Origin of the sequence: Deinococcus psychrotolerans (assembly GCF_003860465.1) — a bacterium.
Taxonomy (GTDB): domain Bacteria; phylum Deinococcota; class Deinococci; order Deinococcales; family Deinococcaceae; genus Deinococcus; species Deinococcus psychrotolerans.
Map to the genome: position 1 here is coordinate 57,672 of NZ_CP034187.1, position 57,671 is coordinate 115,342.

At 57.4% G+C, this 57,671-nt stretch carries 46 protein-coding genes and 4 pseudogenes (2 of these 50 cut by a window edge); 10 read left to right on the top strand and 40 right to left on the bottom strand.

The window, feature by feature from the left end; genetic code table 11:
- The 7 genes from EHF33_RS19945 to EHF33_RS19975 all read right to left on the bottom strand — a co-directional run.
- Positions 1 to 233: the 5' portion of a MerR family transcriptional regulator gene (locus EHF33_RS19945; protein WP_124875550.1), read on the bottom strand. It extends 37 nt beyond the left edge of the window; the window shows 233 of its 270 coding nt (coding positions 1-233); its start codon is at positions 231 to 233; the stop codon falls past the left edge of the window.
- 95 nt (positions 234 to 328) lie between these two features.
- Positions 329 to 766 (bottom strand): hypothetical protein, encoded by a 438-nt coding sequence (locus tag EHF33_RS19950; protein ID WP_124875552.1) that lies wholly within the window; start codon positions 764 to 766, stop codon positions 329 to 331.
- Positions 767 to 1,228: 462 nt separating this feature from the next.
- Positions 1,229 to 1,963 carry a hypothetical protein gene (locus EHF33_RS19955; RefSeq protein ID WP_124875554.1) on the bottom strand — a complete coding sequence of 245 codons (735 nt, stop codon included), beginning with the start codon at positions 1,961 to 1,963 and terminating at the stop codon, positions 1,229 to 1,231.
- 292 nt (positions 1,964 to 2,255) lie between these two features.
- Positions 2,256 to 4,409: a HelD family protein gene (locus EHF33_RS19960; RefSeq protein ID WP_124875556.1), complete on the bottom strand. Its 2,154-nt coding sequence runs from the start codon at positions 4,407 to 4,409 to the stop codon at positions 2,256 to 2,258.
- 64 nt (positions 4,410 to 4,473) lie between these two features.
- Complete coding sequence (locus EHF33_RS19965; RefSeq protein WP_124875558.1) at positions 4,474 to 4,770, bottom strand: hypothetical protein; 297 nt, start codon at positions 4,768 to 4,770, stop codon at positions 4,474 to 4,476.
- 99 nt (positions 4,771 to 4,869) lie between these two features.
- The gene (locus EHF33_RS19970) at positions 4,870 to 7,722 is read right to left on the bottom strand and encodes an AAA family ATPase (RefSeq protein ID WP_124875560.1); all 2,853 of its coding nucleotides are present in this window, start codon (positions 7,720 to 7,722) and stop codon (positions 4,870 to 4,872) included.
- 17 nt (positions 7,723 to 7,739) lie between these two features.
- Positions 7,740 to 8,906 carry an exonuclease SbcCD subunit D gene (locus EHF33_RS19975; RefSeq protein ID WP_124875562.1) on the bottom strand — a complete coding sequence of 389 codons (1,167 nt, stop codon included), beginning with the start codon at positions 8,904 to 8,906 and terminating at the stop codon, positions 7,740 to 7,742.
- A gap of 1,000 nt (positions 8,907 to 9,906) precedes the next feature.
- Between EHF33_RS19975 and topA the strand changes: the two genes are divergently transcribed.
- Positions 9,907 to 11,949, top strand: a complete 2,043-nt coding sequence (gene topA / locus EHF33_RS19980; RefSeq protein ID WP_124875564.1) for a type I DNA topoisomerase — start codon at positions 9,907 to 9,909, stop codon at positions 11,947 to 11,949.
- Between the two features lie 731 nt (positions 11,950 to 12,680).
- On the opposite strand, the gene EHF33_RS19985 is transcribed toward topA, so the two are convergent.
- From EHF33_RS19985 to EHF33_RS20035, 12 genes are all read right to left on the bottom strand, one after another.
- Entirely contained in the window at positions 12,681 to 13,520 is an 840-nt protein-coding gene (locus tag EHF33_RS19985; protein WP_124875566.1) for a hypothetical protein, read from the bottom strand.
- Positions 13,521 to 13,591: 71 nt separating this feature from the next.
- The gene (locus tag EHF33_RS19990) at positions 13,592 to 13,861 is read right to left on the bottom strand and encodes a hypothetical protein (protein ID WP_124875568.1); all 270 of its coding nucleotides are present in this window, start codon (positions 13,859 to 13,861) and stop codon (positions 13,592 to 13,594) included.
- Positions 13,837 to 13,971, bottom strand: coding sequence for a DUF6915 family protein (locus EHF33_RS22100; protein WP_420889987.1), 135 nt, complete (start codon positions 13,969 to 13,971; stop codon positions 13,837 to 13,839). The genes EHF33_RS19990 and EHF33_RS22100 overlap by 25 nt, the downstream gene beginning before the upstream one ends.
- Positions 13,972 to 14,020: 49 nt before the next feature.
- Positions 14,021 to 15,583, bottom strand: a complete 1,563-nt coding sequence (locus EHF33_RS19995) for a hypothetical protein (RefSeq protein WP_124875570.1) — start codon at positions 15,581 to 15,583, stop codon at positions 14,021 to 14,023.
- Between the two features lie 37 nt (positions 15,584 to 15,620).
- The gene (locus EHF33_RS20000; RefSeq protein ID WP_124875572.1) at positions 15,621 to 15,812 is read right to left on the bottom strand and encodes a hypothetical protein; all 192 of its coding nucleotides are present in this window, start codon (positions 15,810 to 15,812) and stop codon (positions 15,621 to 15,623) included.
- A gap of 3 nt (positions 15,813 to 15,815) precedes the next feature.
- Positions 15,816 to 16,100 (bottom strand): protein kinase family protein, encoded by a 285-nt coding sequence (locus tag EHF33_RS20005; protein ID WP_124875574.1) that lies wholly within the window; start codon positions 16,098 to 16,100, stop codon positions 15,816 to 15,818.
- Between the two features lie 159 nt (positions 16,101 to 16,259).
- Entirely contained in the window at positions 16,260 to 20,147 is a 3,888-nt protein-coding gene (locus tag EHF33_RS20010) for a variant leucine-rich repeat-containing protein (protein ID WP_124875576.1), read from the bottom strand.
- Positions 20,148 to 20,386: 239 nt separating this feature from the next.
- A complete protein-coding gene (locus EHF33_RS20015) occupies positions 20,387 to 21,415 on the bottom strand; it encodes a hypothetical protein (RefSeq protein WP_124875578.1) in 1,029 nt (342 codons plus the stop codon).
- A gap of 127 nt (positions 21,416 to 21,542) precedes the next feature.
- The gene (locus tag EHF33_RS20020) at positions 21,543 to 24,977 is read right to left on the bottom strand and encodes a variant leucine-rich repeat-containing protein (RefSeq protein ID WP_164473648.1); all 3,435 of its coding nucleotides are present in this window, start codon (positions 24,975 to 24,977) and stop codon (positions 21,543 to 21,545) included.
- A complete protein-coding gene (locus EHF33_RS21840) occupies positions 24,964 to 25,626 on the bottom strand; it encodes a DUF6915 family protein (protein ID WP_124875582.1) in 663 nt (220 codons plus the stop codon). The genes EHF33_RS20020 and EHF33_RS21840 overlap by 14 nt, the downstream gene beginning before the upstream one ends.
- Before the next feature lie 49 nt (positions 25,627 to 25,675).
- Positions 25,676 to 26,080: a hypothetical protein gene (locus tag EHF33_RS20030; RefSeq protein WP_124875584.1), complete on the bottom strand. Its 405-nt coding sequence runs from the start codon at positions 26,078 to 26,080 to the stop codon at positions 25,676 to 25,678.
- Positions 26,019 to 27,236: a hypothetical protein gene (locus EHF33_RS20035; protein WP_124875586.1), complete on the bottom strand. Its 1,218-nt coding sequence runs from the start codon at positions 27,234 to 27,236 to the stop codon at positions 26,019 to 26,021. The genes EHF33_RS20030 and EHF33_RS20035 overlap by 62 nt, the downstream gene beginning before the upstream one ends.
- 157 nt (positions 27,237 to 27,393) lie before the next feature.
- On the opposite strand from EHF33_RS20035, the gene EHF33_RS20040 reads away from it, so the two are divergent.
- Positions 27,394 to 28,167 (top strand): IS982 family transposase, encoded by a 774-nt coding sequence (locus EHF33_RS20040; protein WP_124875588.1) that lies wholly within the window; start codon positions 27,394 to 27,396, stop codon positions 28,165 to 28,167.
- A 242-nt stretch (positions 28,168 to 28,409) separates the two neighbouring features.
- Here EHF33_RS20040 and EHF33_RS20050 read toward each other — a convergent pair.
- The 10 genes and pseudogenes from EHF33_RS20050 to EHF33_RS20090 all read right to left on the bottom strand — a co-directional run.
- Positions 28,410 to 28,949 (bottom strand): annotated as a pseudogene (locus EHF33_RS20050) (transposase); the annotation flags it as partial.
- 205 nt (positions 28,950 to 29,154) lie between these two features.
- A pseudogene (locus EHF33_RS20055) lies at positions 29,155 to 29,619 on the bottom strand (DDE-type integrase/transposase/recombinase); the annotation flags it as partial.
- Between the two features lie 24 nt (positions 29,620 to 29,643).
- The gene (locus EHF33_RS20060; RefSeq protein WP_241191471.1) at positions 29,644 to 31,101 is read right to left on the bottom strand and encodes a transposase; all 1,458 of its coding nucleotides are present in this window, start codon (positions 31,099 to 31,101) and stop codon (positions 29,644 to 29,646) included.
- A 2-nt stretch (positions 31,102 to 31,103) separates the two neighbouring features.
- The gene (locus tag EHF33_RS21685) at positions 31,104 to 31,286 is read right to left on the bottom strand and encodes a hypothetical protein (protein WP_241191486.1); all 183 of its coding nucleotides are present in this window, start codon (positions 31,284 to 31,286) and stop codon (positions 31,104 to 31,106) included.
- Between the two features lie 43 nt (positions 31,287 to 31,329).
- Positions 31,330 to 31,575: pseudogene (locus EHF33_RS21690) on the bottom strand (IS6 family transposase); the annotation flags it as partial.
- 56 nt (positions 31,576 to 31,631) lie between these two features.
- Positions 31,632 to 31,892, bottom strand: coding sequence for a hypothetical protein (locus EHF33_RS20070; protein WP_124875594.1), 261 nt, complete (start codon positions 31,890 to 31,892; stop codon positions 31,632 to 31,634).
- A 61-nt stretch (positions 31,893 to 31,953) separates the two neighbouring features.
- On the bottom strand, positions 31,954 to 32,715 hold the full coding sequence (gene istB / locus EHF33_RS20075) for an IS21-like element helper ATPase IstB (protein ID WP_124875596.1): 762 nt from the start codon (positions 32,713 to 32,715) through the stop codon (positions 31,954 to 31,956).
- Between the two features lie 7 nt (positions 32,716 to 32,722).
- Positions 32,723 to 34,315, bottom strand: a pseudogene (gene istA, locus EHF33_RS20080) (IS21 family transposase).
- A gap of 174 nt (positions 34,316 to 34,489) precedes the next feature.
- On the bottom strand, positions 34,490 to 35,053 hold the full coding sequence (locus tag EHF33_RS20085; protein ID WP_124875598.1) for a nitroreductase family protein: 564 nt from the start codon (positions 35,051 to 35,053) through the stop codon (positions 34,490 to 34,492).
- Positions 35,050 to 35,262, bottom strand: a complete 213-nt coding sequence (locus EHF33_RS20090) for a hypothetical protein (RefSeq protein ID WP_124875600.1) — start codon at positions 35,260 to 35,262, stop codon at positions 35,050 to 35,052. The genes EHF33_RS20085 and EHF33_RS20090 overlap by 4 nt, the downstream gene beginning before the upstream one ends.
- A 133-nt stretch (positions 35,263 to 35,395) precedes the next feature.
- Between EHF33_RS20090 and EHF33_RS20095 the strand changes: the two genes are divergently transcribed.
- Complete coding sequence (locus EHF33_RS20095; protein ID WP_124875602.1) at positions 35,396 to 36,364, top strand: tyrosine-type recombinase/integrase; 969 nt, start codon at positions 35,396 to 35,398, stop codon at positions 36,362 to 36,364.
- 100 nt (positions 36,365 to 36,464) lie between these two features.
- Here the strand turns inward: EHF33_RS20095 and EHF33_RS20100 are convergent, their stop codons facing one another.
- Together EHF33_RS20100 and EHF33_RS20105 are read right to left on the bottom strand one after the other, a co-directional pair.
- Positions 36,465 to 36,812: a hypothetical protein gene (locus EHF33_RS20100; protein WP_124875604.1), complete on the bottom strand. Its 348-nt coding sequence runs from the start codon at positions 36,810 to 36,812 to the stop codon at positions 36,465 to 36,467.
- Positions 36,809 to 37,402, bottom strand: a complete 594-nt coding sequence (locus EHF33_RS20105; protein WP_124875606.1) for a ParA family protein — start codon at positions 37,400 to 37,402, stop codon at positions 36,809 to 36,811. The genes EHF33_RS20100 and EHF33_RS20105 overlap by 4 nt, the downstream gene beginning before the upstream one ends.
- Before the next feature lie 523 nt (positions 37,403 to 37,925).
- On the opposite strand from EHF33_RS20105, the gene EHF33_RS20110 reads away from it, so the two are divergent.
- Complete coding sequence (locus tag EHF33_RS20110; protein WP_124875608.1) at positions 37,926 to 39,239, top strand: replication initiator protein A; 1,314 nt, start codon at positions 37,926 to 37,928, stop codon at positions 39,237 to 39,239.
- 136 nt (positions 39,240 to 39,375) lie between these two features.
- Here the strand turns inward: EHF33_RS20110 and EHF33_RS20115 are convergent, their stop codons facing one another.
- From EHF33_RS20115 to EHF33_RS20135, 5 genes are all read right to left on the bottom strand, one after another.
- Positions 39,376 to 39,810: a hypothetical protein gene (locus EHF33_RS20115; protein ID WP_124875610.1), complete on the bottom strand. Its 435-nt coding sequence runs from the start codon at positions 39,808 to 39,810 to the stop codon at positions 39,376 to 39,378.
- Positions 39,811 to 40,183: 373 nt separating this feature from the next.
- Positions 40,184 to 40,372, bottom strand: a complete 189-nt coding sequence (locus EHF33_RS20120; RefSeq protein WP_124875612.1) for a hypothetical protein — start codon at positions 40,370 to 40,372, stop codon at positions 40,184 to 40,186.
- 2,254 nt (positions 40,373 to 42,626) lie between these two features.
- A complete protein-coding gene (locus EHF33_RS20125) occupies positions 42,627 to 43,937 on the bottom strand; it encodes a hypothetical protein (protein WP_124875614.1) in 1,311 nt (436 codons plus the stop codon).
- 147 nt (positions 43,938 to 44,084) lie between these two features.
- The gene (locus tag EHF33_RS20130; RefSeq protein ID WP_124875616.1) at positions 44,085 to 44,558 is read right to left on the bottom strand and encodes a hypothetical protein; all 474 of its coding nucleotides are present in this window, start codon (positions 44,556 to 44,558) and stop codon (positions 44,085 to 44,087) included.
- Between the two features lie 1,454 nt (positions 44,559 to 46,012).
- Entirely contained in the window at positions 46,013 to 46,762 is a 750-nt protein-coding gene (locus tag EHF33_RS20135; protein WP_124875618.1) for a hypothetical protein, read from the bottom strand.
- A gap of 512 nt (positions 46,763 to 47,274) precedes the next feature.
- On the opposite strand from EHF33_RS20135, the gene EHF33_RS22105 reads away from it, so the two are divergent.
- The gene (locus EHF33_RS22105) at positions 47,275 to 48,639 is read left to right on the top strand and encodes an IS4 family transposase (protein ID WP_124873284.1); all 1,365 of its coding nucleotides are present in this window, start codon (positions 47,275 to 47,277) and stop codon (positions 48,637 to 48,639) included.
- Positions 48,640 to 49,008: 369 nt separating this feature from the next.
- Here the strand turns inward: EHF33_RS22105 and vapC are convergent, their stop codons facing one another.
- Complete coding sequence (gene vapC, locus EHF33_RS20145) at positions 49,009 to 49,443, bottom strand: type II toxin-antitoxin system tRNA(fMet)-specific endonuclease VapC (protein WP_124875620.1); 435 nt, start codon at positions 49,441 to 49,443, stop codon at positions 49,009 to 49,011.
- Positions 49,440 to 49,676 carry an antitoxin gene (locus EHF33_RS20150; protein ID WP_124875622.1) on the bottom strand — a complete coding sequence of 79 codons (237 nt, stop codon included), beginning with the start codon at positions 49,674 to 49,676 and terminating at the stop codon, positions 49,440 to 49,442. Before EHF33_RS20150 ends, vapC begins: the two co-directional genes overlap by 4 nt.
- Positions 49,677 to 49,924: 248 nt before the next feature.
- On the opposite strand from EHF33_RS20150, the gene EHF33_RS20155 reads away from it, so the two are divergent.
- The 4 genes from EHF33_RS20155 to EHF33_RS20170 all read left to right on the top strand — a co-directional run bounded on the left by EHF33_RS20155 (position 49,925) and on the right by EHF33_RS20170 (position 52,609).
- Entirely contained in the window at positions 49,925 to 50,212 is a 288-nt protein-coding gene (locus EHF33_RS20155) for a DUF3006 domain-containing protein (protein ID WP_124875624.1), read from the top strand.
- Positions 50,209 to 50,760, top strand: coding sequence for an MBL fold metallo-hydrolase (locus EHF33_RS20160; protein ID WP_124875626.1), 552 nt, complete (start codon positions 50,209 to 50,211; stop codon positions 50,758 to 50,760). The genes EHF33_RS20155 and EHF33_RS20160 overlap by 4 nt, the downstream gene beginning before the upstream one ends.
- A gap of 70 nt (positions 50,761 to 50,830) precedes the next feature.
- Entirely contained in the window at positions 50,831 to 52,030 is a 1,200-nt protein-coding gene (locus EHF33_RS20165; protein WP_124875628.1) for an NADH-dependent flavin oxidoreductase, read from the top strand.
- Between the two features lie 357 nt (positions 52,031 to 52,387).
- Positions 52,388 to 52,609, top strand: a complete 222-nt coding sequence (locus EHF33_RS20170) for a hypothetical protein (RefSeq protein WP_164473649.1) — start codon at positions 52,388 to 52,390, stop codon at positions 52,607 to 52,609.
- A gap of 114 nt (positions 52,610 to 52,723) precedes the next feature.
- On the opposite strand, the gene EHF33_RS20175 is transcribed toward EHF33_RS20170, so the two are convergent.
- Positions 52,724 to 53,434, bottom strand: a complete 711-nt coding sequence (locus tag EHF33_RS20175) for a hypothetical protein (protein WP_124875632.1) — start codon at positions 53,432 to 53,434, stop codon at positions 52,724 to 52,726.
- Positions 53,435 to 53,626: 192 nt separating this feature from the next.
- Between EHF33_RS20175 and EHF33_RS20180 the strand changes: the two genes are divergently transcribed.
- Positions 53,627 to 54,814, top strand: coding sequence for a transposase (locus tag EHF33_RS20180; protein ID WP_124875634.1), 1,188 nt, complete (start codon positions 53,627 to 53,629; stop codon positions 54,812 to 54,814).
- A 133-nt stretch (positions 54,815 to 54,947) separates the two neighbouring features.
- On the opposite strand, the gene EHF33_RS20185 is transcribed toward EHF33_RS20180, so the two are convergent.
- Positions 54,948 to 57,671 carry the 3' portion of a HelD family protein gene (locus tag EHF33_RS20185; protein ID WP_124875636.1) on the bottom strand. The gene runs 69 nt beyond the window's last position, so the window shows 2,724 of its 2,793 coding nt (coding positions 70-2,793); the start codon falls outside the window, past its right edge — the gene reads right to left on this strand; the stop codon is at positions 54,948 to 54,950.

Here is a 57,671-nt window from a genome sequence, read left to right on the forward strand (position 1 = left end):
CGGGGAACCGGCAGATGAATCCGACCATGCAGGCGTCCATACCGGGCCTCGCGGCCCTCGCGGCGCGGCGCGGGCAGCAACCCCTCGGTGGTGTAATGCCGCACCAGCCGGGCGTTGACCTCGTCCTTGGGACGTGAAGCCCGGTCGAGCGGCAACACCTCAGCCAGCCGCTGATTGGCTTCCTCAACGAAATCCTCAATGCCGCCTTCCCAGTCCTGCGAAATCCCCAACATGCAGGCAGAGGAGAGCGGGTCTTCCCCGCCCTTCGCTGTCTCCCGTGTTTCACCAGCGGTGCACCTCCGAGCGCGGCGGAAGAGAGTGCGTCCTCTCAGTTCGCTGCCACTTCCAACCGGCTTTGGAATGCCCGGCGCAGTGCCACGAGCGCGTCCAGGCTTTTCCAGAACACGCTGCGCCAGGCGTCCTGGTTGGGCAGCAGGTGCGTCACCTCGATATTGACGTGCGCTTCGAGAACGATCAGACGGCCCACCCGGACCTGCTGCTGGGCGTAAGCAACCGCTTCATGCACCAGCAACCGGGACAGGTTGCCTGGAATGAAGAAGAGTGGCAGATGCACCAACTGAAACGCTTTGGCATCCGCTGTGTGGGTGGCCAGCAGGTACAGTTCATCCTCATGCCTGAACAACACGTCGGCTTCCTCGTCTAACCAGGGCTCCAGCCCCTCTTCGATCAGGAAGGCCATCGCGGCGGTGGCGTAGCTGTTCCAGAGCACATGCGTTTCGGGGCTGTAAGGCAGCAAGTCATCCATGGACGTCTCCTGAAGCTGTTGACAGAGAAAGGGGAAAGGGGAATGGGCCGAAACGTCATGATTGGTGTGTGGCACTGATGACTCAGCAGAGGTGAAAGTGCATATCCTTTTGTGCTGCGCTTATCCGCATCAAATTGAGCGGGCACCCTTCAAACCCACGGTGCCCGCTCTTGTCTGGTGTTGCCGGCCTCGCAGCCTGGCGGTGACCCTGCCGAGGCGCTCCAAGCCTCGTCCCCGGAGGGAAAACCTCAAAAGTCCAGGATTCGGACAAGTCCTCACGCCTTTACCCTGCGGCCTGCTGAAACTCAGACCTGATCCTTCATCCCTCAGTCCTCAAGCCTTAGCACTGAGTCCTTCCGTGGTCCGCGCCGCAGCGCGGTAAACGTTTCAGGAGGGTTCAACACCCGGAGTCCGGGGGAGCTGTTTCGCAGCGTCTTCGCGCGGACGGCAACGCCGTTCAGATTACACGCTGGCTGGCACCTCGATGAAGGTCGTGGCATTGCGCTCGTCAATGATCCGGTCCACGCTCGAGGCGAACTCAGCAGCCTGATCGCGCAGCTCAAGCAACTGGGTCGCCAGATCCAGCGGATCGTCGATGACGGGTTCGTGACGGCTCCAGAACAGTGTGGTGAGACTGTCAGCGTCCAGTCCGGCGTTTTCACTCCGACCTGCGTCATTGCCGAGCAGACTCTGAAGCTGCACCTGCAACTGACCCTCGAGTTTGAAGCGCAGACTGGTCTGCTCCCGTACGGCCTGACCGTACTGCTCGCCGAGTAGATTCAGGAGCTGCTGATCGCTGCTCTTGCCCAGAGTTTCGGCCCGCTTGCGCTCCACGGCGGCGGCCAGGGTCATCGTTTCGCCCGCGATTTCCACTGAGGTGGTGGCGTTGGCCTGCACCAGAGCGGCCTTGATCTGGCTGCGGCGCACACTGAGTGCCCGCAGCGAAGTGAACGCTGAGCGGGCCCGCTCAGCGAAGGCGGCCTCGCTCAGCCCACCCGGCTGACTCTGAGTGGGCGGGCGCACCCGGACCGCCTGCACCTCGCCGAGCCGCGTGCCGATCTTGTGTTCCAGCAGTTTGAGTTCCTTGAGGGCGTGCGTCAGGCTCATGCGCTGAACGCTGCCATCGCGGACCGAGTCACGGCGATCTGGCGCGGGGCGGGCAGTGGACGTGCGGGTAGGGCGGTCACGTTTGGTCATGCAGTCTCCGGCTTTTGAACGGAAGCGGAAGCGCACCATAACGCTCAGCGTGAAGCCGCGTCATCCGCCACACGGCTTACCCCACCGGGTGGGTCGAAGCGCAAGGTACCCGGTGGGATCCACTTACGGGTGGGTGATAATGCACATCTGACGGGTGGACTGAGCGGGTTGTTTCTTGTACAAGATGTCCGTGTGCTTGAGCCGTTTGGGCAGCAAGAATTGAGAGAGGTCACGTAGCCCCAGCTCCCGGCTGTACTGCCAGCACTTCGGCCACTCCCTTGTCTCCTCAATTTCAACTCAACAACGGGTGCAGTTCTTCCTCAGCCACGACCGCCAGCGCATGCATCCCACGCGACGTACTCACGTACAGCAATCGGGCCTCATACTCCACCGCTGGGTCGTAATGCGCCGCATCCGCCCCAGCGACGATGCAGCCGTCGAACTCCAGCCCCTTGGCCAGATTCACCGGCATCACCACCACCTGACCCTGATACCGCGCCTGCTCATTGACAATCGCCTGCGCGTCCACATCGTGGCACTGCAAGTCCGCAGCGAGTTGCTCGGCATCGCTCACCCGCCGCGTCACCACCGCGATATTCACGTGCCCCGCCTGCTGCATAGCCTTCACTGCCTGGGCGCACAGTGCTGCCACCGTGTCTCCGGTCAGGCGAAGCACCGCTTCCCCGTCCCGGTCTACGCCCACCACCGCTCCAGTGCGGTTGTAAGTCTGCGCGACCTTCGACGACAATTCCGTGATCTGCCGGGTTGAGCGGTACGTCCTGGACAACGTCATCAGCCTCGCTGACCCCAATGCCGCCTGCATCTCCCCGAAGTCCGCCACGCCCTTATACCCGTGAATGCCTTGATTCTTGTCACCCAGCGCGGTGATGTGGCCTTTGCGGGTCGCGCGGATCAGCAGGGCGTACAGCAGCGGCGAGTAGTCCTGCGCTTCATCCAGCGCCAAATGGTCGTAAAGCTCCAGCTCACGGCCCACCCGCCTGCCCAGGCCGTCCAGCAGCGCCGCCATTGCCAGCATGACCGGCAATTCCGTCACGTCCGCGTAGGACCGCCGGGGCCGGGCCACCGCCGCCAGCGGGTCACTCAGTAGCACCTGAAGAGTCCGCTCCGGCAGTATCCCAGTTGCCGCCCGGCGCAGCGTCGCCTCGTCACTCAGCAACTGGCGGGCACTCAGCACCGGCAGCAGGCCCGTCACGACCTTGCCGGTGAGTTGCGTGATGTCCGCACGGAGTTGCCGCCGTACAGTCGCCAGTTCGTCTTCGTCCAGCCGAACTTGCGCGAGGAGTGCTTCCTCAATCTGATGACGGACTGCGATCCGCAGTCCTTCCAGCGGATCGCGGGCCAGCACCGTCTCGACCAGCGCTTGCAAGGCGGGCGTGTCCAGCGTCAATGTCGCCTTGCTCCCTCCCGGCAAGCTCACGTCAGCAAGGTATTTCAAGCTGGCAATGTTTGCCCTGATGCGCTGATGCAGGTATTGCCGGACGACCCGCAGCATGCTCAGATCACCGAGCGCCCTGGCTTTGCGCCACGCTGCTTTCCTGCGGGCTTTGCTGGCATCAGTCAGGAGCAGCGTCAGGGTACGGTCAACGATCTCCAGCTTCTCCAACCCCAGGAAGGAGGTTGCCCACGCTTCGGGCGTCGTGACGGTGACACCTTCCAGATGCAGGCTCGGTAGAATCCGGGCGGAGTACCGTGCCAGCACCTGATTGGGCATCAAGACCATACAGGCCTCAGGACGGGCGCGGTGTTCGCGGCGTTCCGGGTGGAGCAGCCACGCCAGCCGGTGATAGAGCATGGTCGTTTTCCCACTGCCCGCCGGTCCCTGGATGCACAGATGCACGCCTGCGCTGGCGCGGAGAATCTCGTTTTGTTCCGGCTGCAACGTCTCGACGACATTCCGCATGCCTGCCGTGGCCGCCTCGGACAGCCGCTTGAGCAAGACCGCCTCGCGGCCCCCAGTCTCGCCTGTCTCTGCGTCATACAGGTCGGTGACGCCGTGCAGCGTCTTGTCCTGCACGTCCAGTTGCCGCCGCCTGAGGACCGTTCCACTCAGGCCACGCGGCGTCTGCCAAGGCAACGTCTGCGCGTAGAAGAGGCCGCCGACCTCGGATTCCCAGGAAAGAACCGAATGCGGCCCTTTAAGGTCTTTGAAGGCGTGATTCCCAACGTACAACGGCTGCGTCTTCCCCGCGATCCGCACCATCAGCGCCCCGAAGTACGGCTTGTGGACGTGGGGGCTGAGCGTGGCGGCATGCTCTTCGGCGGTGTCCTGCATGACCAGGCTCGTTTCGAGATCTGCGCCGTTGGTCCGGGAGCGGTCTTCCCAGGCGTCGATTTGCTGGAGCATGGCGCTGACGGTGCCCGACAGGTGGGCCGCTTCCGCTTCGAAATCAGGGTGGTGGATGGGCGGCGCGGCAAGTTGAGTCATGCGCCCATTTTCCTTGATGAGCGAGGGGCAAAGTGAGGGGGCCCGGTTTGGGAGCGCAGCAGACCTAGCATGGCGGGTCGAGCGCCCCAGTGAGGCGCGGATTTCCTGGATAGACCTGAACGCCATAGACCGTCACTGGATAGATCGACTGGAACCAAATCTGACCAGCATGCATAGATTTGGATTCGAGATCGCCGTCAACCAGCGACGGGATGACCAGATGAATCAGCAGGTGTTCCGGAAGCTGAGATTGCATAAACTGGCTCAAACGTTTTTTGCGGACGTCCGGCGAACTGGGAAGCCGCCCATGTGTTTTCGAGCTGTTCAATACGCCGGTGCGGCGGTCATTGAGGTTGATCACAGGACGAAGAACGTCAAACAGGCTATCGCTCCTTGGATGTGATCATGAGTTGCAGGCTGGATAGCTCCGAACCGAAATCGTCCGCAGCTAGTTCGAGTGCTACACCACATGGAAGTAAGCCTCACTTCCTTTCGCCGATGTTGAGTGCCGGATCTCCAAACGTGCATCAATGCGTTCTTTCATTTCCGCAACGTGAGAGATAACGCCGATCAGATGTCCCTCGGACTGCAGATCAATCAAGCATCGCATCACCAGGTCCAGTGTTTCTGGATCTAGAGTTCCGAATCCTTCATCAATAAAGATGGTATCCACATGGCGTCCGCCAGCACGTTGCTGCACGACCTGAGCCAAGCTCAAGGCCAAGCTCAGACTGGCCAGGAAACCTTCGCCTCCCGAAAGTGTCTTGGCGTGCCGAGCTATCCCTGTATGTTGGTCAAAGACCTGAATATCCAATCCGGTCGCGCCCGCTCCACTTTGTGCTGTTTTCATTCGTTGGAGGTGGTAGCGTCCACGACTCATTCCACTGAGTCGCTTTGTGGCCAACTCCAGAACTTCATCAAGGAAAGCGCTGAGCACGAAGCGCTGAAGGCTGAATTTGTCGGTTCCCGTTTCGGTTCCGGAAGCACATTCGGCCAGAATCTTGATCTCATTGTATTCGTTTTGCAGCTTCTTTTCTTCTTCTTGGAGATTGGTAAAATTATCTTTTGCATAATTTAGGTTTCTCAACTTCTGCTCTAATTCAATGCTGAAATGAATAATCTCTTGTAGATGCGTGTCCGTAAATTCTACGTCGGCTTGTAACAACTCTAAATCAGGTTTGAGGATGCCTTGTGCAGTCTGGTAGGATTGATGAAGTTTCGCTTCCAGTATGTTCTGTTGCTGGGAAAAGATCTGGACGCTACGTTCAAGTTCCTGGAGAGCATCAGAATCTAGAAGAGATTCGTTGACACTCTCGAGACTATCAAAGATCGATTCTCCAATTTTAACTGTCACCTCTTCTTGAACACTTTTGAGTCTTTCAAGGATTTTTCTGAGCGAGTGTACACGGAGCTGCATCTCGATCTCTTCCCTTTGGCAACGCTTCTCGAGCTTCTGATATTCGTTATTTGCGCTGAGCAGTTCATCCGCCAATTTGAGGTAAGCTTCATGTGCATTTTTTGTTTGAATTGGCCGGTCATTTTCACTTACGAAGTTTGGAAAAGCACTCTGCCAAACTTCGTAACGAGATTTGGTTTCGGTGTGCTGAATTTGAAGATTTTGCCACTGGACTTCCTCGGCAGCCTGGTAGCGCAGCGATTCACGCTCCAATTGGCGCAGGTTGACCAGCTGCAACCGAACTTGGAGGAGTTCATCTCGTAAACTGGGCAGCGCTATTAAGCGGTCTTCAAGAATGGCGAGCGTCTCTTTGTCTTCAGCTTGTCTCGCTGGGATACTTGATAATACGCTATGGATTTCTTGGAGTTGACCCTCTAAAAACGCCGTCACCTGAGTCGACGCCATCGCGGTGCCTTGGCGTACGTTCAATTCAGGCAGCAGCGACGCAAGTCGTTCATTGGAAGGAAAAAGCTGCTCCAGCTTATCTAAAAATGCCTTCCACTGTCCTTCTGAGAGTCGTAGCTGCTGCTTTGCTTGCAAATACTGGTCTTGTAAAATTTCTTGGCGCTGATTCAAGGCGGTATACCACTGCGCCTGTGGGTACTGCTGCAACCGCTGAACCTCGAGCAGCAGCTCTGGCCAGGCCATCAGCTGCGCCGAAATCTTAACTTCTTGCTGATCCAACCCTTGACGTTGTTGTGTCAATTCGCTGACTTGAGCTGCCGCTTCCTTCGGGAGCGTCTCAAGGAGATGCTCTAAGCGTACCAGTTCAGTAATCAGGTCTTCACCTGCCTGCAACGTTTCGAGCTGATGCTGAGCGGTTTCCGTAGTCCGTCTCAGTTCACCCAGCTGACCTTCATGCCTTTGAAGCTGGGTAGCACTCTCTTGAAGTTGCACCTCAGCTTTTGAAAGGGCCTGACGTTCATCTGCGGCTTCTTTGCTCAGATCCTCGAACGACCGAGAAAGATGCCGGAGTTGCTCCGCGCGCCGTGCCCGGTCAAGGTGCTGATGTTGTGTACTGTGTTCCTCAGCGTCAACAAGAAACGCCTGCCATTGCTGCTCCGCATCTTGATGCTGCTTCAGAAGATAATCGTGGTGCTGGCCTTGCTGAAGCATCTCGCGGGATTGATTCGCCTGACGCCGCGCTTGAAGTTCAATGCCAGCCTGCTGTTCCCTTTGCTCACGCACCTGCAGTTCAAGGAACTCCATGTCTTTTAAAGAAATGACTGACCACTGCTTCAGTGCCGCATCTTTTTGTTCTCTTGCGAATTCCCAGGTTTTTAAAGCTGATTTTTTGAGTTCAACAAGCTTTTGCGTAACCCGTTCGTAAATCTCTGTCTCGAAGAGCGTGGCAAGAATTTTTTCTCGGTCCGTAGAGGACGCGGTCAGCAGTTCCCGGAACTGTCCTTGCGGTAGCAACACCACCTGCCTGAATTGACTGACCGACATTCCAAGGAGATCCTGAATCCGCTCTTCAACAGGCGTAATTTTATAAATTGGGTTTGTCTCTTCGTTTCCTACCAATTCCCATAACGTGACATCGTGTAATTTTTTTGTTGATTTGCCTTGCTTGCCAGCAATATTTTGTTCAGGAGTTCGTTGGATGCGGTATCGCTGATCGCCTAGCGCAAAATCGAAGATCACCTCAGTCCGGAGATTCTCAGCCGCGTGGTGACTGCGCAGGCCCTTACCATCCCGGTCTTTACCTGAAGGGGTACCGTAAAGTGCAAAGCAAATGGCGTCAAGCAAAACCGTTTTTCCAGCGCCCGTTGGTCCATGAATCAGGAACAACCTGCGCTCACCGAGTTCTGTAAAATCTATGACTTGTTTCTGAACGTAAGGTCCAAACGCTTGCATGGTGAGTCTTAGAGGCCTCACAACATTATCTCCTGTTCTTGTAGCCTGAGATCGTTGAGGATTTGTTGGATTTTTTGGTATTGCGGTTGAGTAAGTGAATTACCGAATCTCTGTTCAAAAAAGGCCTCGATCATTTGAATCGGCTGAGGTATATCAGATTTTTCGGCAAAAGATGGTGCTGATAAATTTGATGGCGAGTTGGGCAGTCTCTCCTCGATGACGAGTTCCAGTGTATTGGGAAAAAATTCGCGAACCCGGTTGATCGGTGCCATTAAATTCGCAGAGTCGGTCAAAATAACCTGAAGATAATCTTCTCGGTTCGCCAAGCTGTACGGCTGGGTTTCCAGTTCCTCCAAGCTCACGCGAATGCTGCGAACGTCGCGGCGCGGATGCAGCGCAATCTGTTCACGTTGAACAGCACCTGTTGCTGTCAATTCAATCAGTTCGACACCTTTGACGTGGTGTTCTTCTGCAAATGAGTACTTCAGTAACGATCCGGAGTAACGGATCTGCGGCCGCCCCGCAGCATGCGGCTGATGCAAGTGGCCCAGCGCGACATAAGCAAAATTTTCAAATAAGGACGCGTTGACGCGGTCAGCGCCGCCGACACTCAAGGGGCGCTCCGAATCCGGAGTTTCAGAGCCGCCCTGCACGAACGCGTGTGCGAGGAGCACGTGCCGACCTCCTGTTGCCATCCTTTTGACCGAAGAGGCGAGGCAAGCAGACATCGCTTCCTGGTGCGTTGAGATACTCGGTTGCTTGAAGAGACTCCGAACCACCACCGGCTCAGCATAGGGCAGCGCATGAAAATGAACCGGACCGTGCTGGTCGTGCAAAGTGACCACAGAGATTTCCTCTTGGGGCAAGCCCGCAATGTGATAATCGGCTTGGCTCATGAGCTGCCGCCCAAATGCCAGACGCTGCGGACCATCATGATTTCCGGCAATTGCAACAACGGGAACACGCAAGTCAATCAGTTGAGACAGCACTTGATCGTAGAGTTCGACAGCGGCGGCTGGTGGCACAGCACGGTCATAAATATCGCCGCTTATCAAAACAGCATCCGGCTTACTCTCACGTACCAACTCTACGAATTCACGGAGAACGAACTCCTGATCCTGTATCAGTGATTGGCCCCCGAAAACGCGTCCAAGATGCCAGTCAGCTGTGTGGATAAATCTCATGCTTCTCCTTGTCAGAATCTAAGGTTCTGCCTACTCAAAGACCACTGCGCGAATACACTTCAGTTCCTAAAATGTGCTTTACAGCTGACCTGCCTATTGGGCATCACCAGCCGAAGGTCCAGCGTGTACTGCGCCGACAGGCCTTTGAGCAAGCATGCCGAGTGAAGGGTGAATCAGAAGTGCGGCGTCAAGTGGTAAACAGAAATCAGGACGCCTTCGTGTACCAAAAACCGGAACGTATTCAGGCCGTCCAAGCGGGCACGGCCTGGCTGGCTGGCAGCAAGTCGCTTGCACGCTAGAAGCCGACTGAGCTGGGCACATTTGCGCTTCACTGAGGGTTTCCCGCAAACCACTTCTGAAATTGCTCTCCAGCATGGGCTGTCATCATCACGTCATTCATGCACTCACCGCCTCACAGCAGTGTCACGCCCGAGCGCGTCAATCCCTGACAGCCGTTGAGTAGATGGGAAATGGAAGTCTGCTGACTGAAGATTCGGGATGAAATGGATGCATGGCCTGCTCTGCCTCCTGTGCTCCGTGAGCGGATCAATCCTGTTTTCGTTCACCTTGGAAGGTTCACCAAGCGTTCCATCTGAACAAGGGCAACTGCGCACGATCATCCACCGACGCACCTATTCTGGTTCAAGTAGAATGTTCATACTTGATTTCACCGTAACAAGAATTCGCCTCTCAAGGAGAACGACAGCATGGCTCAATGGATCATCCACTGCCCTGATGACCGTTTCGGAATCTGGCATCGTCGAGAACGGACACCCGCTCTTGGACAGTATGAGCGCCATACTGGAGGGCCGCCGTCCTGTATGAGACCTGTGCGCTTCAGGACGCCGTTCCTCAATAGCGTTGCCACATGCGTCGTTCGGAACAATCAAGCCGGAGTTGATCAGCATGTGGATGCCCAGCACAAGGTTCTGGTGTCGGAATGCGGCTTACAGGACGCACCCGGCCGCGCCCAAAGGCTTGTTATTCGAGACGAATTCCCATGAAACTTCTGATTGTCGAGTCACCTGCCAAAGCCAGAAAGATACAAAACTACCTCGGCGCAGGTTGGCAAGTCCGCGCCTGCCTGGGCCACGTCCGCGATCTCCCTAACAGCAAAGACGTGCTGCCTGATCGGTACAAGAACGCAGCCTTCGCCAAACTCGGCGTGGACGTCGAGAATAACTACGCGCCGATCTATCTGGCCCGCAAAGACAAAGCCCAGACCATTCAGGACTTAAAAGCACTCGCCAAGTCCGCTGAAGCTGTCTACCTCGCGGCTGACCCGGACCGGGAAGGTGAAAGTATCGCCTGGCACCTGAGCGTGCTCCTCGGCCTCGGCAAAGACGCCAAGAGGGTCACGTACCAAGAAATCACTGAACGGGCCATCCGACAGGCGGTCGCCAATCCCAGGACCATCGACTTTCATCTCGTTGCCGCTCAAGAAACCCGGCGCGTCCTGGACCGGCTGGCGGGGTACGGCGTCTCACCGCTGCTCTGGGACGCAGTCGGCGGCCCGCAGTCGGCAGGCCGGGTTCAATCGGCTGCGCTGATGCTGCTCTCGCAGCGCGAACAGTCCCGGCTCAGTTTCGTTGCCTCGGCCTTCTGGCGGGTGGGCGTGACGGTGAAGAGTCAACCTACCTTCAAGGCCCAGGTCACAGCGATCAGAGGCGTGGCACTGGCCACCGCCGCGAGTTTTACACCGCAAGGTCAGCTCAAACCTGATTCGAACGTCACCCAGCTGGATCAAGAGAAGGCCGTGCAGCTTGTCTCGTACCTGAACCGTCAGCAAGCCGTCGTGAGTGCCGTCACACTGAGTCCAGTGGTGCGCCGTCCACCGCCGCCGCTGACGACTTCTGGACTGCAACAAGCCGCCAACGCCAAACTCAAACTCGGTGCGGCCCAGGTCACCAAACTCGCCCAGAGTCTTTACGAGCAAGGGCTGATTACCTACATCCGCACCGACAGTCCGCACCTGTCGGACGAGGCGATCGGGCTGGCCCGAGAAGCGGTCGCCACCCGTTTCGGGCCGTCCGCTTTGCCTCAGGAAGGCCGTCAGTACGCCACCAGAAACCAGAATGCCCAAGAAGCCCACGAAGCCATCCGCCCAGCAGGAAAATTCGTGGCCCCGGAACAGATTGGTCTCAGTGGGGACGAACTCGCCCTGTACCGCTTGGTGTACGAACGTACCCTGGCTTCGCAGATGCGGGACGCCGTGGGAGAGAAGACGGCAGTGACGCTTCAAGCGGGTGTGGTCACGCTGCACGCCTCCGGCGTCGTGCTGACGGAGAAAGGCTTCACCGCGCTGTATGACGATCAGGACAGCAGCGACGAAGAACAAGCCTTACCCAAGGTGCGAGTGGGTGAGCGCTTCTCTCTCAAGGACACTAGAGCGGAGGAGAAGAAGAGCAGTCCTCCGTCGCGGTTCACGGAGGGCAAATTTGTGCAGGTCATGGAGAAAGCCGGGATTGGGCGTCCCAGCACGTACGGCGCAACCCTGGAGACACTGCAAAGACGCAACTACGTCGCGCTGCGAAACCGGCAGTTGCACGTCACGCCGCTCGGCTTACTGGTGGCCAGCTACCTGATGAAGCAAGTCCCGCAGCTCGTTAACGCGGAGTTCACCGCCCAGATGGAAGGGGATCTGGACAAGATTGCAAACGGGACACTCAGCCGCGTGGCGTATCTGGACAGCATCTGGAAAGGTACGCTCGCACCGGCTATTCGAGAGGCTCAGCTGAGCGCCCCGCGTTACCCTTTGCCGCATCTGGACGCGGTCTTGGAAGTGCGCGGCGGTGTGGCGGGACTGGTCGTCAGTGGCAAAGGCGTGGCTTTACCGGACAACGTATTGCCGGAAGATCTGACCATGCAGATGGTGGCGGCGCTGATGAGCGGTACGTTCAAGTTGCCCAAACCCAAAACACCCGACGCGGCCAAGCGCACCGCAGACCAGCCTGCCAGACGCGCTCATGGAGCGGCGAGCAGCAAAAAACGAACCACCGCCGCGTCTGCCACCAAATGCCGCAAAAGCGCGGGCGTGAAGTAATTCAATTCCTTTGCCAGCCTTTTTCTGTGCCAGAAGCAGTTTGAAGCCCAGGTATCCGGTACTGGAGCCTGCATCAGTGTCAGAACAGGGGCGAAGTCCACATCACCCACCGTCCCAAAAGACAGTTCCCCGGCTTCCCGCTCGGTTTCGCCCAGCTCCAGCAAAATGGCCTGCCGATCGTATCTTTGGTGCTGCCCTTCTCGCTGGGCGTGCGCGTCAAAGCAGCACATTGATGCCGGTCACTGGATACAGGCGGGAGCATACCGGCAGGTTTCGTAGTGCAGCCCTCGTAGTGAAATGAGCCGAGTTGTTGACAGGCAGTCAGGAAATTCGCTTGGCCTGACCCGACTCCTTAGAGACCACCCAGGCCAGGAGCCGCAGACGGCCACACTGGTCTTACAGTTCATTCAGCTTCAATCTTTTCCCCGATCGCCAGCTCTGATGCGGCCCTTGAGTGGCTGGACTTTGTGGCCTTGCTCGGTGTGAGCCAGTTCGGTGACCTGGATGGTGAACTTAGTGCAGGATGTCTACCATGGGCGCGGAGGGTGGTGGCCTCGTGCGCGCCGTCTGTGGCTTTCAGGAAAAAATGGTCGGGTATCTTTAACACAAACTAGGCACCCAGCTACCTCGTCGCCCGGTCGACTAGCCGACCAAGCAACCACCTGCCCAGCTACCTAATCACCCAGCTGCCCCGCGCGTGTCGGAGATGACGACCAGCCTGACTGGAGGGTTCACGGCCTGCCCTTCGCCGCTACGTTCCCCAGCAGCCCATCGGGTCTGACTTCGATGAGGTGCCAGATGTCTGCGCTCAGCTCCCCGCCGCCCTTCCCCTTGAGGCAGATGCAGTAGAAGACGCTGACGCCTGGCCGGCCGCTGGTGGTCAGCACCACCAGCGGATCGTTGGACTCGCCGATCAACTGCCACCCCCCGTCCCTGTACGCCCTGATCGGCGCCTGGATCAGCACGCTCCAGGTGGTGGATCTCCCGTTCCCCCTCCTCTTCAGCAGCGCTGGGTTGAGCCAGCTGGCGCAGGTGGCGGTCCAGGGACTGTCCGCCCTGAGCTGATCACTGATCCAGGCCCCCCTGGTGTGGACGCCCTGCGGAGGGACGATCTTCGGCCATCCCTCGGCCGGTTCGGTGATCATGGGCGGCGCGGGCGCTGGCGGAGCTGGCTGGACCTGCCGGTTCACGGGTTTGGGCAGGGCCGCGAGGGCTACCACCGACGCCGCGAAGTCGGGCAGCCCACTGGGCTGGGCCCGCATGCCCGCCACGAAGCGGGGAATCAGCCGCGTGAGCACACGCACCGCGAGGTTCTGATCTCCAAAGATCACCTCGAAGCCTTCATGCAGCAGGGGTAGGATGTCCAGTGCCTGCTGCAGCGCTCCTTCAAGGTCCTCAGGCGTCAGCAGTGTAGGAACGTGACCCTCACGCCTGGACCATACCGCCAGCAGGGTCTGTGCCCACAAGCGCTGAAACACCGCTTCGCTTCCTGGCGGGCTGTCGATGTAACGCTGGTTGATGACCTGCGCCAGTTCTAGGAACCCGTAATCGTCACGGCCCCCGTTAAGCATAGACTGGGCCCAGTGCGGCCTTTTGTGCCAGCTCACTCTTCGAGGAGAAATACTCCTCAATTTTCATCATCTCAACCTTGGACATTTGATTTCTCCTTATTTGGAATGGACTCGTGCTGGTCACGGATATACAGGCATGGGTAAGACAACTGCGTTTCACAGTGCAGCAGTTCCTGGCCATCTGATCCGCGCAGCAGCGCCAGGATCTGCCCACCAACCACCTGGGTTTCAAGATCGACGGCTCCCGGTGAGCGCCGCAGCAGCTCTTCAATTTCTGCTTGATGGAGCCGTCCGTGGATCAGGGCCAGGTCGGCTGTCAGGCGTTCTGCCTCAGCCTGCATGCGATAAGTGCCTTGGACGCGTCGAACCACTCATGGATGGCCACGTAGTCTTCCGCAGCACCACCGAAGCGCCTGGCCGAACTCTGAGCATGATAAATCGCATGACTCACCTTGATTTCCTCATGTGTCCATTATGTCTAATTGTGACTTTCCGTTCTCTTACGCTGTGCCGCACCAAGCGGCCCACTCCTGATCAACCTCGAATTCCGCGCTCAAATCCTCAACCAGTTCCTGCTGAACCCAGTCTGGCAAGGAGCGCCACACCGGACGAACCACCCATGACGGAAGCTGGCCCTCAATCCAGAACATCCGAAAGAGATTCCAGTCGGGTTCAGGAGGTGGCTGCAGCGCTGTCAGGACGGTGCTTAGATGCTGGAACCGAATCCAGAGCACCACCTCGGCCAGCGCTGCTTGTTCCCGGTCCTCGCTCCCTGTCAGAACTTGAAGTTCGTCATTGGTGGATGTAAAGACAGCGCTGGTGTGCGGTTGTGAGGAGTACCGCTCAGGTGGAATCTGGAGCAGGCGGTCTTGTCCCTGCGCCAGCGCTTCTTCGATTTGCCACACCGCGTTTTCTATTACAGAGGTGCTGAGCCAGACTTCCCAGCGAACTGGCCACAGGCCGCGCCAGGCTGTCATCATTACGCAAGTGCCTTCTGGCCGTTGCAGGACTTCAGCGACCACGGTTGCCGTTGGCAGATCGACTGCTGTACGCAGGCAAAGTCCGGCTTCAATAACCCACCCTCGCTCGATGAGGGCGGATCTTAGGGCACTGAGATCGGTCAGTAGCGCTCCACGTTCGGAACAAATCGGCGGTTTGGGCATCTGATCCCCTAACAACCATTTGGGGACGATCCCAGCCGCTTGCTGGTCAGGTGGCGTCACGGGGAGCGGCCGCACTTCAATTGGCTCCACCAACAACCCTTCAGCCATAAGGTCATTGACAACGTGCTGCGGCGTCATATACATCAAGGGTTGACCCTCAAGATCCTGGACGTAGCGTTGACGCTCTGGAAGCCACAGGCCGTAGTGCGGCCAAAGACCTTGACGGCGTAAAGCCGGGACATAAATGTTGGGGAGCAAGGTTTCAGGCGGTGACTCTGCTTCCATATCATAAATACAACCGTCTGGAGGATCGAAAAAAAAGCGGCCATCTGCACTCTCGTACGCGGAGTATGGCGTGTTCTCAACGTCGCAGACTTCGCCGCTCAGCGATCTTAGACGGAGATTTCTGGTGTCGTCGTATGCCTGAAAGGTTTGGTAACCGCTGCGATGAATCTGATATAGCCCGAAACTGTCCAGCAGGCGGACCGTATCGCCATAAAGATGCAACTGAACTTCATGATTTCCCGGGCTGGGAGTGTAGATTTTAGGTTCCAGCGCATCGCCTTGGATCTGCCAGAGGACAAGGCCGTTCAGAGAGTTGCGAATCTCAATGATCCCTGAAGAGTTCGTAATGTCGTCCACGGCCTTCCACCACAGCGCGATTCGGGGCTGGCCCGTCATATCCCAAGCCTGTGAATGCAAATACAATGCTTCTCCTTGAGCGGGTGCATACAGGGAGAGATCATCCAGATCATCCGTCAGTCCAATCAGCTCGACGGCGGCGACCTCCTGTGAACTGGTAGCAAAGTTCCAGAAGAGCAGTTGGTGACTGTTGGGACTGAAAAAGATTTGAGTGTCAAATGGGCGATCATTGAAGCGGGATGAGTCAACTTTACGCATGGCCTTCTCCTAGTCTGCAGCGTAAGCCCTTGGCGCGTCACTTGTTGTCGCGGTGACGGCTTGGTCTTAGACCACCTGAGCTGAGCGGTTGCTCAAGCATCACAGCCAAGGGAACCTCACACAGGGCCACGTCGGGAGCCAGCGGACCCTCATCCCGCAGACGCTGCATCAGGGTCCGGCCCCCGATAAAGTCCATGACGATGTAGGCCGTGTCACCGTCCTGAAACACGTCTTATACCCGCACGACATGCTCGGAAGAGAATTTGGCCAGTGCTCTGGCTTCTCCCACGAAACTGTGCAACATGGCCGTGAAGTATTCGGGAGCCATGCCGTCTGGCAACCGGATTGCGCTGGCCGTGCGGACACAGCCCTGAGGAAAAAGCTCCTTGATGACCACGGTTCGCTGAAGCAACGTGTCGAGCGCCCGGTAGGTGATGCCGAAGCTGCCCTGACCCAGTGCCCGGAGGATTTGGTAGCGGGAACCCTGAAGCGTGCTGGTGGGAGCTAGAGCAGACATACGTTCCTTTAAGGTGTGAGGGCGAAAATACGATCAGGGCTGACTGGCGTAGGGACAAAACCAGCGTAAGCCCCCTATCCCCGCAGGGTCAGTCTCCCTGTTTCCCTCTGACGAGATGATTACGACCGATGCTCGCAAATTGGCGATTTGGGCGAACAATCACTCGTAGGCCGCAAGCTGGGCCAGTAACTCGGGCGTAGCTCGTGGGTGGGCGGCGATGACCCTACAAACCTCCCAATCAGAATCAGTTGCAAGTTGGGCAAGCACTTCAGGCGTAGCCTTTGGGCTGGCAGCAACGGCCTTGCGAACATCGTCATCAGAATCTGCGACCAGCAGAGTCAGCACTTCAGGCGTAGCCTGTGGACTGGCAGCAACGGCCTTGCGAACCTCCCAGTTGGAATCTGTAGCCAGCAGAGTCAGTAGCTCAGGCGTAGTCTGTAGGTTGGCAACGACGGCCTTGCGAACATCCGCGTAGGGATCCGTAGCCAGCAGAGTCAGCAACTCAGGTGTGGCTTGTGAGTGGGCAGCAACGGCCTTGCGAACCTCCCAGTTGGAATCTGCAGTCAGTTGGGGGAGCAGTTCAGGCGTGGTCTTTTGATTAGCAGCAACGGCCCTGCGGACACCCGAGTCGGAATCCGTAGCCAGTTGAGTGAGCAGTTCAGGCGTGGTCTTTTGATTAGCGGCAACGGCCCTGCGGACACCCGAGTCGGAATCCGTAGCCAGTTGAGTGAGCAGTTCAGGCGTGGTCTTTTGATTAGCAGCAACGGCCCAGCGGACACCCGAGTCGGAATCCGTAGCCAGTTGAGTGAGCAGTTCAGGCGTGGTCTGTAGATTGGTAGCGACACGCTGACGAACATCTTCGTAGGAATTTGCTGCCAGTTGGGTGAGCAGTTCAGGTGTAACGCGTGGGTTGGCGACGACGGCCAGGCGAACCACCCAGTTGGAATCCGTGGCCAGTTGGGTCAGCAATTCAGGTGTAACGCGTGGGTTGGCGGCAACTTCACGGCGGATATCGCTATGATAATCCTTGGCCAGCAGAGCCAGTAATTCGGGGATCGCCTGATGGATAGCGACGGTCCTTCGGATATAGAAGTCGGAACCTTTGGCTAGCAGAGTCAGCACTTCGAGGGGGGCCTGTGGGTTGCTCGCAACGGCATGGCGAACGTACTCGTCTTGAGCATCTATAGCCAGTTGGCTGAGGAGTTCAGACGTGGTCTGTGGGTTGGCCGCGACAGCCTTGCGGACATCTGAATCGGGATCCTCGGCCAGTTGGGCGAGTAATTCGGGTGTGGTCTTTGGATTGGTAGCGACAGTCTTACGAACATCCGCGTGGGGATCCGTGGCCAGTTGGGCGAGCAGCTCAGGCGTGATCTCTGGGTCGGCAGCAACGGTTCTGCGAACAGTAATAGTGGAATCCGTGGCCAGTTGGGCAAGTGATTTAGGTATGGTTTGGGCATTGGTAGCAGTGCGAGCAACGTTGGTAGGGGTTGCCCTGCGAACACGCATGTCGGAATCTGTGGACAATTGGGTCAGCAATTCAGGTGTGGTCTTTGGGTTGGTAGCGACGGCTATTCGGACATCTGAATCAGAATCCGTGGCCAGTTGATTCAGCAGTTCGGTGGTGGCTTGTGGATGATTGGCAACGGCCCTGCGGACAGCTGAGTTGGGATTAGTCAGAAGCTTCGTAAGTACTTCTGGGGTGGTCTGAGGATTGGCGGCGACAGCTTTGTGAACTGCCGAAATTTCGTCAAGTCTGGCCAGCATTTCAGGCGTAAACCTTGCGTGAGAGGCAACCGCATTGCAAACCCTAGAGCTATAATCTTTCGCAAGCTTCGCGAGCAAGTCAGGTGTGACTTTCGGATGGAGTGCGACTGCCTTACGAACACTCCATTCAGAATGCTTGGCAAGTTCTGCGAGCAATCCAGGTGTAACCTGCGGATGTGCCAGAACTGCTTTGCGAACATCCGGATAAGAACTTTTGGCGAGTTGTGCGAGTAATTCAGGTGTGATCTGAGGATGTGCCAGAACTGCTTCACGAACATCCGGATAAGAGCTTTTGGCAAGCTTTACAAGAATCTTAGACTCGATCTGAGAGTTATCAGTGACAGCTCTGCGAACTTCGATCTCTGTATCGATTGCCAGCTGCGTGAGCAATTTGGCCGCAGTCTGTGGGTTGGTGGCAACAGCCCTGCGGACTTCTATCTCTGCGTCGGTTGCCAGCTGCGTGAGCAATTTGGCCGCAGTCTGTGGGTTGGCGGCAACAGCCCTGCGGACTTCTATCTCTGTATCGATTGCCAGCTGCGTGAGCAATTTGGCCGCAGTCTGCGGGTTGGCGGCAACAGCCTTGCGAACTTCCATTTCCGCGTCAGTTGCCAGCTGCGTGAGCAATTTGGCCGTAGTCTGCGGATTGGCGGCAACAGCCCTGCGAACTTCCATCTCCGCGTCAGTTGCCAGCTGCGTGAGCAATTTGGCCGCAGTCTGTGGGTTGGCAGCAATAGCCGTGCGAACTTTCACATCCGCGTCGGTTGCCAGCTGCGCGATCACTTCAGGTGTGGCCTGTGGATCAGCGGCAACAGCCCTGCGAACTTCCATCTTCACGTCGGTTGCCAGTTGCGTGAGCAATTTGGCCGCAGTCTGTGGGTTGGCGGCAACAGCCCTGCGAACTTCCATCTCCGCGTCAATTGCCAGTTGCACGAGTACTTCAGGTGTGGCCTTTGGATCAGCGGCAACAGCCCTGCGAACTTCCATCTCCGCGTCGGTTGCCAGCTGTGAGAGCATTTCAGGTGTGACGTGTGGATGGGAGGCGACGGCTTGGCGAACATCCAGGTAGGGGCTTGCAGCAAGTTGGGTAAGCAGTTCAGCTGTAACTCGCGGATGAGCTAGGACTGCCCTGCGGACTTCCACCTCCGTGTCGGTTGCCAGCTGTGAGAGCATTTCAGGTGTGACGTGTGGGTGGGAGGCGACGGCTTGGCGAACATCCAGGTAAGGGCTTGCAGCAAATTGGGCGAGCAGTTCAGGTGTGACTTGCGGATGGGATAAGACCGCCTTGCGGACTTCCACCTTCGCGTCGGTTGCCAGCTGGGCGAGTATTTCAGGTGTGACGTGTGGGTAGGAGGCGACAGCTTGGCGAACATCCAGGTAGGAGCTTGCAGCAAGTTGGGCAAGCAGTTCAGCCGTGACTTGCGGACGAGCCACCACTGTTCGTCGAACCTCTGAGGCTGAATGCTTGGCGAGTTGGGCGAGCACTTCATGCGGAGCTTGCGGATGAGAAGCAACAGCTTGGCAAACCCGCCACACAGAATCAGCAGCAAGGAGAGTCAGCAACTCAGGTGTAGCTTGCGGGTGAGAGGCAACGGCCCGGCGAACATTCGCGTCGGAATTGGCTGCGAGTTGAGCGAGATCCTGATAGTCGTTCAGCAAATTAAACATTTGTTGATTCTGTGCTGAGATAGCAATTCTTCTAAGGGATGGAAAATTAATGGGTGAAATTTGATTTTTCCCAAGCATCTTTAAAGCGGCTTTCTGGTAGATACGCGAATTGGCTAGTATCTTATCCAGTTCTGGATACTCGATAGAAGTCATCATGTCAACCAAATGCTTTTCAGGATGTTTTGAGTACTCTGACAAAGCCTTGATGATTCCATCTACAGCTTTTCTCAGTTCACCATTTTTCTTCAGCAAATCGAGAACTTCTTCTGAATACAATAATCCATAGTCTGTTGCCGCTTCAAGGGCGGTCAATTTTTGAGACGGGACATCAGTGTATTCATAGTATATTCCCTCTTCAACATAGGTGATGAAGCGTTTTTTGCCATATTGCTCAATAGCTATTTCAATAGCATCTTGAGAGTCGTAAGATTTGAATCCCTCATAAGAATACCTGGTGGTGACTTCCACATACTCTTCGTCAGAGCCAACCACTTCGTGATCAGCAGAGGCAAGGATGGTAATCTTTGAAGCTATTTCACTCATGGCTGTAGAGTCTTCGTCTTCAAAGGAGCACTTGAGTTGAGCAAGTTTGAATTCTCTTTGCGTACGTTTAAGCATATCTATACCTCGAAGTATTTGATAGGAGAATGGAGCGATTAAAATAAGAGACATTCTGAAATACAACTTGGCTTTGACTTACGGGCTTCAGAGATTCGATTGCCCGCCTTACTTCTCGACCTTCTTTCGCGCGAGGAAGGATACAAAGACCGAATTATGGCTGATGAGAAAGATTGGGGGAAGGAGATGAATGCCCTAGCAATCAATAATCCTCCGCCGTCAAGCCAGAGCCGGTTGCCTCAGAACACAACCTCATGGGCGGCGAATGCCAGACTCTGCAAGGCGGTCTGGATCAGGTGGCGCACCAGCGCTGGATCGGGTTTTTCAGGACAGAGTACAATCTGGCGAATGGTCAGGTCACCGTCCGGGTCTACATTGACAGTCAACGACTGGCCAATCTGAAGCTCAAAGCGCTTCAAGTGATGGGCCACCACCCGATCAAGTTTTCCCTGTGCCAGTCCATTCTGGGTATGCGCCCGCAAAGCCAGCGCCGGATAGTTGGTCTCATCATCATCGACGTAACGCAGGTAAAAGGCCAGGGTCAGCGGAATGCTCTCTACTGCTGATGGAAACCTGCTCGGCTGAGCATGTTCATTTCTCAGGGTCAGGGTGACCCCACAACGAACTTCGTTCTGGCGGCTCTCTTCCCACTGCCATTCGTCCCCCACCAGATCCAGCAGTGTGGCTGTGGAGAGCCATGAGCGGTCGCCCGCTCCCGTGGTAGGCGGCGGGAAGAACTCGGGTTTCAGCGGCACGCCCGCACGCTGCAGCACATCCTGAAACTGGCCGAAGGATGTGGAGAGAAGATACCGAAGCAGGGTGGGGGTCATCGGGCCAGACACCGGCCAGGTCTGAACGGTGAGCACTGACGCACTTCCGTTATCGGGCGGCTCAATCAACAGCGATGGCGTGAGCGTTCGGCCCGCAATCCAGGTGTCTCCCACATGGGCAACGACTTCTGAGGGAACCGACAGTTTCATGAAGTGCTCCCGACAAGCGGCCACCGCCACTTTGGAGGCAGATTCCTCATCCACAGAAGCTGAGGTGGCTACGGTCAGGACGGGATAGGGCCGCTCCTCGTCAGCGTCGAGCCAGAGCAGTCCCTGCACCCGCTGCGCGTCGCCGTCGGCCCAGGCCACTGGTGTAAACGAATCGGTCGGTTCAGCGTGCCGCTGTATCCCTGCCCGGCCCAGGAAATCTGGGCTGAAGACGACCTCCCCGTCCAACGTTCCGTTCTCGTTTTGCCTGCCGACTTCTGCGTTCAACATTTCTTTTTCCTCCTGTATCTCGGTGTCTCTATTCGTCCAAACGCTAGAACGCGATTTCCGTGAGCCGAGTCAACCGGCCAGAGGGCAGAGCTGCCGTGGATTGCGTAGCCGGTCGCTCTTGTCGCCTTTATGCCTGGGTACGCATGGCAATGAGTTGCCGTATTCCTGTAAAAGCGTCATCCACCAGTTGAATCAGCACCTCAGGGGTGGCCTGCGGGTGGGCAGCAACGGCCCTGCGGACATACTGGTCGGAATCCTTGGCCAATTGGATCAGCACCTCAGGGGTGGCCTGCGGGTGGGCAGCAACGGCCCTGCGGACAACCGAGCTGGAATCCTTGGCCAGTTGGATCAGCACCTCAGGGGTGGCCTGCGGATGGACTACGACGGCCCTGCGGACATCCAAATCGGAATCCTTGGCCAGTTGGATCAGCACCTCAGGGATGGCCTGCGGGTGGGCAGCAACGGCCTTGCGGACATCCGACTCGGAATCCGTGGCCAGTTGGGTCAGCAGTTCAGGGGTAGCCTGCGGGTGAGCAGCAACGGCCCTGCGGACAAAATAGTTGGAATCCTTGGCCAGTTGGATCAGCAATTCAGATGTGACCTGCGGATGGACTACGACGGCCCGGCGGACATCCGACTCGGAATCCGTGGCCAGTTGGATCAGCACCTCAGGGGTGGCTTGCGGGTTGTCAGCAACGGCCTTGCGGACATCCGATTCGGAATCCTTGGCCAGTTGGACCAGCAGCTCAGATGGCATTTGTGGGTGAGCAGCAACGGCCCTGCGGACATACTCGTTGGAATCCGTGGCCAGTTGGGTCAGCAATTCAAGCGTGGCCTGCGGGTGGGCAGCAACACCACTGCGAACCCATGACTCGGAATCCGTGGCCAGCTGGATCAGCAGTTCAGGGGTGGCCTGCGGGTGGGCAGCAACGGCCTTGCGGACATCCGATTCGGAATCCTTGGCCAGTTGGACCAGCAGCTCAGATGGCATTTGTGGGTGAGCAGCAACGGCCCTGCGGACACCCGAGTTGGAATCCTTGGCCAGTTGGATCAGCAATTCAGATGTGACCTGCGGATTGGCAGCAACGGCCCTGCTGACATACTCGCCGGAACCCTTGGCCAGTTGGATCAGCACCTCAGGGGTGGCCTGCGGGTTGTCAGCAACGGCCCTGCGAACATCCAAATCGGAATCCTTGGCCAGTTGGGTCAGCACCTCAGGGGTAGCCTGCGGGTGAGCAGCAACGGCCCTGCGAATCTCCCAGTTGGAATCCGTGGCCAGTTGGATCAGCACCTCAGGGGTGGCCTGTGGATGGGCTATGACGGCCTTGCGGACACCCGAGTTGGAATCCGTGGCCAGTTGGATCAGCAATTCAGATGTGACCTGCGGATGGGCTACGACGGCACTGCGGACATCCTCGTCGGAATCGGTGGCCAGTTGGATCAGCACCTCAGGGGTGGCCTGCGGGTGAGCAGCAACGGCCCAGCGGACACCCGAGTTGGAATCCTTGGCCAGTTGGATCAGCACCTCAGGGGTGGCCTGCGGGTGGGCAGCAACGGCCTTGCGGACATCCAAATCGGAATCCTTGGCCAGTTGGATCAGCAACTCAGGGGTGGTCTGCGGATTGGCAGCAACGGCCCTGCGGACAAAATAGTTGGAATCCTTGGCCAGTTGGATCAGCAACTCAGGGGTGGTCTGCGGATTGGCAGCAACGGCCTTGCGGACATCCAAATCGGAATCCTTGGCCAGTTGGATCAGCAACTCAGGGGTGGTCTGCGGATTGGCAGCAACGGCCCTGCGGACATCCTCGTCGGAATCGGTGGCCAGTTGGATCAGCACCTCAGGGGTGGCCTGTGGGTGGGCAGCAACGGCACTGCGGAGGCGAGCATCTTCCTGCAACTGCTCACTTAGCTTAGATCCTAGCTTCGTATTGACAGCACTGCGGACACCCGAGTTGGAATCCGTGGCCAGTTGGATCAGCACCTCAGGGGTGGCCTGTGGGTGGGCAGCAACGGCCATGCGGACAAACTGGCTGGAATCCGTGGCCAGTTGGATCAGCAGCTCAGATGGCATTTGTGGGTGAGCAGCAACGGCCCTGCGGACATCCGAATCGGAATCCGTGGCCAGTTGGATCAGCAGCTCAGATGGCATTTGTGGGTGAGCAGCAACGGTCCTGCGGACATACTCGTCGGAATCCGTGGCCAGTTGGATCAGCAACTCAGATGGCATTTGTGGGTGAGCAGCAACGGCCCTGCGGACATCCGAATCGGAATCCGTGGCCAGTTGGATCAGCAGCTCAGATGGCATTTGTGGGTGAGCAGCAACGGCCCTGCGGACATACTCGTCGGAATCCGTGGCCAGTTGGATCAGCAACTCAGGTGTGACCTGCGGATGGACTACGACAGCCTTGCGGACATCTGAGTAAGGATTTGTTGCAAGTTGCACGAGCAGTTCAGGCGTGACCTGCGGATGGACTACGACAACCATGCGAACCCATGAGTCGGAATCAGTCGCCAGCTGTGTGAGCAATTCAGGCGTGGCTTGCGGGTTGGAAGCGACGGCTTTGCGAACATCGGAATCGGAATCCGTGGCCAGCTGTGTGAGCAATTCAGAAGTGACCTGCGGATGGACTACGACGGCCCGGCGGACATACTCGTCGGAGTCGGTAGTGAACTTCAGCAGGAGATCTTTTAATACCTGTGGTTTTTTTAGGAGACCAAGACGAATTTCCTTTTCTGTGGAATCGCTAAGGAAATGCAAAGTCTCTGCTGAAGTCGCATCGTCTTGAAGCACGAAAAGCAGATCACCCAGAGGATCTGCCTGATCCGGATTCCTGGCGACCCTGTCCAAAAAAGCTGCTCTCCCCTCTAAATCTATGGAGTCGGGAAAACGTTCATAGAGTTCTTCCAGTAAATCAGTTGGACATCTTCTGTGATTAACGATGTCCTCGAGATCAAATTCATCTTCCGCATCCTCGAAAGCCTCATAAATACTCCAGAGGTGACTTGGCCGCAAATGGCTCTGGTTCATCAAACTGCTTCCAAGGGTACCATCGTATTCAAGTAATGCATCTATATCATCTGGTTGCAACTCATGCTCAGAAGTCAAATCGTATATAAGTGAATCGTCTTTTTTCTCGATAGCAATCCCAATCACAGTACTTACAGAGATGGCTTCTTGGGTCGAGTTGAGTGCCTCGAGGAGATCATTCTCTCTATAAAGAATTTCGATGGTTGTGTCGTCTGCCCATTCAGTCTCCTGCACCATCGTCAAAGCGCTGACATGTTCATTATCAGCTGAGTCTTCGTCGGGCCAGCTCTTTCTGACCTGTGCAAAGAAAGATGTATAGGCCTCGGGATCCTGAATTTTTAATTCTCCTTTCTTCTGATCGAAGAGACCGGTGTAATACGTGGAGCGGATAAGATAATAGCCAGAGTCGTCGTCGTACTCAGCTTCTGCCGAAGTCGTCGCACCAAAATAGACTGCGCCAGGAGCAGCCTGTTGTGCCAGCTCACTTTTCGAGGAGAAATACTCCTCAATTTCCATCATCTCAACCTTGGACATTTGATTTCTCCTTGTTTGGAATGGACTCGTGCTGGTCACGGATGTACAGGCACGGGTAAGGCAGCTGTGTTTCACGGCGCAGCAGTTCCTGGCCATTTGATCCGCGCAGCAGCGCCAGGATCTGCCCACCAACCACCTGGGTTTCGAGATCGACCGCTCCCGGTGAGCGCCGCAGCAGCTCTTCAATTTCTGCTTGATGGAGCCGTCCGTGGATCAGGGCCAGGTCGGCTGTCAGGCGTTCTGCCTCGGCTTGCAGGTGTTCAGGTCGGTGCGCGTCTTCTACCCTGGGCAGCGCCGCGCCTTCCTTGAAGAGCTTGGGCAAAACGGCGACTGTTTTGAACATCCAGTCTTCCAGCGTCATATGACCCAGCCAGTCCGTCAGGGTGGGAATGCGCCGGAAGTCCTCCATCACGTGTTGCTCGCCGATCAGCCGAACCGGAATCTGCCGCCCTGCGCTGTTGGTCATCGTCCGCCCGAACACCTCCTCACACCAGAAAATGCCCTGGGCGTGGTGACGCAGCGCACGGTGCCGGGCGTCTGCGATAAATGCTTTGGACGCGTCGAACCACTCATGGATGGCCACGTAGTCTTCCGCAGCACCACCGAAGCGCCTGGCCGAACTCTGAGCATGATAAATCGCATGACTCACCTTGATTTCCTCATGTGTCCATCATGTCTAATTGTGACTTTCCGTTCTCTTACGCTGTGCCGCACCAAGCGGCCCACTCCTGATCAACCTCGAATTCCGCGCTCAAATCCTCAACCAGTTCCTGCTGAACCCAGTCTGGCAAGGAGCGCCACACCGGACGAACCACCCATGACGGAAGCTGGCCCTCAATCCAGAACATCCGAAAGAGATTCCAGTCGGGTTCAGGAGGTGGCTGCAGCGCTGTCAGGACGGTGCTTAGATGCTGGAACCGAATCCAGAGCACCACCTCGGCCAGCGCTGCTTGTTCCCGGTCCTCGCTCCCTGTCAGAACTTGAAGTTCGTCATTGGTGGATGTAAAGACAGCGCTGGTGTGCGGTTGTGAGGAGTACCGCTCAGGTGGAATCTGGAGCAGGCGGTCTTGTCCCTGCGCCAGCGCTTCTTCGATTTGCCACACCGCGTTTTCTATTACAGAGGTGCTGAGCCAGACTTCCCCAGCGAACTGGCCACAGGCCGCGCCAGGCTGTCATCATTACGCAAGTGCCTTCTGGCCGTTGCAGGACTTCAGCGACCACGGTTGCCGTTGGCAGATCGACTGCTGTACGCAGGCAAAGTCCGGCTTCAATAACCCACCCTCGCTCGATGAGGGCGGATCTTAGGGCACTGAGATCGGTCAGTAGCGCTCCACGTTCGGAACAAATCGGCGGTTTGGGCATCTGATCCCCTAACAACCATTTGGGGACGATCCCAGCCGCTTGCTGGTCAGGTGGCGTCACGGGGAGCGGCCGCACTTCAATTGGCTCCACCAACAACCCTTCAGCCATAAGGTCATTGACAACGTGCTGCGGCGTCATATACATCAAGGGTTGACCCTCAAGATCCTGGACGTAGCGTTGACGCTCTGGAAGCCACAGGCCGTAGTGCGGCCAAAGACCTTGACGGCGTAAAGCCGGGACATAAATGTTGGGGAGCAAGGTTTCAGGCGGTGACTCTGCTTCCATATCATAAACACAACCGTCGAAAGGATCGAAGAAAAAGCGGCCATCTGCACTCCCGAACGCGGAGGATGGGATGTTCTTAATATCGCAGACTTCGCCGCTCAGTGATCTTAGACGGAGATTCCTGGTGTCGTCGTATGCCTGGAAGGTTTGGTAACCGCTGCGATGAATCTGATATAGCCCGAAACTGTCCAGCAGGCGGACCGTATCGCCATAAAGATGCAACTGAACTTCATGATCTCCCTGGCTGGGAGTGCAGATTTTAGGTTCCAGCGCATCGCCTTGGATCTGCCAGAGGACAAGGCCGTTCAGGGAGTTGCGAATCTCAATGATCCCTGAAGAGTTCGTAATGTCGTCCATGGCCTTCCACCACAGCGCGATTCGGGGCTGGCCCGTCATATCCCAAGCCTGTGAATGCAAATACAATGCTTCTCCTTGAGTGGGTGCATACAGGGAGAAATCATCCAGATCATCCGTCAGTCCAATGATCTCGGCGGCGGGTTCCTGTGAACTGTTAGAAAAGTTCCACAAAAGTAGTTGGTGACTGTTGGAACCAAAAAGGAGTCGAGTGTCAAATGGGCGATCATCGAAGCGGGATGAGTCAACTTTACGCATGGTCTTCTCCTGATCTGCAGCGTAAGCCCTTGGCGCGTCACTTGTTGTCGCGGTGACGGCTTGATCTTAGAAGCTGTCTGAAGCCTATAGGAAACGCCGTTTAGGGGTGCGATGAGGTTGACTCCGGATGCACGTGGACAGCGAAAATGGGGACGGTATGTACAAATACCGTCCCCACCACAGTTTAACCCGTCGTTCGGTCATCCGTTTCTTTCATCGCTGGTCTCAACGTTACTTCTGGGATACGAAGCGCTGTAAACATCAAAAAATGACCGACGCGATGCTCGTCGCTTTGCTGTTGACGCGATTTGTTTTCAAGCATCCCTACGCTTCAGTATGGTGGAACATCTTGTGTGAAGACCGTCCCGGTCTTCCGTCTTACACCCAAGCCTACACACGTGGCGTCCGGCTCCTCGCGCAGTTGGAGGCCGTGGTCAGCCCACCACAGCAGTGTGCGGAGGTCATCATTGACTCCATGCCACTCCCAGTCTGTCGTCCCAAGCGGGCGAAGGGGTGTGCGTTTCCGGGTGCTCGCTGGGGGTACGGCACACAAGGCCATGTCTTCGGATACAAGCTTCACGCTTGGGTCAGCCCTCAAGGCCGGATTCTCCAATATCTCGTGAAACCTGCCAATCTCCACGACACGACGGTCGGTTTTGAACTCAACCAGCGTTGGCCGGACTTTGACGGCCCGAAGATCATTGGCGATAAAGGCTATTGCTGCTTAGGGTTCGTCTTTCCACCCAAGAAAAACACTCGCTATGACACGGGGTGGCGGGTTTCCCGCCACCCCCAGCTCCGCAAACGTATTGAAACGGTCTTTTCTCAACTGGTCAACGCCCAAATTCGTTCGGCACAAACGAAAACCGTAGCCGCCTTACGGCTGCGTGTCGTGCTGGCCGTGCTTGCCCACAATCTCGCTCAGCCCTAAACGGCGTAGGAAAGTGAATTTGGTAAGTTGTCCGGATGGATCGTCCGCTCTATCCCAGCGACCTCACGGATGCCCAGTAGGAGCTCATTGAACCACTTCTGCCGCCGTTTGGCGAGAGTACCTTCTGCGAAACCGTGCCCAGACGCGAAATGGTGAACGGAATTCGGTATGTTCTCCGGGGCGGCATTCAGAGGCTGTTTGAAGCCCAATAATTGGGGCAAGACTATCTGCGTCGTCGGTCATCACGCGCAGAGCCTATTCAGTGAAATAGAGCTCCCAGCCGCATAAATAAAGCCCTCAGCGATTGGGATGCTCTCCTCGTAATCCGCCTTCAGGCGTCTGAAGGTCAGCAGCCGCGCAAACATGCGCTCCACCACCCAGCGTTTCCGTACCACCTTGAACCCTTTCCCGCCTTGCTTTGCGATCTCTACAGCCAATCGAAATTGTTCTTCCATTGGGGTATTGGTCGCCAATTTTGCAGTACCGTCGACCACCATGAGGCCTTCATCAGGGCGACGAACCACTTCGACCTCAATACCTACGGACGTTTTTGTCCAGATCGCGAAAGGCTCGCCGCTGTGTCCCCCGTCCAGGAAGAGCTTTTTGACGAAGGGTGCATCCGTGTTGAATTCATTGAGAACGAGCTTGAGACCTTCGCAGTCATCGACATTAGCGGGCGTCACGCGGCAACCTGCTTGGTTGCCGTCGGTATCCGTCGCTAGGTGACGCTTGCGGCCTTTGATCTTCTTGTTGCCGTCGTAACCACAATCCCCTTTTCTTGCGTCGTCTTGACGCTTTGGGAATCACCGACAGCGGCGGAAGGCTGGGCCTTCCGCCCTCTGCCTTCACGCTCAATCTTCACCAGCGCCGTGTTGATGGCTTTCCACACGCCTGTCTTCGACCACAGATTGTGGTGGTAGTACGGTTCTGGCAAATTGTTGCAGATAAGGCTCGGCCGAGGAACACCAGCAGCAGGTGGCCTAAACTTCAGGCCACCTGCACGACGGCCTTCCAGCTTCGTAGTGCGGCTCTCAGGAGAGAGCGTCGGTCGTGAGCGGGTATGGTCGAGCGGGCAGAGCCGTAAAGATTGGTAATTCTCGCATGCAGGTCGAAAAATCCTTGCGCACGTTTGCCCTGTCGAAATCCCAGTTGGCTCCGTTCCTGACGTCGTATAGGCCGATGAGATTGTTCAACCAGATTGTTGCACCGGGCGGTTGAGATCACCTGCTGGTGATCGACATCACCCAGTATCGGAAGTTCGCGGATGGCCGCCCCATAACTTACGAGCTTGTCGGTACAGACTGCTTCCGGGACGTCATATTCACCCAGCAGACGTTGGAAAAATGATGTCGCTGCTGAGGTGTCTCGGTGCCGTTGAAGGAACACGTCAAGCACAGCTCCGTGTTCGTCAATCGCTCTCCACAGCCAGTGGGTTACCCCGCCCACGACCACATGCATTTGATACTGTCGGCCAATTCACGCGGTTAGGCGCAGAGAGGCAAACCGAGACGTCCTGGTCGTTATTCTTGGGGTGTCAGCCAGCAAGGCAGTCACCCTCACCACATTGATTGCTGCGGCGACGGTGGCATGTTGAAGTGCTGTTTTTGCTAGTCCCACAGAGCGGGTACGCCGGAGTCCAAACGCTCGAATCCCCTGAGAAAGCGTGCCCTTGATCCCTGCACGCACGTGATACCGGGCCAACCAAGTCGCAGACTGCTCCTCTTGTCGCGCCCAGAGCAGCGCTTCGTGCTGCTCCCTGGGATGCAGCACAATATGGCGTGGCGAGCTTTTTGCTCGTGTGCACAACGACCGAGCAGCACACGGGGAACAGTCGGATCGGCTGAATTGCAGTTGGATGATCTCGTTTCCGAAAGCGTCCTTTCCAGGACGCCATTTTATCGAAGATTTGCCCTCTGGGCAGGTGGCCCGCTGCCGATCCCAATCGAGCGAAAAATGCGGCAGATCATAACCCTGACCGGCTCTGGCTTGCCAACTGCTATTGACCCTCATTGGACCAATCAGGGTAATTTGCTGCTGCTGACTGGTGACCAGCAGTTCGGCATCGGTGTACCCGGCATCCACCAGATGCTCCTGAGGGCATAACTCTTTCTTGGCGAGTTTTTGTTGAATGGCATGTGTACTGGCCACATCGGGAATCTCGGCAAAGCAGGTCTCACTGTCCACAATCAAATGGACGCCGTCCTGATCGCAGGTCTCCGTGTAATGCACTTTGTATCCCAGCCATTTCACGCCCCGCTTATCGCTGAAATGGGCTTCCGGATCGTACGGCGAATGAACGCGCTCACCCGTCGGCAGCCATTCCCCAGGCTCTTTCCAACGGCAAGCGGAAGCTTGCCGTTCGAAGTGGTGCTCCCAAACCCGTCGCAGTATCTGTACAGCAGGACGTTCCCACAAGATGTTCAGCGACGGATCGGTGTCATACGCCCGAATCGCATCCAGCAAGGTGAAGCCGTCCTGACCCACCTGAATGAGATAGATCGTGCGGGCCGGCGGGGCGTGTGGCAGGTGTTTTTCTTCGATCCGCCACGAATACCAGTCAAACCAGGCGGATGGAGCCACACCTTGCATCCACATCGGCTCGGCAGTCGCGAGGTCGTTCAGCGCAGCCCGCAGCGTTTCAGCAATCAGTTCCGTCAAATGAATTTCACGCACCGCAGCCAACACATGCGTCGAGTCGGTTCGCTGTTTTCCTCGCGCCTTTAACAGCTTTTCTCCTCGAGACCGCTCCAACATCAAATCGACTAGCAGCGTCTGTGCGCTGCTGCCCACTAAGCGACCGCGAAATTCGGACAGCACACTGAAGTGGAATCCGGGATCGGTGAGTTCAAGGGCCAGTGCATATTTCCAGCCAATCCGTCCCCGAACGGCATTCGCCGCTTGACGGTCACTCAAATTCTCCATGAATTGCAGCACCGTCACAAAGGGGAAAACGCAGGTGGGCCTCGCCGCGAGTACAGCGTCTGGAATGACTCATCCTGATACAGCTGCTGAAAAACATCACGCAGCTTCATCGCCACACTTCCTTGAGGAAAGGCGAGATGGGCTACCCGAACTGTTTCTTTAGGGATTAGCTCCAGGGGCTGGATTTTTAGAGACATATGCATAGTCTGCACCTATCAATGAATTGGCCGACAGTATCTGCATTTCATCCAGATGCCACCGGGAACCCCGCCGGGGTTCTCGGTGACGTAAGTTCTGGGCGAACTCACCACTGAAATTAATGCACCAGGTGCGGATGGATTCGCGGGACACTTCGATGCCTCGCTCGAACAGTAGTAACTCCTCGACGTCCCGGTAACTCAGGGTATAGCGGTGGTAAAGCCAGACGGCATGACCGATCACCGAAAGCGGGAATCGGTACCCTGGAAGCTTCTGATCAGTCAGCACGGCTTCACCCTACGCTGCCAGAACCGGGTACAGGGAGGTTCTTACCATCGGATTCCTCATTCCTCAGTCTGGGTGAGCCTCAGCGTGCTGGGTAGAAATCCACGCTGCTGGAGCACTTCCAGAATCTGTAGAGATTTGGGCACGTAATGGTCTGGGTCGTATTTGTAGGGGCTGGTATACATCTGCGCGAGTGAGGTGATGCCGCCCTCATCGCACATGGCCTTGAGGCGCGGCACAGACATGTACCGTTGCCAGCCGCTCTCTTCCCGTGCCACGTACAGGTGCGTGCGCTCGCCAACTTGGCCCTCGACGCTCAAGTTATCGGGCCACTCGCGCTCATTTTTATCGGGCTCTTTTTCTGCCAGTCACGAGCTGAGATCAGTCTAGGACTTCAGGCTTCACTGCGGTCACTTTTCGGTCTTTCCTTCTCAGACTTTCTCCTTTGAGCTCGATACGGTAGGCGTGATGCAGGACGCGATCAAGGATCGCGTCCGCCAGGGTCGGATCACCGAGGTTCTCGTGCCAGACGGTGGTGGGGAATTGACTCGTGATGATGGTTGAGCCGCGTTCATACCGGTCGTCCAGGATCTCGAGCAGAATGCGTCGACCATCCGCCGACGGGGTATCGAGTCCCCAGTCATCCAGGATCAACACCTGAACTTTGGCAAGTTGCGCCAGCAGCTTCAGATACCGGCCGTCCTCCTTTGCCAGGATCAGTTCCTGCAACAGTCGGCCCGTCTGGGCGTACTGGGCGCTGTAGCCCTTCCGGCAGGCCTGGTGGGCCAGCGCGCAACCGATGAACGTCTTGCCGACCCCAGTAGGACCGGTGATAATCACTCCGCGTTTCTCCCTGATCCACAGACCCTCTCCGAGGGTCCGCAGCAGCTTGCTGTCCAGGCCGCGCGGGTGTTTGGTATCGACGTCCTCCAGGGTGGCCTGGACCTTGAGACGGGCGGCGAGCAAGCGGCGCTGGGTGGTGCGGCCATCGCGGTGGGCGAGTTCCCTGTCCACGAGGAGCGTCAGACGCTCCTCGAAGCTGAGTTCACGTGCCTGGGGCTGCTCCTGCTGTTCTTGAACGGCCTGAGCCATCCCGTCGAGTTTGAGTGCACGAAGTTGGTGGGTAATCGGGTGTGACAGCATAGAAACATCAGTTCAGCGTGGGGTCGAAGTCGCGATCAGCGAGCGCCACCGGGATCTCGGTTGATTCCTGGCGGTAATAAGTGGGTCCGCGCACGTTGGCGTGGTCGACCACCCGTGGTGCCGGATCTTCCGGCGTGAGTGGAAGTTCGTCCAGATGGTGTTTGAGAATGGATTCCACGCTGCGGTAGCTGTATGCCTGCAGGAACACTGCCCGGCAGCACGCGGCTTCCAGCCGCTCAGTGCCGTACGCCTGTGCGAGCTTGAACAGCCCCTGACAGGACCGCTGGCTCTGTTCCGGGTGTCGCCCAGCGATCAGCAGTGCCTCGACGAGCTGAGCTGTACCGGGACCGACCTCGTCTGCACGCGTCCGGAGGCGTTGTGGCGTCCACTCACCGACGCGCTGATGGTGGGGCGGCATGTGTTCCTTCAAGGTGGTCTGCCGGATACGGGTGCTGGACGCGTCCAGCACCCGGTGGTGCACCGCGATCCGCACGCTGTCCAGGAACACCTCGACCAGGTTGGGCGTGAGTCGCAGATCGACCGAAGTCTTCGCGTGCCGGTACGGCACGCTGTAGTGATGTCCCGCCAGTTCGACGTGGTAGTCGAGTCCGACGGTGGTGCGCTTCCAGCTGGCAATCTCGAAAGGTTGGACTGGCAGAGGACGCAGGGCTGGCTAGTCCAGCTCGGTGAACAGTTCGAAGCGGCTTCCAGGCCGCTTCTGAAAGGGTTTGAGGTTGAGTTCGTGCAGCAGCGGCCACAGGGCCTCATTGGCGGCGACCACGCTGAAGTAGACCTGGTCCCGCAGTGGGGCCAGCAGTCGCCGCTCAATGATCTGTACATGGACTTCCACCAAGGCCTTGTCTTTGGGTTTGCGGACCCGGGCGGGAAGAACCGCGACGCCGTAATATTCGGCGAATTCGGCGTACGCGCGGTTGAGATCCGGTTCGTAGCGGCTGGGGTGGGTCACGCCCGACTTGAGATTGTCGGGCACGATGGTTTCGGGCACACCACCGAAAAATGCAAGGGCCCGGACGTGTGAGGACAGCCAGTCCTCGCTGCTTTGGGTGCGAGTCACCTCGGCGTAGGTGTAATCGCTGGCCCCGAGTGTGGCGACGAACACCTGACCGGGGTGCATCACCCCGGTCTTTGGGTCGGTGATGGCCAGGGTGAGGCCAGCATAGTCGACGAAGAGCGCTTCTCCCGCCCGGTGGACCTGTCGCATCGACAGACCGACAGTGCCCTTCCAGGCGCGGTAGTGAGCATTGAAAGTGGCGTATTTGAGTCCGTCTGGCTGCCGGCCCCGATATTCTTCCCAGAGCAGGAATCGAGTCACGCCTTTGCGGCGCAGTTCCCGGTCGATCTGTGGCCAGTCCGGTTCGGCCGCTACGTCCACTGGCGGCACTTCGGCCTGCCGGAACAGGAGGTGTTCGAGCTGAACGTCATCCATCTCAGGAGGGAGCGGTCAATCCAGTCCAGCGCTCAGGGCGCGCTTGACATAGTTCTGGACGGTAGTGCGTCCCAGCCTGACACTGCGACCGATGTCTCGGTCGCTGAGGTGGTGATCGAATTTGAGTCGAAGGACATCCCGAATTTTTCGCATAGTCACACGCTTTTTGGTCATCCTGAAGGATGACCCTGGAGTCTCGTGTGCTGGAAGAGAGGTAGCCCGATTCGCTGAGCGTGGGTGGCCCGATCAGCTCAGCGCAGGTGGCCACGTCAACTGAGCGCGGGTGGCCCGAATGGGCGAGCATACGCAACAGGTCTTCCAGTTCGGTCACACTGGGTTTCTGGTAGGTCTGAAGGCCCGCATGGGCAGGCGCTCACGCCGCTCTGGGCGCTCGTCGGGGATACCGACCACGATCGTCGTGATGGGCAGACAGGTTTCGGGAAGACCCAGTTGCTCGGCAATCTCCTGCATGGCGTGGAGCGTGCTGCCCATAGAGCAGATGCCGTAGCCCCGCGCTTCGAAACCCAGTGTCACGCTCTGAGAGATGAGCATCGTTTCGTTTGCGGCCACCTGATACCCCAAAAAATTGTTGAAGTTATCCCGTGCTCCGCGCAGCTTTAGCCACTGCCGCGTGCGGTACCAATCGGCGCAGAAGGTGATGACCAGCGGTGCCTGAAGGATGAATTCCTGTTCGCCGTGTAACTCGTACAGCTGGCGTTTGCGGACTGGGTCACGGGTCAGCACCATTGAGTAGCTGTTAAGGTTGCCCGATGAGGACGTCCCGGTGACGGCTTCGTGCAGCACCTCGTCAATAATGGACTGGGGAATTTCATCAGGTTTGAACTGCCGAATGGAACGGTGTCCCACAAGCGTCTGTGCCACAGTTTTCATGCCGGGAGTATAAGCAGGTTCTGGACATGCTTGAGGGCGAATTTCCCTGAGCGGTGTAAAAATTCCGGATCTTGATACTGGTGGCGAATCCAGATGACGGTCTCCCGGAACAACGTCTTTCGTGACTGCACCACCGACGTCTGCCGGTGGAAAAGCGAGATTCCGACTTCGCCACCAGTATCGATCTTGTCGTTACCCATATAGATCAACTAATGACCTCAGGTCAACTCTAAAGTGACATTCATTCAGGAGTAGGTTACATAACCGGTATAATCGATACTTTTATGACGCACTCAGGCAAACTGCCGCCGACTTTCACAAGTAACCTGTTAGCCTGAGCACATGACCTTGGAGATCATGGCTGCACGACTGGATCTGAGTGGCCGCGCCGAACGTCTGGCCCGTTTGGATCCCGACGCCCTACGCAAAGACGCTTTACGCTGGGCACGGGACACGGATGAAGAGGGTTTGTGGTCATTGACCGAGTCTTTCCTGGTAACGCGGGGCAGTCGGGGAGCGCGGGTCAGCCCCCATACCCTGACGAGTTATCGCCAGGGCTTGCGAACCTTTCTGGCCTGGGCGGTGCCGAGTGGCGTGAGTTTACTGCGGCCCCGACCTAACGACGGCTACTCTTACGTCCGGCATCTGGAAGCCAGCGGGTTAATGCCGGGCAGCGTCAAGGTCAGGCTGGCCGCCGCGCGAGCGTTGTACGGAGCACTCCGCTGGGCCGGGGCCAGCGACGCCGCGCCGCTGACCGACGTACGGGCCGCGCGTGATCCGGTAGCGGCCTGGGAAAAACGCAAGCCATACAGTCAGGCGGACATAAAGAAATTACTGATACAAGCTGATCCACAGCAGACCGTTATCTTGCTGCTGGGCGCACACTGCGGCCTGAGGGTCTCCGAGATGCTGGCACTGACCCGCACCGACGTGCACTTGGACGGCGAGCGGCCCTACCTCAGTGTGATGGGCAAACGGCAAAAACTTCAGGAGGTGCCGCTGAGTCAATCTACTGAGCAGGCGCTACGGCAGTGGCTGGCCATGACCCCACAACTTGGGATACAGGTGCTGACCCTGAAGACCCGCAAAGGCGTCAGTGATCAACTCCGCAAGCTGTGCGCAGTTTCTAAAGTCCGTTACGATGGGCGGCACGTTCATGGCCTGCGCCACACGGCGGGGACGGAGATTTACCGCCAGACCCGCGATCTGCTGGAAGTGCGCGACCACCTGCGCCACGCCAGCATGGACACCAGCGCCATCTACGTCAACCACGTCCGCACCCAGGACAAGGCAATCAACCGTGACTGGTAACCGCAGACCACTTCAGATGCTGCCAGCACACGCTGAAACAGCGGGCAAGCTGGGCAGGAAGCATCCAGATCGCCGATGCTGAGAAACCCAGAAATGTAGATCAGCGGCGTGCTCTCAACTCGGCAATGGCATCGATCCACTGCTCACGCGCATCCTGATACGTGGTCACCAGATACAGCAGTGCGCCGATGGCTTCTTCCTGCGTGACCTCCTCAACGAAGTGATCTTGCAGATCGAGCAGCGCTTGCAAGAACTGCTTGCGGGTCTGAAGATCCACGCGGGCATGCACCAATTTGGTGGGCCGAACACTCGGCTCGGCTTGCTGCTGTGACGCCAATCGTTGCGGACGCGCTGGCGACTGAATACTCTCAGCACTGACCACTTCCGGGGTCAATGCCGCTTTGAGACCGCTGCCGACTTTGCCCAGCTCAGAGAACTTGCCGCTCACGCCAGCCCCCGGAAGACTTCCTCGCAGTCCTGCCAGCAGCTCTTGGCCAGGCGGTTTCCTCTGACGTCACGTACCAGTACCCCCTGTTCCGTTGCGTCCCTGAACGCTTCTGAGTAGCGCACTGTGGCCTGAATCGGTGCAGGACCAACGTCTGCCAGGGCGGTACGGGCATCTTCGAGTTTGCGGCCTGGCCGGGTCATCGTGAGCACGACTCTGGCCTTCCCGAGTGCTGGATCCACGTCTCTCAGAACATCCAGGGTCTGGATCAGCGTGGTCATCGTCATGAACTCGGCCGCCACCGGGATCACCACGACGTCGCTGCTCTTGTACAGATCTCGCATGGACGCCTGATCCATGCCGCCGCGTGAGTCAATGACCACATGCTCATGCCTCGGCGCTTCCCTGGCCAGCTCCATGACTCCGGCCACGGTAAAGGGCATCTTTCCACTCCGGCTCCAGGTCGTGGCGTTGCGGGTTTCATCCTCATCCACCAGAAGGGTCTTTCCCTGTCTGGCAAGCATTGCGGCCAGATGAACAGCCAACGTTGTTTTTCCAACACCACCTTTACGACTCAACACGCCAATGATCATGTTGCAATCTTGACATAAATTGAGCTGAACAGTTGAAGATAAAATTTACTTGAGGAGTGACAAATCAACAAACGAACAAAGTTACAACTTAGACTGAGTATAAAAGTGGAAATGATGTCACAGCGCCAGGAGAGGTGATCGCATATATATTCTTTACTCTTCATGCCTCACTTCGTCCAACCAAATCCCTCACTTCGTCCAACTTTATGCCTCACTTCGTCCAACTTTGGAGACCAACTTCCCTCACTTCGTCCAAGTTTTGGAGTGGATCTAACAGGATTTTGGCTAGATTTGGGGCAGTTGTCCACAGGTTCGTGGCTTGAACCGGAGTAGAAGTTGGACGAAGTGAGGGAAGTTTTTGGACGAAGTGAGGGATACCCTTGGACGAAGTGAGGGATACCCTTGGACGAAGTGAGGCATATTCACCTTGGATCTCCCAAAAACACAGCGCATATACCACGCATACTTCTCCCTTGATTGATCAATCAATATCTTTAGTAGTACTTGATATGATCAATCAAGCATGCTGGATCCTCCACGAACCAACACTGAACCGATACGGGTCAATGAACTGGACCTAACCCGCGCTGGAATCATAAGTGTGCAAAAAGTGATGCCGAGCGAGAGCGCCTCCTGGCAAACGGAGTATGTGATCGGCGACGTACAACACCAGGTGCAGGGTCACGCGGTCTATGGCCGACCCTACGGCAGTGACGCCGATGTACTGCTGGCCATCCAGACCCTGTTTTTTATGGCGGGCTGCCCAGAGGACAACTCGATCAGCTTCACGCCCAGTGCAGTCTTGAAACTCATGATCAATGCGCCCTCTGGCCGGGAGTACACCCGCATCCGTGAAGCCCTGCTCAGACTGTCTGGCGTGAAATGGAAGTTGACCCGCACCCGCTGGGACGCCAAGAAAAACAAACTCATCGGGAAAACCAACGTCAGTGGCTTGCTTTCAAGTCTGGAATTGGTGGACGATGTCTCCGGCAGCGACAAAGCTTTCGGAGAGCGAACCCTCAACGAGCAGGCCGTGATTCAGCTCACCTTCACACCAGACTTCGCCGCCACCATTCGCGATGGGCTCTTTCAGATTCTGGACGGTGAACTGCTCTCACGCCTCGGTCAACCCAGTGCCAGAAGCCTCTACCGGGTACTGCAAGCCCACCGGATCCAGACTGATGACACTCTCAGCCACGAATTGAGCGTCTCGGCCAACGATTGGCTGCGCGCCTGCGGGATGGAGTCAGACCGCTTCGACAACGCCAAGCGAACTCTTGATGCAGCCCAGACCCGGCTACTCGACGAGGGGTACTTGAAAAACGCCAGCTTCACGGGCCGGGGCAAGGCTGGAACGTTTCAGTACACTTTTGCCTCTGCCCCCGAACCTAAACTGGTGGATCTGCTTCTGGCCAGGGGCGTGACCCGGCCTGTGGCCGAGACGCTCTCAGCGGACCATCCTGACCGGGTGCAGCCAGCTATACGGTCCGTGGATGAACGCCTCACCAGTGGCTGGAAGCCCCGCTCTTTACCTGCCTCACTGGTAGACGCCGTACGGAACCCAGCGAAGTGGGGCTACGCTGTAGCTCCTGAGAAGGTCAGGAAGGGGCCTGCCAAGACGCGCCCTGACTCTGACCCACTTCCTGAGCCGCCAGACCCCAGAGAGGTCATTTTGAGCAGTTTAAAGCTCAAACTTAAACGCGCTCCCTCACCGATGGCCCAAGAAGCCCTCGCGGATCTCAGTCCTGCGGGACTCGGCCTCCTGAGATCGGCGCTGATGAAACCTACGCCGGAGTATCTCGCCCTGGCCGAGCAGGTGTTGGGATCACCACTTTAAGCAAAAAACTGAAATGTGAAACTTCCAGAGAAGACCAATGGTTCACTCCGACCAGTCGCTAGGCTCACCACAGCGCCGAAGAGCGTTCGTACCAGGACGCAATCACAGCCGTAGATTCAAGTTTCAGGTGATCAACTCAATCAATTCGGGCTAGTAAACGACCACTCAACCCATCCGGAAACATGGTTTGGTGCCCAGCCTGATCTACCGCTGGCACAAAAAGATTGAGATGCGTGAAGAAGACCTTTTCACTGACGGCGTGGCCACAGATCGCAAAGCCAAACTGCGCCTCGTTACTGCGGCTCGCTCGCCCTGGAAAACACCATCTTGAAAAATCGCTGGCGACGTACCGCTTGAATAAGGACATCAAATGATTTTGGATGCGCGACATGCGCATCCCACAGTATCGGTGCGCCGCCTGTGTAAATTGCATACGGCCAGTCGGTCGTGGTAACCCCGACAACACAACTACCGAGTCGTCAACCAGGATCAACGACTCGCTGCCGACATTGAGATCGTGCTGCTGAATTGGAACAACAATGCTCCAAGAAATCCTTCCCAAGACGTTCACTCACCTGACGAGGGTGGAGCACATTGCACACAGCAGTCGATCATGGGCCACCACTCCTACCGATTCTTTCTTCATCTGCACTCCCGGTGCACACCACAGTCAAAGACAGTAAAATCTATTTTCAACAAAGAATATCAAGACGCCTGGTGTTGCTGCGCCCGCCAATTCGTCCGGTTCACTACCGTCGCATTAGGGGCCGTGATATTCGCTTCGTCCTAGATCAAACGCAGGAGTCTCATCACTGCTTCCGGCGCATACCCGCGTCCCCCTGCACTCTCCGCCGCACGCCGGTCGCCATCAGTGAACCGGGCGTGAGCTTCAGTGCGGAAGTCGGCCCCTCCTGAGCGGCCAATCAAAGTCACTCGTTCCCCGCCTAACCCTGCCGGAAGGTGACGGCCTGCTCGCAGTTGTTCATTTTCGCCCACACCACGTTTGTGGTGCCCAGTTGGTGCGGTGTCACTGTCGCCTTTTTCCTCGCGACCTCCAATCCTTGCGCGACGTCCATTTCGGTCGCCTGCTCAATCTCAATGATGCCGTTTACACATGCTGGTTCGTTCTGCATACGCTCCCCAGGTTCGCCCGTCGCTCGGACGATGAGGGCCTCTAAATGTTTTGCGTGATCACCCTCTAGGTCCTGCCAAAATTAGTCGCCAGTGCGTCACAAGCAAATAAGTCGAAACGCTTGGTCTTGTGGTGTCTCGACTGCACAGGTGAGTGACCGGAAGCCCGGTCGGTTCGGGCGGTGAGCTTTCCCTGATGCGTCTGCTGATATGCCGTCACCGGATCAGACCCACGCTCTCTCAGGTCAACTTCCTGTTGGACGCCGCGCTCCGGGTTTCTCTCAGTCGCCATCAGAAACTGGGCATGGACAAAGATGGAGCGGCTCGGTCATCCTGATACATTTTTCGTTGTCCTCTCTGAGACTTCCAAAAGTCATCTCGTATTCCATTTTTTCCTCGTGCTCATCCCAGTCTCAGGTGTTTGCACTCTCCATGTACTGCCGGATGTGGTGTGTTGATGAAGTTCACCTTCAACTCAAGCAGATCGCATGCCTACGCCACCGACAGCCGCGCAGACGGATTGCAGTTTCCCCAGATGATCTTGCTGCTGAGTCCAGACCAGTTCTTGCAGTCGCCGCCCACCCTTGGCCAGCCGCGGCCGGCCGAGTCAGTTAACTGTTTGCTGTTCATTCAAAGTGCGCTTCAAAAATTTCACGCGACTCCGCAGTCCGCGCCGCTCTTTGGGCAGTGAGGATCTGTTGCTGTGTTCAGGTTGGGAGTGAGTGCAGGTCTACGCTGGCGCGCTTCCGCTCCAAACAAAAAAGGCAAGACGCTTTGACTTCTGGTTACCGCAACGATCCGCTCAGCGGGCGCACCTTCTTAAACTGCATCCGCCGCAACGGTCTCAGTGCTGGCCATGCGCTCCTGTCTTCCGCCTGGCATTTCGGGTGGTGAAGTTTGTTCTTATTTTTCAGATCAGCACGGCGAGGAAATCGGCCTGCCTTCCCCGCCTTCTGTCTTCCCGCATGGCCTTACTTCAAGTGTCGATTGTCAACTGCCGTTCCTCATCGTCTTGCTGAGCCTGTTGCGCCGCCGCCCCCTTTCTCATCAAGGATCAATTCGGGTGACTGTTCAAGCGGCCGTGGTCCTTCGCCGTCCACCTCAAGTGACTGTGTTTGTCTGAAGTGTTTTGCGGTTGGTCAAGCCCTTGCGGTCTGGTCATACCGCTTTGCTTGAACGACCACATTCAGCTGAGTTCTGTGCCCCGTGCCGGCGTCAGTGATGATCATGCCCCGCCCGGCTATTTGGGCGGTGAGATTCTCTTGGCAGTTGTGTTCTCAGCGCTACACAAAAAAGGTGGAGATGACCAGTCAGGTAAGTCCCCGCTCCGGCCTGCGAAGTCCAGCGACGCCAGGCGGCCTCTGCAAGTTTCCGCATTCGGGCGGCCCATTGCGTTGGTAAACCCTGCACCGCTTTCTCGACGCCGGCCACCCGCGCCGGGCAAACATCCACATCCGCATTTCACTACCAACGTCGCCCTTCAGTCCACGGCACACGCCCCTGGGGAACCATAACCTGCCAGTCTTCGCGCAGTCCAAGAGACACTTGGCGTGCGGCGTTGCCCGTCCCATTCCAGGTTGCCACCTCCACGTCCGGGCTGCCCGGCCTCAGCAGTTTTAGATGCCTGCCGTCCACGCTCATCCCCAGCGTGAAGTTCTCTTGGTCTCCCGGTATGCGCAACCGACCAGGAAGGCGTCATTGCAATGCGTGGCCAGCTTCACTTGAGTCACCATGCCGCTCTGCTTTCCTGCTTCCCCGCAGCAGTTAAGCGCTCTTCGAAGCGGTGCAGCAGCACGTGCACCAAAAGGCAGGCCCGTCTGTTCTCACAATTCACCTTACAGACTCAGGCGGAAGGAGGGGATGGGCGGCCGGTAGAAGGATCAGGGTACGGGGAGAAGATGTCTCTTGGAGAGGTGCACTTATGTGGTCGGTAATGCACAATCTGCGGGTAAACTCTGGCCATTTCCGTTTTTCGGTAACGCACGAACTGTCACCTGCTCCGTTTTGTCCTTTTCGGTAACGCACCAACTGTCACTTTGCCTTTTTCTCGGTAACGCACAAACTGTCACCGCTTTTTCGCTCATCAAATTGCTATAGAGAGGATCGTCTCTCTGTCTTTCTGGCATGTTGTCTCGTTTAAGGAACTCTTTTTTCGCGTGTTCGGGTCATGGGATTGATCAAACTTCGGATCCTAAAATGCAGATGTTTTCCGACGGATGGTGTGCTGCTTTCAGCGCTGATGTTCTGTCATATCGTTCACTTCCACCAGTTCGCCAGCAAGACACCGCGCTGCAACCGCGCGCCAATTTTCTGAGTCAGATTGCGTTGCCGAACACTGGTCGTAACTGCCCAGATGGTCTCCTCAAACCCTCGGTCACTGAAAGTATCGAGCTTGTTGCGGATCACGCTCGGGCTGTAGCTCCCTGCATCAAATTCGACAGCAATCCGCCTGCCGTTCCCAGGAACATACACGGCATCCGGATTGTCGTAACTCAGTGCTCCGCGCGCCTCGGCTTGCCACAACTCGCGGTTGCTGTCCGCGCCCAACATATACCGCACTTCGGCAGTACCGCAGCGGTGCGCGAGTGCTGTGTCATCTCCATTGGCAATCTGGCGTGTCCAGGTGAGGAACGTCGTGTTGATCTCGTTCGCCATGGACCGTTTCGCTGGGCGGATGATGGTGTCAACGTAACGAACGCCCTCAAGATCAACCACATCAAGACCGAAGTATTTTTTAAGTTGCGTGCCGCTCATGGCCGCGTCGCATTCCAGCGCCCGCCGCGCCTCACCGATCCGGTCAGTCCGGCTTAAGCTCAACACCCTTTTGGTGATGTCGGGGAGCGACTGAAAATGTGGATTTTCGATCCAAGCGGCGTCCGCGTAGTATGGGCGATCATCCGGTTCAAAGCCGTGCCGTGCGGGCACAGTTTTGACTCGTGTGGCAGTCTGCCCGTCAACGGTACTTTGCGGTAACACATGGATGAGTTTCAAGAACGATTTTTGTCTCTCCGCGTAGTCCCTACCGCGTCTGGGACTGGGCGTCAAGACCACGATGTAGAAGTTGTGGAAGAGGGCCGTGCTCTTGAAGCGCACGCTCAGTGAATCCAGCGCCTGCCTGGAGTACCCGCCGCTTCGCAAGTGACCTGTCAGCAGGCACTCGCCGAAGTCTGTTTCGACGTGCAGCATTGTGCCTGTCTTGTTGAACTGTTTGAGCTTGCGGGAAGGTTCGGTGTCGGTCATGACGCGCCATCCGAGTTCGAGCAGGCTCAGTCGGACGTAGGCTTTACTGATTTGAACTTGCAGGCTTTCTGCCTGACTGGCAATGTCGAACGTGGCGAGACGGCCATGTCCAAGGACGATGTACATGGTTCCCATCAGCGTGTCGATTCTGCCGAGTATCTTCTGATCGAGCGCGAACTGAAGCCGGTCGCCGAATGCGGCCACGGCTTCATCGTGGGTCCATGCTCCCTGCTGGTTGTAGAGAACATCAAGTGCTTGCTTCTCGGCGTCCGTGATGACGACGCGCTGATTCAGGCCCTTTTTGATCAGAGGTGGAGGTGTGGTCATGCGGCTCCTCTTCGGGCACGAGTGACCCCAGGAAATCTGGGGTCTGCACGGCTCCGGTTGAACTTCAGTTGGTGCGCTTGGCGGGCACGTGTTCCGCTGCGACGTTGACCGCCGCTTCTGCAGGTGCTGGGTTCTCAGCCGGCATGTCTACTTCTGGTTGTCCGCCTTTGCCGAGCTGGTTGTCTTCTTGATCTGTTTGCGCTTCTTTCTGCCTGATTTCGGTGCGCTTTTTTCTGGTTCAGTGACGGTACTGGCATTCAGCGCGTCACGGCGCATACGGGCGAGTGCCCTTAGGTCGTCCACGTTGTTGTTCAGCCGCTCTTCGGTGGTGGTGAGCGTGCCAGTATTGGCCATGATCAGGTGACGTGCGGCGAGCTGCTGAGTGCTGATCCAGCGGGCGGATTTATCCGTGAGCAGCACGAATTCCTCGTTGTGGGTTTCGGTCTTTTCCTGGCCCTGAGCATCCAGATAAGTGATGCTGAATTCCCAGCCTGCTTCGGGTACGGCTTCGATCCTTCCGGCACGAAGGGCGTCTTTATAGCCCGAGAGGAGTAGGCACACTTCATTTCTGGGCTGAAGGGCGAGCAACGCACTGAATCGGGTGAATGCTGGGTCAATCATGGGAACCTCGGGGAGAGTGAGCGGTGAGTTCTGGGCCTGCCTCTAGTGTCCCTGCGCGAGGGTGGTTTTTTTATTGATGGCAAGTGTAATCCTGCTTTGGTGTGCTGTACTGATGGTCTCTTTCCGCCTGTCTTCGTGGTGATTTGGCCTCTCTCAGCGGCGTTAATGATGCTCTGGGCGCTGTAGGATCAAAGCCGCCGTACAAGGTGCTGTATCTCAGGACCCCGCTCCACGGACTTGCTGCGAGCTAAAGATGCCCGGAAGTCAGTTCACGCTGGCAGATGTGCCCGTCGGTGACGGTGGCACTGCAATGACGATGTGACAGGTCAGCAAAAACCCACTGGGTCAGTAGAATAGTCTCAGCTTGCGTTTGGTGGTCTCATCTCCTGGGTGTTGCTTGTCGGTGGTGACGGAGGCGGCATGTGCGCCCGCTTTGAGCATTCGGCCGAGGGAGAACAATACGACTTTCTGGAGCTTTGTTTTGCGGAGGGTGGTTGTGACGCTACATGTCGTCGGCGTTTTTCTGGCTTGACTTTCGGCGGCGTACGTGGGTGTTATTTTCTCTCTCAGCTCAATCGGTTCGTTACGTTTGTCTGGTCAGTTGAGTGAATTTCATGCAGCGGCATTCTCAGGCTGTTATGTCCACTTTCAAAAAGCAGCACCCTTTTCTGCGTGTGATTCAGGTGACAGCTCTCAGTTGAAGTCGCGCGGTGCTGGCCTTGGCGTGATGATAGAAATTCTCGATTTAGGCATGCAAATTCAGAAATTCCGAGCGCACTTCCGCTGCTTGAAGCCAAGTGATTGCCATTCGCCACACCACGGAAATTGATGTGATTGTTCCGGGTAGAACGGGACCCGTAAGGGTCTTGTCTGCTGTTCAATACAATTATTTTAGGAGCTGAGGATCAATGGTTGATGGTCGCCGCCATCAAAGTTAGAAACGTCACGCAGCGGCCACGTGGCTCCGCAAATGATCCATGCGGATCACCTCGGGAACTGTGTATTCGCTAAGGCAGCCTGATCAGGAACAACTGATGTCGGACGCCCTTTGCAGTCATGCAGATCTTCTCCCGGTGGCGCAGCGCTTCGCCGAACGACGGGCCAAATTTGACACCGCAGGTTTAGTCAGACGTTGTAAAATTGATAGGACTTTCCAAGAATGGTGGAAGGCTCCAACGGTCATCAAATTGCTAAAGATGCGTGTTCATTATGGATGCAAATGAGCCTGACGAACGCTGCGTATTGGCTTCCTTGAGCGTCAGCAATACAGAGCTTGATGCACCAGTTGGCAGGTGTTACGTACATCGTCCATTTGACCTGTGAAGTCTTCCAAAACTGGATTAACGCTGTAGGAATCTCACCACACTTCCCACAGCGAGATTGTTGCCTCGACCAGACGGTATGAAGGCTGGGCACAAGTGATTCTCCTTGAGCGCGAGGCGGGGTGCTGGTGATCAGCGGTGACGCCGGACATCAACGCCGCCGTACAGTCCACCGACGATCTCGCGGACGACTCGTGCGAGCGAATTGTGCGGCTTTTCGATGTCCGTGGTGAACCGGATTTCCTTGAGTTTGAGTTGTCTGCTGACACCGCTGAGCGACTGGCGGATTTCCGAGGTCATGTTCATGGCTTTCGAGTTGTTCCACAGCTGGCCAATCCACGGGTTGCTGTTTCGAATCATCACTTCGCTGCCGCGCGGCATGATTTTGAAGGCCCACTCGGTTGCTGCCGCTTCGGCCATGCCGAGGTTTGGAGTGGGGAGTGTCTGCACGTAACGGTGCGCGTAGTTCTTGCCCCACAGCAGCGCCGCGACGTAGGCGTTTCGCTCATCGGTGACCGAGGCGGTGTACAGGTGGTAATCGGTCAGGCGCGGCCCCAGGACGCCTTCCGCCGAGAGGGTGGCGAGCGTGCTGCCCAGATCGTGCGGGAGCGGGTAGGCGAGTCTGACTTTGCAGCGGTTGCGCTGGATGAATTCGAGGGACGCTTGCGTGTAGTTGCCCGGCTGCCACAGCACCTTGTGGCTGGTGGTCAGCAGAATGTCTGCGGGTGCGGGACTGTTGCTCAGAGCGATTTCCAGCGCGTGAGGGAGCGCCCTGTCGAGCGGTTCGGTGGTCGGGTAGCGCATGAAGCGTAGGTTGTAGTGGTCGCGCACACAGATGCCGATACTCTGGGTGTTCACCTCCTGCTTATCCCGGATGGACACGATGGTTACAGTGCACTGCTGCCGAGTTGCTGTTCCTTGCGACTGGCGTGTGTCCGGACTTAAGTTCACTCCCGGCTGCATGGACTGGTGGTACTCGGTTCTGTCCCGGTCTTTGCCTGCCGAGTATGTGCGCCGGTTCGGATTGGGTCCTGGTGGCGTCGTCTGCTGTGGTGGGAGCGGTGTGCGCCCGGTTGGTGTGAGGACGGTGCTGGCTGCTTCTGAATGCGGAGCAGGTTTCGTCTTGGCGTGCAGTGGTTTGGCCATATGTCAGTGTGACCTCCCCGTGGGTGAAATTTTTCGACACAGCCACTGCGGTGACAGCTTTGGGTGCGTCTGCGGTGCCGATTGCGGCCGCCTGGATGCTGATGTTTTCCTGCTGTGGTACGGCGGGCATTTGCATGACCGGGATGAAGATCAGTTTGAACACGCTGTGCAGCGGTATGGCTCCGACCTGGTTGACAATCCCAGGGTTGAAACCCTCATCGTTACCCACAAGTGGCGCAAACTGAAGAATGGACACCAATTGGTTAGATGCCCGGCAATGGGCGGAGGAGCAATGGAGTTCTCTCGACCTTGGGGATAGACGGCGAACAAAGCGAGCTGTCAGCTTAGGGGCGGCACTGGCACGGTTTCCAGAGGGCTCCCTGCCGCAGCAATGTGGTTGCTGGAGCGATGTCAAAGCGGCCTATCGACTGCTTGACGAAGAGCGCTTGAGTCATGAATTGCTATCAGCCGTTCACTGGCAACATACCCGACGGGCAGCGCAGTCTGCGCTGCCCGTCCTCTTCATTCAGGACACAACTGAGCTCGATTTCAGCCCACACGTCGCCACGACTGGTTTGGGTCATATCGGTGACACACGCGGGCGCGGATTTCTGATGCATTCAGCGCTTGCAGTCACACCGACATCCAGTGGAGCCAGCGTCCTCGGCCTAGCGTGGCAGCATGTCTGGACGAGGACAGAGCGACACAAAGGACATGAAACCCGTACAGAACGTGCAGGACGACATACGGAATACGATGTCTGGGCTGATACTGTACAGGCGATCGGCGGTGTGCCCCCTGGTTGTACTTGGATCAGTGTGGGGGATCGTGGCAGTGACGTGTTCAGTTACCTACGGATCGCACGGAGCCTCCAGTGGCAAGTGGTCATGCGGGTGGCCCAAAACCGCTGCGTTGAAACCAATGAAGGTTCACAGCGTCTTATGGAGTGGATGCGGGCAAAACCACCGGTCACGACCACACTGCTGAAGTATCGAGACCCCAAAACCCACGTCGTCACGCCTGTTCAGCTCGGTATCGCCTTTGACACCTGCCAACTGTGTGCGCCCAGAAATGGCCCTGAGCGGGGGTTCCCCGCTCAACGGGTATGGTGCGTTCGTGCCTTTGACCTCGCAACTTCGGGCGATGCCGTGGAGTGGCTTCTGGTCAGCACGCTTCCGTGCCTCACGGTGGAAGCTGCTCTGGAGCGCCTCTCCTGGTATTCGTTACGCTGGAACATCGAGGAATATCACAAATGCCTCAAATCAGGCTGCCGAATGGAAGCCCGGCAACTCCGTTCTGGGAAGCGTCTTCACAGGTTGCTGGGCTTCCTCGCCATCGTCGCTGTGCGTTTATTGTGGCTCCGGAATGCTTCACGTGAAGATGGGGATCAACTGGCTCGCCAGTTGATCCCTGAACCACTCTGCCGAGTAGTCGCCTATCGACTTCATCAACCTGCAACATCCCTAACCTTACGTGTCTTTTGGCGTGCTGTAGCAAATTTAGGAGGGTTTCTGGCACGTAAGAGTGACGGAGAACCAGGTTGGCAGACGTTGTGGAGAGGTTGGATGCGATTGCTTGATCTTACCTGGTGCCCGCCTGCCCCCTCACCCTAATTTGTGGGTAACGATGAGGGTTGAAACCCTGGGATTCTTCGTTGAGCTTGAACGGAGAAAAGCTGAGGCGTTTCAGAGTCTGGTGTGTCTCGCGGTGGTCAAACACCGCCTCCTCAGTCAGAACCGCTGAAATTCACCGAAATGTTCTCCACGGCTTTCCCGATTACGTCTTTCAGAAAGATGTTCGCCGCACTGTTCAGGTCCGCATTGATTCGCAGGCCTCTCACGGTGCGGTACAGTCTGAGGTTCCTACCGTCGTCGGTCCAGTCCAGTTGCACTCCAAATCTTATCTCACCCCGCCTGGTTCAGGCGGGCGAATGAATGGGCCGAATGGTTATTGAGCGGGCTGTGTGGGCGCACCTCCCTACCTCAACTTGGATTTGCTCTCGTCCAGTCTTCAACACTGAGTCCTGGCACACGCTCGAACTCGCTTACGTTGTTCGTCACTAAGGTCAATCCGCAGGCGACCGCCGTGGCCGCGATCTGGAAGTCCAATGGTCCGATCGGTTTCCCAGCCCGTTCCAGCTCGGCCCGGATGCGTCCGTAAGCATCGGTCACCTGTGGGTCAAAGGCAATGACCGCCATCTGCGCCGAGAAGTCGTAGTAGGCAGCCAGATTATGTTCTACCCGTTCGCTTTTATACGCCCCATGCAGCAGTTCGGCTTCGGTCACGGCACTGATGCCTACCTCACCGGGTCGCAGCGTCTCGAAGCGGGCACGCACCGTCTGCGGCTTGTTCTTGATGATGAAGATACAGATGTTGGTATCGAGCAGATACTGTAGAGGAACAGCTGAAAAACTCAGAACGTCTCCCGCTCCTGCGACTCACCCTGCTGACGACCTTCCGGCAGAAAGTCGTCACCGATCCTTGCCAGGGCGTCGAACGCTGAGGCGAGTGTGGTCTGGGGACGCAGGGGGCGAACGATCAAAGTGTCGCCGTGCCGGACGACTTCAACCTCGTTGGCGTCTAAGCGCATGGTTTTGGGCAGGCGGATCGCCTGAGAATTGCCGCTCATGAAAACTTTGGCTGTGGTCATGGATATCACCTCGCGGGTTTAGATGTTGGCCTTTGGAATACTGGATAAAGTATATACTATTTCGTATGCACTTTATCCAGTATTGAATTGGTCTGGCGGAAATCGATAGACCTCCTGCGAAAGTTGACCTGATCCCGGCTGACGCGATGCAAACGACCCTGAGTGTGCTGTTTCAGGAAGAAGCCCCCGTCATCGAGACTGGAGTCTGAGGTGTGGCTTCTGATAGGCAACACGCTACGCTGTTGCCCATGTCCCGTCACGAAAAGTCAGCACCTCACCCCGAACCCCTGCCGCTCGGACTCCTGATCGTCGACGGCCTGGAAGGTGACCTCGCCCGCGTCGAGCTGCCCGGTGGCGGTACCCAGGACATCTTGCTGAGTCATTTGCCTCACGGCCTCAAAGAAGGCGATGCCGTGCTCGTCACTGAAGCGGGCGCAGTGATTGACCATGCCGAGACCCAGCGCCGCCGCGAGGGTGCTCAGACCCAGCTCGATGCCCTGAATGCCCAAGCACCCAGCGGGGAGATCGATCTGTGACGCGTTGGGTCACCACAGGCCTGTTGCTGTTGACTTCCGTTGCGGCCGCCCAAGGTAATCTGACCATCCGCTTCCTCGACGTTGGGCAGGGTGACGCCGTGCTGATCACCTCCCCAGAAGGCAAGAGCATGGTCTACGACGGGGGCCGCAGCGAAACTCGGATGCGTGAGTTGATTCAGCAATACCAGATCAAGAACGTCTCGCTGGTCGCCGCCAGTCACGCCGACGCCGACCACATCACCGGCCTGGTGCCAGTGGTCGAGCAGTTCAAGCCCCAGCTCTTTCTCAACAACGGGCTAGCCGGCACAACCCAGATCTGGAGCAAGCTCACCACGGCCGTTCAGCAAGCAGGAACCAAAGGGCTGGTGGCCATCGACCAGATCATCAACCTGGGCAGCGTCAAGGTGACGGTCATCCCGCCGCCCGGCATGAAGGCTGGGGATCAGAACCTGCATTCCGTCGGGCTGCTGATTCAGTACGGCAACTTCAAAGTGTTGATGACTGGGGACAGCGAAACGGTTGGGCTTGCCCCAATTTCACGTAGTTGAGGTTAAGCGACTGTAGCTTGGCGTTCGAAGTCGGCGGGTGTCATCCCTCAACAAGAATACGGAGACGAACATGACCAAATACAGCACGAACAAACCGGAGAGCGACCTACAACCTGTCACGACCGGACAAGCGAATAACCAGAATCAGTCCCTGTTCGAGCCCCTGAATCTCCCGACCACCGGGCAGATCGGCAGCCTGGAGCTGCGTAACCGTCTGGTGATGGCTCCGATGACCAACTATTCCTCGAACGCCGACGGCAGCGTGACCGATACCGAACTCGCTTATTACGCCCGGCGCAGCGGCGGTGTGGGCATGGTGATCACCGCCTGCGCCAACGTGACCGCCAACGGGCAGGGCTTTCCCGGCGAGATCGGCGTGGACCGCGACGATCTTGTGCCCAGCTTGAACCGGCTGGCGCAGGCTATTCAGGGCGAAGGCGCGGCGGCCGTGCTCCAGATCTTTCACGGTGGCCGGCTGTGCCCGCCCAAACTGGTCAACGGCGACGTGGTGAGCGCCAGCGCCGTTCCCGCCGAGGCTGTAGGGTCAGCCATCCCCAGAGAATTGACCGACACCGAGGTGCAAGACATTGTGACGGCGTTCGGTGACGCCACCCGCCGCGCCATCGAGGCCGGATATGACGGTGTGGAGATCCACGGAGCCAACGGCTACCTGCTTCAGCAGTTCTTCTCGCCGCACAGCAATCGCCGTACGGACCGCTGGAGTGGAGACGTTCACGGCCGTATGGCGTTCCCGCTGGCAGTGGTCGAGGCTGTTCAGGCTGCCGTGCGCGAACACGCCACCCGGCCCTTCGTGGTGGGGTACCGCTTCTCCCCGGAAGAACCGGAAAACCCAGGAATCAGCATGCCCGACACCCTGGCGCTGGTAGACGCGCTGGTGGAAACGGGTCTGGACTATCTGCACGTCTCGCTGATGGATTACCGTAGCCTGCCGCATACCGGTGACGTGACCCGGCCCCGTCTGGACACGCTGGTGGCCCAGCTGAACGGTCGCGTACCCCTGATTGGCGTGGGGTCGGTCTGGAGCGCCGACGACGCGCTGGCAGTGCTGGCCGCAGGCGCGGCGCTGGTGGCGCTTGGCCGCTCGCTGGTGGTTGAACCCGATTGGGCGCAGAAGGTCGAAGCGGGACAGGAAGCCCAGCTGCGCACCGAGCTGACCCCAGACGAGCAGGCCCTCTTGGTGGTGCCGGATCCACTGTGGACGCGCATCCTGAACGCGCCGGGCTGGTTCCCAGTGGCCCAGCCTGTCTGATCGGTGTGCAGATCGGTGCTGAGCGAGGGCATCCAGAGAGCAGGTGACCCGAATACTCAAGCCACCGGTTGTGTGCTGTCACGGGAGGCCGAGGGCAGGGGTAGTCTACCAACCAAACGGTTCACCTGACAGAACCGGTGCAACGTCTGGGGACAAAGGGCTTGATAGGGTGGGGTGATGCCCTTCCAGCCGCTCGACCGGGACCAGCCGGACGTGATCATGATGTGCCGAAGCTGTCAGGCAGAGTGTCTCATCTATGAACAGCAGATCAGACTTTCCATGCCCTGTCCGGTCTGCCATAGCGTGGTTCACCCCCGCTACCAGGGCAGAACGAAGGGCGAGGGGCATGGCTGTCAATTGTCGTTCGGTACCTTTGAGCGACTGCTGGACACCCCGAACACTTCAGCAGATTTCATCCGGTTGGTCGAACACCTCCTTGACCTCCGGCACGAAGGTGACCTCCGCTTCGTGGACATCTCCAGCCACGAGTTGGGAATAGAGGAAGCGCACTACCGCATCCAAAGCCAAGAGGTGTCGCAGGGCGCGATGTACAACCGGGCCATGAACATTGTTCGCTGACACTGCTGCGGCCGACGATCAGCTCCGCGTCTGCATGAACGGCGGCGGCCGGCGGCCAGCAAACGCTGCATCTGTCATCCCTCCAAAGCACCTTCAGCGGCGCTGAGATTTATTTCAAGAAGACCGATTCGAGACCGCTTTCCTGTTGCTGGGAGCCTGCAGCGTCAGGGAACGTCCATTCTGTTGTTCGCATTCCAGCGCCAGATGCGGGTAACGCTGAGCGATGGCCTGATAGACCCGCTCCTTGAGTCGCTGCCGGGCTTCCCGGGTCTCCGGGAGTTGCACAAGACGCGCGTGCAGATCCTGATACTCAGGCGTCTGCTGGCTGGAAAAAAGGTAATGAACGCTCACTCGGTTGAGATCGTTTGCTGGGCTGTCTACCCTGACTGGCTTTATCGGGCGTTTCTGCGCCTTTGCCCAGACACTATGGTGCTCGCAGGCCCGTCTGATCAGCTCCGGCAGCGTGAGATGCTGAATCTCGATGATCAATGCTTCGACCTCTTGCATGACTTGGCTTGGCGGGGGCACGGTAAGCTCCGGCATGATCTGGCCACCCGCTGTCTGTTGCCTTTGCCGCCGAGCCTGCATTTGAGCAAAGTCTGCCGTTCGTTCTGCGGCTTCGACGCGCTCAAGCAGGTACAGCCGTAGTGGAGCGCACTGGAGGTGATACGCCGGCGGCGGCTGCTCGTCAGGTTTGCCAAGCAACTCGCGGGCCATCTTCTCGTTCCAACCACGGTCGCGCAGCATCGTCTGAGTAATCAGCGTCCGGGCAACGCCCTCAGAAGGCGGATCACCGACCTGTTCGGGTTGCACTTTATCATCCATCACTTCAGTGTAAAGGCCAAGCGTCCACTGACGGTGCCGCTGAACACTGATCAAATCTTTGAGTCGGTGTTGCTAAAGCGTGCCGCGCTGATCGAGCGGCTAACGAAGAGTCAAGGTAACTCCTGACGCTTACTATTGATCCCGGCTGAAGTGTAAGACGGTAGATAGCTGCGCAAGAGACGAGCAAGGAGCGTGACCTCAGTACCTGAGATCTTGCAGTTTTCGATCAGATCAGCAAGACACTGTCCAGCATGGCTTTCCGGTGCAGAATCCATAGATGGATTTAGGAGAACAGCGTGCTGGAAAGCTTTTTTCGGCTATCTCATCGACGTTTCAACGCAAGTAGCACCGCGAGACGTTCGAGGTCGTGATGAACCTCTTTCTCGCTGGTCAAGGCCAGCTACTGTTAAATCTCCCTCGGCAGTCAGCCGATTTTGCAATCACTACAGCTGGAATATTCGTGCGGTCATCCGGGCCATGCGCCAACACGCTCTCGATGAATTCGAACGCTTTCGACGTGTGCCTTACAGTCACCAGCAGCGTCTGGAACTGATTGTTGACATGACCTCGCTGCACAAGGAGGGGAAATTTGAGCAGCTTGAACCCTGGATTCACCGCTTCAATGGGGTCAACGGCGTGCATCTGGTCGTGCTCTATCTCTGCCACGGCTCAAGGCGTTTCCCTTGGTCGTTTCTCGTCTGGCGCGGCAAAGGACAGCCGTCGCCAGCGGACCTCGCCCTGAAGATGTTGACTCGTCTCCCCGACGAGCTAGTTAAGCGGCACTCGCGAGTGCCGTTGGTGCTCGCCGACGCTGGGTTTTGTAGCAAAGCGTTTATTGCTGGTGTCGTGCAACTTGGCCTGAAGGTTTCTATCACGATTCCAAGCAATCGTGTGACAGCACAAGGACACCCCATTGGACAGGTCACACGGCAAAGGCAGGCCATCACCCTCCCAGGACTTCCAGATCTTCGACTCTGGCTGTACTGGGTCTGGCTGTCGAATTCGGGCGATGGAACACGTAAGAAACGTTACGTCATATCGACCCTAAACGTCGTCCCAGACACTATCCGGGCCAACGGTCGAAAGCGCTGGCGGATCGAAGCGCTGTTCAAGACATTGAAGAGTCGGTTTGGTCTCCACCGCTCTGGGCAATACACCAAACGGGGCATGCTCCGGTATTGCTGCCTGTGCTTCCTGAGTGATGTCCTCTGCCATCTGGAAACCCTGGAGGATGCATCAGCATCCGCCAGGGTTTGGCCAGACTGGCGAGCGGTCGCACAACAGCTCAGACGAAAATACTGCGGCCTGGTGCGGCTTTCTGAACTTAGGAAAGAAATTCAAACGATAGAAGACGTGCTGGACTGTGTTTTGCTGATCTAACCAAAAACTGCAAGATCTCAGGTACTGAGGTACAGATCAATTGGGATACCGATGTGCAAAGGTCAACCAGCCGCAGGTGAGACATACGAACCGTTCCCCCTGTCTCCTCCAGGCTAATGCAAAAGCAGATCAGTCAGTCGTCGCCGAACTGTTCAGGGAAACAGTCCTCTTCCAGGACAGCGTCCAGCTGAGCGCGGTAGAGCCTGGCCTGCTCTGGCTGCTCACGGTCCAGGTTATCCAGCGCAATCTCGAACTGCTCTCTGAGCATTTCGGGAACGCCGGCCATCAGCACCCGGATCATAAACCGCTCCGCATTCACTGCGGCGAGCCTGGTCAGCAGATCGTTGGTCGAGTGCTCAGAGATCTGTCCCAGCACCGCGTACACATCGAGAAGCTCTTCGATCTGACCGCCGCGGAGCAGCGCTGTGACTCGCGGCGCGATTTCCCGCTGAATATCGGGCCATGCTCTACGCTCGCGGCGGATTTGCCGCACGTGAGCGAGCAGGGTGGTCGTGGCCCAGTTCACAGGAGCACGTTTCAGCTGGGAGTGATCGACCACCGCCGTGTCGTGGGCCAGATCGAGCCAGCCCGAGAAGCGCTCCACTGCGTAGACCCGCAGTTCGTGCAGTGCCCTGGACAGCGCGACGTACAGCAAGTTCCCGGCGTACCGACTGGAGGAGGGGTAGGTTTTCTCGCTGGCATCAGCAATCACGACAGCGGCGAACTCGAGTCCTTTGGCTAGACTCACCGGGAGCACAACCAGGCCATGAAGGTCTTTTGGCGTCAGTTCACTGTCTTCGGTCAGCACCTGGCTGGGCAGGTCATTCCCCGAGAGCAGCTCCCCCATCGCCTGAGCACCGGCCTGATCGGCGGTGATCACCGCGATACTGGCGTGACCCGCGTCCAGCAGGTGGCGGAGGTCAGATATCAATTTCGTCTGGTGCTGCGCCAAATCAGGCAGCACCGTCAGGACTGGGCTGGGTCCTTCCCGCTGGAAGGCGGTGGATTGAAGTGCGTCTGGACCGTTGAGACTTCGCTGAACGGCGTTGCCGAGGTGAACAATTTCGCGGGTACTGCGGTAATTCTGAAGAATCAGGTGCTGACTGACAGCGTCAGCTGGCAGCAGTTCGCTTAGTTCATCCCAGTGTTCGATGCCCCGGTAGGCGAAGATACTCTGGGCCGTGTCACCGACGATGGTCACGGACCGACTGGGGCAGGCCTCCAGGATCAGGGCCATCTGAAACGGCGAGAAGTCCTGCGCTTCGTCGACCACCAAGTGCCGGTATGACGCGCCCTGATTGCCGTAGAGCAGGTTGTTCATCACGAAGAGCCCAGCGAGATCACTCATGTCGATCTCGCTGGGCTGATCTTTCAAATCACCTTGCCTGGTCAGCTGCCGCATTGGGCGGGTGGCCTGCAACATCCGCTGTTCACCCGGTGAGAACAGTTCGCTGGCCGCCGCCTCGAGGTGTTCGGAGCGGAACATCTGCTCGAACAGCTCCAGAAGATCAGGGACCGGCCAGGCCTGCGTGATGTACCGGCTTACTGTCGCCTGCAAGGTTTTGAGTTGGGCTGTCTCCTGCTTAGTTCTGTTGTCCGGCGCAGGGGACACCTTCGCGAAAGCGTGAGCCAGGTGTTGCGTCGCGGCGCGGATGAGCAGGCTCCTGCGCGCCGCGAGCGTGGCCGAGTGGTCGGTGGCCATCCATAACTGCTGGAGGGTCTCCGGCGTCAGTTCATACGCGAAGGGCGACTCGGGACCAGTGGTTTCCAGCAAGACAGGTTCAGTCTGTGCGGCTGGCTCCAGAAGGGTATTTTTAGCGGCGCGAGAACGTGGACGGCGGGGTTCGCCGCTGGACATTCCCTTGTCCTGATCAAGGAATGACAGCTTCAGCGGCTTGACGGGCAGCGGTGGGTGGCTGCTCAGGTGAGTGAGATGCCGTTCGATCAACTGCTTGAACCGCAGCGATCCTCGTAAGCGGGCACTTCGCCACAGCCGGTCGCGCTCTGCCGGCGTCCGCTCTGGATCTGCCAGGGCCTGCGCGACCGGATCGGTGAATTTCACGCTGTCAGGTAAGGTGCGGTTGTTCTTCCTCACCCGCTCCCAGAGCCAGTCGCTGAAGGTTCGCTGGGCAATCCCATTGACTCCCAGCGACGGCAGGAGGTCACGGACGTAGCCCAGAAACGTTCGGTTGGGTCCGATCACCAGAATCTGCTCAGGCTGCAAATTGTATGTGTGGTCGGTGAACATCAGGTACGCCAGGCGGTGGTACGCGACCGAGGTTTTGCCACTTCCTGCCACACCGTGCAGCAGGAGGCTGCGGCCCAGCGGCGTGCGGATAATGGCGTCTTGCTCTGCTTGGATGGTCGCCACGATGTCTTGAAGTCGTGGATCGCCGCGTGAGTAGAGCTGGCGGATCAGAAAATCGTCGGTCGGTGGCGTGGCGACCGCTGCGCCTTGTATGCTCTGCCGGTAATCGACAGCGTCGGAAATCCCTCTCAACTGCTGATCCTTGATTTCCAGTCGCCGTTTCAGCAGCAGCTTGGCCGCGTGGAGGCGGCCCGTCTGCTGAACCCGGTACTGCTGTTCGGCGGCGCTGGGACCCACGAAGAGGCTGTAGAGATCGCAGCGCCAGTCCAGAATCTGCCCCGCCGCGAGCTGTCCCAGGTGGGCGTACCCGAAGTAGACTTTTTGCTCCCCACGCTCGCCCGTGAAGTCCAGACGTGCGAAGTAGGGTTCGTGGCCGTGGTCACTGAGTTTCTCGAGAGTGTCCAACCGGAGTCCTTGATTGAGCATCCGGTTGGTGTATTTGTTCGCTCCGCCCTCGAAGTAGCTGGTCTGCTGTTTCTGGAATGCCTG

Bases quoted from the DNA above. Each gene is read 5' to 3' on its own strand.
- EHF33_RS20165 (WP_124875628.1), top strand. From the start codon at position 50,831: ATGACCAAATACAGCACGAACAAACCGGAGAGCGACCTACAACCTGTC.
- EHF33_RS20175 (WP_124875632.1), bottom strand. From the start codon at position 53,434: ATGGATGATAAAGTGCAACCCGAACAGGTCGGTGATCCGCCTTCTGAG.
- EHF33_RS20035 (WP_124875586.1), bottom strand. From the start codon at position 27,236: ATGCGTAAAGTTGACTCATCCCGCTTCGATGATCGCCCATTTGACACT.
- EHF33_RS19985 (WP_124875566.1), bottom strand. From the start codon at position 13,520: ATGCTTAACGGGGGCCGTGACGATTACGGGTTCCTAGAACTGGCGCAG.
- EHF33_RS20150 (WP_124875622.1), bottom strand. From the start codon at position 49,676: ATGACCACAGCCAAAGTTTTCATGAGCGGCAATTCTCAGGCGATCCGC.
- EHF33_RS20015 (WP_124875578.1), bottom strand. From the start codon at position 21,415: ATGTTGAACGCAGAAGTCGGCAGGCAAAACGAGAACGGAACGTTGGAC.
- EHF33_RS20110 (WP_124875608.1), top strand. From the start codon at position 37,926: ATGCTGGATCCTCCACGAACCAACACTGAACCGATACGGGTCAATGAA.
- istB (WP_124875596.1), bottom strand. From the start codon at position 32,715: ATGCTGTCACACCCGATTACCCACCAACTTCGTGCACTCAAACTCGAC.
- EHF33_RS22105 (WP_124873284.1), top strand. From the start codon at position 47,275: ATGGACACCAATTGGTTAGATGCCCGGCAATGGGCGGAGGAGCAATGG.
- EHF33_RS20125 (WP_124875614.1), bottom strand. From the start codon at position 43,937: ATGACCACACCTCCACCTCTGATCAAAAAGGGCCTGAATCAGCGCGTC.
- EHF33_RS20040 (WP_124875588.1), top strand. From the start codon at position 27,394: ATGTACAAATACCGTCCCCACCACAGTTTAACCCGTCGTTCGGTCATC.
- EHF33_RS19990 (WP_124875568.1), bottom strand. From the start codon at position 13,861: ATGCAGGCTGAGGCAGAACGCCTGACAGCCGACCTGGCCCTGATCCAC.
- EHF33_RS20095 (WP_124875602.1), top strand. From the start codon at position 35,396: ATGACCTTGGAGATCATGGCTGCACGACTGGATCTGAGTGGCCGCGCC.
- EHF33_RS20155 (WP_124875624.1), top strand. From the start codon at position 49,925: ATGTCCCGTCACGAAAAGTCAGCACCTCACCCCGAACCCCTGCCGCTC.
- EHF33_RS19960 (WP_124875556.1), bottom strand. From the start codon at position 4,409: ATGACTCAACTTGCCGCGCCGCCCATCCACCACCCTGATTTCGAAGCG.
- EHF33_RS19995 (WP_124875570.1), bottom strand. From the start codon at position 15,583: ATGCGTAAAGTTGACTCATCCCGCTTCAATGATCGCCCATTTGACACT.
- EHF33_RS20120 (WP_124875612.1), bottom strand. From the start codon at position 40,372: ATGCAGAACGAACCAGCATGTGTAAACGGCATCATTGAGATTGAGCAG.
- EHF33_RS19975 (WP_124875562.1), bottom strand. From the start codon at position 8,906: ATGAGATTTATCCACACAGCTGACTGGCATCTTGGACGCGTTTTCGGG.
- EHF33_RS20105 (WP_124875606.1), bottom strand. From the start codon at position 37,402: ATGATCATTGGCGTGTTGAGTCGTAAAGGTGGTGTTGGAAAAACAACG.
- EHF33_RS20130 (WP_124875616.1), bottom strand. From the start codon at position 44,558: ATGATTGACCCAGCATTCACCCGATTCAGTGCGTTGCTCGCCCTTCAG.
- EHF33_RS21685 (WP_241191486.1), bottom strand. From the start codon at position 31,286: ATGTCTCTAAAAATCCAGCCCCTGGAGCTAATCCCTAAAGAAACAGTT.
- EHF33_RS19950 (WP_124875552.1), bottom strand. From the start codon at position 766: ATGGATGACTTGCTGCCTTACAGCCCCGAAACGCATGTGCTCTGGAAC.
- topA (WP_124875564.1), top strand. From the start codon at position 9,907: ATGAAACTTCTGATTGTCGAGTCACCTGCCAAAGCCAGAAAGATACAA.
- EHF33_RS19955 (WP_124875554.1), bottom strand. From the start codon at position 1,963: ATGACCAAACGTGACCGCCCTACCCGCACGTCCACTGCCCGCCCCGCG.
- EHF33_RS20010 (WP_124875576.1), bottom strand. From the start codon at position 20,147: ATGCTTAAACGTACGCAAAGAGAATTCAAACTTGCTCAACTCAAGTGC.
- EHF33_RS19970 (WP_124875560.1), bottom strand. From the start codon at position 7,722: ATGCAAGCGTTTGGACCTTACGTTCAGAAACAAGTCATAGATTTTACA.
- EHF33_RS20005 (WP_124875574.1), bottom strand. From the start codon at position 16,100: ATGTCTGCTCTAGCTCCCACCAGCACGCTTCAGGGTTCCCGCTACCAA.
- EHF33_RS20085 (WP_124875598.1), bottom strand. From the start codon at position 35,053: ATGAAAACTGTGGCACAGACGCTTGTGGGACACCGTTCCATTCGGCAG.
- EHF33_RS20020 (WP_164473648.1), bottom strand. From the start codon at position 24,977: ATGTCCAAGGTTGAGATGATGGAAATTGAGGAGTATTTCTCCTCGAAA.